Genomic DNA, 57671 nt, shown 5'->3' with positions numbered 1-57671 from the left:
TCACCCCCGTACACCTTGCGGTGGGCCTGTTGGGCGAGGTGCATCCAGCCGCCGGCCATGCGGGCGAAGGCGGCCTTCCGTTCCTCGGGCGGGTGCTGGACGGCGAGCTGCTCGCGGGCGTAGACGCGGATGATCTCGTGGAAGCGGTAGCGGAAGCCTCCGGTCTCCATGCCGGCGACGTCGAGCATCTGCACGTCGACGAGGGGTTCGAGGAGGTCCGAGGGGAAGGGCCGGTGGTCGTCGAGGAGGGCGCCGGCGAGCCAGCTCGGCAGAGTGGGCGCCTGGGCCATGCTGAGGAGCCGCAGCAGGCTCCGGTCGCCGGGTGCGAGTCCCTCGTAGGTGAGGGAGAGGCTGGCGCGCATGGTCATCTCGCCGTGCGCGAGTTCGTCGAGCCGGTGTCGTTCGTTGGCGAGCCGGTGGACCATGGACGCGAGGGTCCAGTGGGGCCGGGCGGCGAGGCGGGCGGCGACGATGCGCAGGGCGAGCGGGAGCCGCCCGACGGTGCGGACGAGGGCTTCGGCGGCGACGGCCTCGCCGGTGACGCGGTCCTCGCCGATGATGCGGGAGAGCAGCTCCAGGGCGCGGTCCTCGTCGAGGACGTCGAGCTCGACGCGGTGGGCGCCGGGCAGCGCGGTGAGGCGGGCGCGGCTGGTGACGAGGACGGCGCAACCCCGGCTGCCGGGAAGCAGCGGGAGGACCTGGCCCTCTCCGGCGGCGTCGTCGAGGACGACGAGGACGCGGCGCGAGGCGAGTCTGGTGCGGTACATCTCGGCGCGCTCGTCGAGGGATTCGGGGATGAGCTGGCCGGGGATGCCGAGGGCGCGCAGGAATCGCCCGAGGACCTCGACGGGGGTGGCGGGGGCGCCGGTGGTGCCGCGCAGGTCGCAGTAGAGCTGTCCGTCGGGGAAGCCGGTCTCGGCGAGGGCGTGGGCGACGTGCACGGCGAGGGTGGACTTGCCCGTGCCGGGCTTGCCGGTGATCGCGGCGAGGGGGACGGTGCCGCGTCCGTCGCCACCGGCGAGGGCCTTCTCCAGGGCGGCGAGGCGCTGTCCGTCGGCGACGAAGTCGGCGACGTCGGCGGGCAGCTGGTGCGGGACGGTGTCCTGGCGAACCGTTTCAGCAGTCGGCGTCGCAGGGGTGTCGGCGGACGTCGGAGCCTGCTCCGCGGCCGCCTCGGAGGCCGGTTCGGCCGGTCTCGCCGCGAGCACGGAGTGAGGCACGGCGGCGGTCGGCGGCGGGAGTTCGCCCGCGAGGATGGCGGCTTCGAGGTCGCGGAGTTCGCGGCTCGGTTCGAGTCCGAGCTCCTCGGCGAGGTAGCGGCGGGCGGTGCGGAAGACCTCGAGGGCCTCGGCCTGGCGTCCGGACCAGTAGAGGGCCTGGATGAGCTGCCCGTGGAGCTTCTCGCGGAGCGGGTTCTCGTGGGTGAGGCGCTGCAGTTCGCCCACGAGCCGGTCGTGGCGGCCGAGTTCGAGCTCGATGCGGATGCGGAGCTCGACTGCGGCGAGGCGCTCCTCGTTGAGCTGGCGGGCCTTGTTGGCCAGCGGGCCGCTGTCGAGTCCCGTCAGGCATTCGCCCTGCCACAGGGTGACGGCGGATCTGAGGAGGCCCACGGCCTCCTCGGCGTCACCGCTCTCGCGCAGCACGCGGGCACGCTGGACGAGGCTGGTGAAGAGGGCGGCGTCGACGTTCCCGGCGTTGGTGTGCAGCACGTAGCCCGGGGGCCGGGTCGCCAGGGTGACCTCGCCCTCCGCACCGGCCAGCAGCTTGCGCAGCCGGGACACACAGATCTGCACCTGGGTACGGGCGGTCTCCGGAGGGTTGTCCTCCCAGATGAGGTCCACGAGCTGACTGGTGCTCACCACCCGGTTGCTCTCCAGGAGCAGCGCGGCGAGGATCACCTCCTGCCGGCCCGGGGGGACGCGCAGCGGCCCCGCGGCCCCCTGGACCTGGAGCGGCCCCAGCACCCGGAAGGTCAGCCGCGGCGCCCCCTTGACGTCCTCGTCCGCTAACCCACCGGCCGCAACAGCCACTGATCCCCCACCCGATAAAGAAGAGTCGACACGCCAGGACCAGACCGGACTCCACGCCGGGATGTCACGCTCAAGTGAGGACAGTCTCCACATCTCTTCCCGCCCTGTCCATGCCGTGAAGATCCCGGTCGGGGATAGGGCGGCGATAACGCCGAGTTGGGGAGGCGCCACAGAATCCTGGAGCGAGAGTGAAGGGGGTTGGCACCGTTGAACAGCCATGACGACACGAGGGCCGTGTGGGCCGACGGAACAGGCGCGGTGGATCTGGTCACCGCCGCGGGAATCGACCACATCCGGCTGGTCTACGACTACCTCGACGCGGGTGACCTGGACGGCTGCGCGTCCCTGCTGCACGACACCGTCGTCTTCGAACTGCCGGGTCTGCCGCCGGCCCGGGGCCGCGGCGAGGCCCTCCGGGCGCACGTCGGGCACGTCCTGCCGACGGCCCGGCACGAAGTCGAGCAGCTGGTGGCACAGGACCGCACGGTGATCGCCATGGGCCGCCGGATCCCGGCGCCCACGGCCGCCGCACCGGACACCGGGGACCACCGATTCGTCGACGTCTTCACCATCGCCCCGGACGGCATGGTCCGCACCTGCGTCCGCTACTACCACGCGGCCCCCTGACTGGACACCGGCCTCCGCCCCCCGTCCGCCCTCCGCGACGGACCACATCCGGCCCGTCCACCCTCCGCGACGGGCCACATCCCGGCCCGTCCGCCCTCCGCGACGGACCACATCCCGGCCCGTCCGCCCGCACACCGTGCCCCTCCCCGCAGGCGGCGACAGCCGTCCGCTGATGTTCCGCTCCCGGGCGGCGCGAGAGGAGGGCGCTCCGGATCGGCCGGCCGCGACCGCGAGAAGGTCCTGCCCGCCCCGCACATCTGAGCGGCGCTCCGGGGGCCCTCCCGTGTACGGGACCTCCCGTACACGGGGTTTCCCGTAAATGTCACGAAAGGCCGTTTGGACACCTCGGTGGTGGAAAGTCGCGCGGCATGGTGCGCATCGGATGAACGCCTCGACCGTGCGTGCGTCCGCCAGTCCGCAACTCGCCGGAGATGAACGTCATGACCGGACCCAGCAACCCCGACCCGGAGCCCCGGATCGACGAGGACACCCGGCCCGGCGCGACACCGCCGGCGGAGTCGGGTACAAGTACAGGTACCGGCCCGTACCGCCCGCCGCGGCGGGGCTGGGCAGCAGGTCCCCTGCTGATCATCTGGACGCTGGCCGTCGCGTTCGCCTTGTTCTTCCTCGTGTACGCGATCATCCTCGCCACCGACTGACCCGGCCGGGCCCGGCCGCTCACCCGCACGCCTCCGCACGACCCCCGGCAAAGCGAAGGGAACGCCGTGACCGCGGCGCCCCTGCGCGCGGCGCGGAGGGCCAGTGAGCCGTATGCCGGGTCCGGGTGGCTGACGGCCGTCACCGCGGGCAGCGGCAGGGCGGGCGGCGACGCGTACGCGTCCACGTACGCGTCGCGAAGCACCCAAAGCACCCATTCGTCCGAGCGGAGAAGTCACTCGGTCACCGAGCCCCTGCCCTGGCGTCAAGGGACGAGCAGCCGGTCCTCGGGGGACGTGCGGCACGTCATGAGTTCGCGGAGGCTAACGATGAGCTTTCCCCTGCCCGACAGTGTCGACGCCCTCAAGGGCATGATCGGCCGAGAGATCACCGCCCTGCGCGCGGCGGTGCGCAGGAGCGCGGAGCGCCCGCTCGACGGATCGGCCCGTACGGAGCTGGCGTCACCGCTGCAGTCCCTGGCCGTGCTCCCCGCGTCCGCGAAGACGGACAGGACCTCACCCTGCCTGTGCGGCACTCACGAGCCGGGCGGCAGCGGCGTCTGCTCGCTCCTCGCCGCGATCCCGGCCTCGGCGGTACTGCTCGAACCGGTCCAGGACGGCTCCGGTGCCGTGACGGACTTCCGCATCGTGGCCGGCAACGGGGTCCGGTCGGCGGACTGGCTGGAGGCGCCGGACCACCAGGTCGGCCAGCGGTTCCTGGAGGCACGACCAGGCGCGGCGCACTCGGGACTGCTCGCCGCGTTGGCGGACGTCATGGACACCGGCAAGCCCTTGGACAGGCTCGTGGTGGACTACACGGAGCAACGGCTCGGCCGGATCCACCGGGCTCCGCTGCTGTACTCCGCCGCCCGGTGCGGTGAGCAGGTGCTGGCGACGTGGCAGCCCGTGCAGAGCCAGGCGGAGCTGCTGACGATCGACGCGCAGTTCCTGGCGTCGATGGGATGGGGACATTGGGATCTGCTTTCCGGGAAGATCACCTGGTCGGAGGGGCTCAGCCGCATCTTCCACGCCGATGTGCGCATGCCGTGGACCCTGGAGCAGCTGTGCGACGCGTTGCTGCCGGACGATCTGACGGCGCTCGCGGAGTTCCTCAGTTCGGTGTTGGCGGGTGAGGAGCCCGCCTGGACCCGGATTCGCTTCCTCGTGCTCGGCGAGCTCCGCACCCTCGACCTGCTGGGACGGCCGGTCACCGGAACGGACGGCAGACCGTGGGCGGTCAACCTCGTGGCCCGCGATCTCACGCCGCAGATCCGCAGCCGAAGGCGGCTGGCCGAGACGGAGCGGGAGTCGGACCGGCTGAGGCGGCAGACGGAGGCGGAGCGGAGGGTCGCGGACGCGCTGCGCGAGGCGATTCTCCCCACGCATTCCGAGGCGCTTGCCGCGGTCGGGTTGACGGTGTCGGCCTCGTATCGGCCGGCCGAACCCGACGCCGCGGTGGGCGGTGACTGGTACAAGTGCCGGCTTCTCCCGGACGGCCGGGTGCTCGTCGCCATCGGCGACGCGTCGGGACACGGCCTGGACGCCGTGGCACGGATGGCCCAGCAGCGGCACGCGCTGGCGGGGCTGGCGCAGACCGGGGCTTCCGCCGGTGAGATCACGACATGGCTGAACGAGCTGGTGTGCAGTGACCCGGCGGGGCAGACGGCCACCATGGTGGTCGGTCACCTCGACGAGGACAAAGTCCTGCACTGGGCCGACGCGGGACACCCCGCACCACTGCTGCTGCGCGACGGCCGTGCCGAGCCGCTGGGGGCGGAACAGCGAGGCCCGCTCCTCGGCGCGCTGCCGGGATACGCGTACGAGACCACCTCGGCGAAGCTGCGACAGGGCGATCTGCTGGTGCTCTACACCGACGGCATGGTCGAGCGCCGGGGCGAGGACGTGACGGAGGGCATCGCGCGGCTGGCCCGGGCGGTGGCCGCTGCCGCCCCGCTGGAACCGCGGACGGTGGTCGACGCACTGCTGGACGATCCCGACATGGCCGACCACGAGGACGACGCGTGCCTCCTGGCGATCCGGGTGGACTGAGGACGCGCGGCGGTCAAGGTACGTCGAGCGGGGAGACCGAAACCTCATGGGCCTCCGAAGCCCGGCCCAGAGCGCCTCACCAGGCGTGGTCGTGTCCTGACTCCGGTTGCCTGCGGGACGGCACAGGGTTACGGGGCGGGCCGTGTGGAGCGAACGGCCGACGGCGCGGCAAGGTTTCCTGCCTCTCTACCGCATGGAGAGCGGCGTCGCCTCGCCGGAACGCTCGGCACCCGGCGTTGACGTCGGCGACCGCTCCGGTTGCCTCTCACACCCGCGTGGGTCAGCTTGGAAAGGGAGTCCCAACGGGACCGGCCCCTCACCGATCGTCCTCGTCCCCAGGAGGAGACATGGCACACGCCGAGCAGGACCCGAACCGGCAGGAAGGTCCGTCGGACGGCGGTGCCGCCGGCACACCCGGCGTCCACGACGGCGGAGCGGACGGCGGCGCGGACAGCGGAGCCGAAGGCCCGGCGGACGGCGGCGCGGCCGGCACGCCCGGCGTAGACGACGGAGGTGCGGACAGCGGAGCCGAAGGCCCGGCGGACGGCGGCACGGCCGGCACGCCCGGCGTAGACGACGGAGGCGCGGACGGCGGCGCGGACGGAGGCGCGGACAGCGGAGCCGAAGGCCCGGCGGACGGCGGCGCGACCGGCACACCCGGCGTGGACGACGGCGGCGCCGACAGCGGAGCCGAAGAGGCCGGCGGCAGCGTTTGAGCACCGTTCCCACGACGCTTCGGGACACGGCCGCGGATTTCGAGGGCCGTGTCCTGGAGACACGTCTGATCGGCCTCAGCCGCGAGGAGTTCGCTCTGGACGTCTGGGGGCGCGCCCCGCTGCTCACCCGCGGAGTCAGCGACTTCTCCGACCTGTTCTCCGCATCCGCAGTGGACGAGCTGGTCTCCCGACGCGGGCTGCGCACGCCGTTCCTCCGCGTCGCCAAGGACGGCTCCACAGCCGCCGAGTCGTCGTTCACGTCGCCGGCAGGAGTCGGCGCGTCTGTCGCGGACCAGCTGGACGACACCGCGTTGTGGCGGAGCTTCGCCGACGGCAGCACCCTGGTCCTGCAAGCACTGCAGCGCACCTGGGAGCCGGTCACGGACCTCGCGGCGCGACTCGGCACGGAACTGGGCCACCCCGTACAGGCCAATGCCTACGTCACCCCACCGCAGAACCGCGGCTTCGACGACCACTACGACGTCCACGACGTCTTCGTCCTGCAGGTCACCGGCACCAAGCGCTGGATCGTCCACGAGCCCGTGCACCCGGACCCGCTGCGCGACCAGCCGTGGACCGCTCACCGCGCCGCGGTCGCCGATGCCGCGCGGGGAGAGGCGTACATCGACACCGTGCTCGAACCCGGCGACGTCCTCTACCTGCCGCGCGGCTGGCTGCACGCCGCCCAAGCGCTGGGCGCGGTCTCGATCCATCTCACCCTCGGCGTCCACACCTGGACGCGGCACGCGCTGGCCGAACAACTCGCCGAGTCCGCGCTGGCGTTGCTGAGTGAGGATGTGGAGATGCGCGAGTCCCTCCCCCTGGGCGTGGACGGACCGGGCGACGAACTCGCCTTCGTGCGCCGACGTCTCCTCGCCGCGCTCACCGAGGCCGACCCCACTCCCCTGTTCCACCGCACCCGCCGCGGCCAGGCACGCCCCGCGCCCATGGGACCGCTGGCGCAACTGAGGGCTGTCGAGAGCCTCGCGCCCGACACGCCGGTGCGGCTTCGCGAGGCGCTGGAGGCAAGGCTGGTGGGTCGGCGCCTCGCCACCCGTGTCGGGTGGCTCGACTTCCCGGAGGCAGACCTCGCATCGGTGCTCCGGATCCTCGACGGCGGTACCCACCCGGCCGGCGGCCTCGGTCTTCCCTTCGTCGAACGACTTCTACGCGCAGGCGTACTGGTGCCCGCCGAGTCATGACAGGCGCGATGACGACTCCGGCACGATTCCTCTGCGCCGACGCCGCTCGCCTGCGCGGTGACCCGATCGCGGGCACGGCGCCGTACGGCTCGGTCTGGATCCTCATCGAGTACCGGGCCGGCTGGCCGCCCAACGGCTTCGACGGCCTCGATCTCGAACCCGAGGTCAAGGCACGGGTGTACTCCGCCGCCCAGGCGGTGCGCGCCCGCGTGCTGCTGATCAGGCGCCACGGCCGCCATCGGTCCGACGAACGGCCGCGGTGGGCCGTCCTTCGCCATGACAAGGACGGCCGCCACAGTCAGGAATGGGGAACCTGGCACGACGACAGGGACCTGGCGGACATCGTCACCGCCCTGGACGCACCCGGAGAACAGGGCCGCCCTCCCGTCGTCCTCGTCTGTGCCCACGGCCTGCACGACACCTGCTGCGCCGTCCGCGGCCGTCCGGTGGCACGCGCGCTGAGCGACGGCTGGCCGCAGCTGGTGTGGGAGTGCACGCACGTGGGGGGCGACCGGTTCGCCGCCAACGTCGCCGTCGCACCCGACGGCGTCTACTACGGCAACCTCGACGCCCTCTCGGCGACCACGGTGGTCGAGGAGCACCTGGCGAACCGCATCCACGCGGACCACCTGCGCGGCTACACCGACCTCGTCCCGCCCCAGCAGGCCGCCCTGTCCGCCGTCCTCCACCACGCGGGTCCGTCGGGTCGGCACGACTACGTGATCGAGGAGACGGTCCGGGACGACAACCGCTGGCGGATCCGCGTCACCGGCCGCCTCGCCGGACTCTCGACCTTCGAGGTCGAGGTCCACGCCCACCGGGCACGACCGCACCGCCTGACCTGCCGCGGCCTGTCACCCAGTTCGGCGGTGTACTACGAAGTCACGTCGCTTCGCGTCGGCTGATCGCCTTCCCGTCCCTCGTGCGGTGGGCTCCTGGACGTGGAGCGGTGACCGGGCGGAAACGCCGGGGCGACTCCGCGGAGCGGCCCCCACCGTGCAGCGCCGGCCGGGCGGGCGCCGTCGTAGCCCTTCACCCACCGGCACACGCGGTCAGCAGAACCAGCCGTCCTGGACCCAGCCGCGGCGGTTGATGTCACCGTATGCGAAGCCGTACGCCCAGCCGGACTGCTTGCTCTCCACCAGGAAGGTCTGGCCCTGGTAGAGGGTGCCCATCCAGGCACCCAGTGGGGCGGTGCGGACGAAGAGATCCTGGGCGCAGACGGTCTCCCGCTCGCCGATGGTGCCGTTGGCGGCCTGGGCGGAGCCCGAGGAGAACAGCAGGGTGACGCCGACGGCGGTCGCCACCGCCGCGGTGCGGATGACGCGGACGGTGCGGGGTGCGGGCATGACGTTTCCTCCCGGATTCCGGCTCACCACGAGCCGTAGCCGCCGATGCATTCGTAGCGCACGTAGCCCCAGTCGTTGGGACCGAAGTCGAAGGTGGCGGCCCAGCCGTTGTAGACCGGGTGGGCGCCGCGCGTGTGGCCGACCTTGTCACCGTAGGACAGGGTGCGCACCAGGCCGGTGGGGCCGGAGGAGCTGTTGTAGTTGGCGTAGAAGCTCGCGCTCTGGCAGACGATGATCGCGTGCTCCGGGACGACCGCGGCGTGGGCCGGAGCCTGGAGCAGTGCGGCGGCGGCGACCGCGGTGGCACCGGTCGCAAGGGCGCGCTTGATGTGCGGCATGGCGCATCGACTCCTCGCTGGTGATGGCTGGTTGACGCGCGTAAACCGTAGCCTGCTTTGGCATGCACGCAACAGACCCTTGCGGAACTCTCGAATCCGTTGACCCCGCAGCGGCGCCTCACCGCCGGAACGGCCGACGCCGGGCCGGCTGACACCGGAACGGCCGACGCCGGGCCGGCCGGCGCACCCGCCACGAGGGCCCGCCCGAGGGTGGCAGGGGTCAGCCGCAGGTCCGGTAGTCACAACCGGCCTCTCGCCGGGTGCCGTCACCGGAGAAACAAACGCCGCACGTCTATCGCGTCGGTATCGATCACTGCTAGAAGAGTGGCGCTTCAACAACTCCCAGCCCGCACGGCACCTTGAGGAGCATGTTGTCATGTTCGCGTCCAAATTGAGATGGGTTCTGCCTCCGCTGCTGGCGATGCTCGCCGCGAGCGTCGGCCTGGTCCAGCCCGCCTCCGCCGCTGCGGCGGCGGGGGAGCGGTACGTCGCTCTCGGCGACTCCTACTCCTCCGGGGTGGGCGCCGGCAGCTACCTGTCCGACAGTGGCAGCTGTCAGCGCAGCAGCAAGGCCTACCCGTCCTTGTGGGCGGCGGCCAACGCCCCGGCCTCGTTCTCCTTCACCGCCTGTTCGGGGGCGACGACCAGTACGGTCAAGAGCAGCCAGCTGACGCCGCTCGACAGCTCCACCACGCTCATCAGCGTCACCGCCGGCGGTAACGACGTCGGGTTCGCGAACGTCATGCAGACCTGTGTGCTGCAGAGCGAGGCGACCTGCGTCAACGCGGTGAACAACGCCATCACGCAGATCAACGGCACCCTGCCGGGGAGCCTTTCCTCCCTCTACGGCACCATCCGCAGCAAGGCGCCGCAGGCTCACGTCGTCGTGCTCGGCTACCCGCGCTTCTACCAGTTGAACGGCAGTTGCATCGCCGGGCTGAGCGAGACCGAGCGCGCGGCGATCAACCGGGGCAGCGACGCCCTCAACGGCATGCTCGCGAAGCAGGCCGCCGCCGCGGGGTTCTCCTACTCCAGCGTCGTGGACGAGTTCACCGGCCACGAGATCTGCTCGAGCGCCGCCTGGCTGCACAGCGTTTCGGTGCCCGTCTCCAACAGCTACCACCCCACGGCCACGGGCCAGTCCGGCGGCTACCTGCCGGCCTTCCGCTCCGCCGTCTGATCCCCCCGGGCCGCACCGCCGGGGTCTTCCGCGCTCCGAAGTCGACGCGGGTAGACCTCTCGGTCCGGTTGCTCAGCCCCGCCCAAGTCCGCACCCACTCGCCGAAGTCGGCGCCAGGAGGAAAGCCCGTGAAGTCCCTGCAGGTCCCCGAAGATCACCAGGCCCGCGCCCCCCGTACGCGAGGAACCGGCCTGCGCGCCGTCCTCACCGCACTCGCCCTCGTCCTCGGCGCCCTCTTCGCCCCCGGATTCGGCGCCCTGTCCACCGCCACCGACGCCCACGCCGTCACCAAGATCAGCCACGCCACCGCCACCTCGATGTTCCGGGCCTCCGGCATCACCTGGTCCTCGTCCGGCGGCTGCTCGGACCGCTACAACTCCACCTGCACGTCCTTCGAGCAGCTCAACCTCGCCACCGCCCAGGGCGCCCAGACCCTCAAGAGCGCCAGCGGCTGCGCCCTCAACATCACCGGCGGCACCGAGACCGGACACGCGAGCGGCACCTACTCGCACTGGAACGGCTACAAGCTCGACTTCAGCAAGTACACCTGCGTCGGCAGCTACATCAAGAACACGTTCACCTACATCGGGCTGCGCGGCGACGGGGCCCCGCAGTGGAAGTCCGGCGCCGGCAACATCTACGCCGACGAGGGCAACCACTGGGACGTGACGTTCTACAACTGCGGCGGCTGCTGAGCCGGAGCCTGCCGCGTGGCGAGGTGGGCGGTCTGCCGCGAGTTCCCGGGCAGACCGCTCCATCCTGTCCGCGAACGCATCGGCCGAAGTCTCGACGTGCTGCGCATCGCACGAGATCTCGCCGAGGTGACGGTGCCCGAATGCGCGGACTCGGTGGTCGTCGCCCTCACGGACGACGTGCTGAGCGGTGAGGACCCCGGCCTGTCGGTACGGAGCGGGCTGCCGGTCTTGCGCTGCGCCGCCACCGGCGGGTCCGACCGCGTAGGCCCACTGCCCCGCGTCGGCACGATTGCCCCACACGTCCGCCCTCGGCCCCTCAGGCCCGAGGGCGGACGTCGCTCATCGAACCGCGTCGGCCCCGTGGTCGTCCGGGTGGTCATCATGGTTCCTGAGTTCGCGCTTGAGGATCTTGCCGGTGGCGTTGGTGGGCAGGGAGTCGCGGAACTCCACGAGGCGGGGGTACTTGTAGCCTGCCATCTCCCCCTTGCACCAGGCGATCAGCTCGTCCTCGGTGAGTGCCGCTCCCCCGGCGCGGACCACGCAGGCCTTGATCTCCTCGCCGTGGCGGGCGTGCGGCACGCCGATGACGGCCGCCATGCTCACGGCGGGGTGGGTGAGCAGGACCTCCTCGATCTCCCGCGGGTACACGTTGAAGCCACCGCGGATGATCATGTCCTTGGCCCGGTCCACGATGTAGAACCATCCGTCGGCGTCGCGGCGTGCCAGGTCTCCGGTGCGGAACCAGCCGTTGCGCATCACCTCGGCGGTCGCCTCGGGCCGGTTGTAGTACCCCTTCATGACGTTGTGGCCGCGGACGACGATCTCGCCGATGGCGTCGGCGCCGCGGACCGGCGCCCAGTCCTTGTCGACCAGGTCGACCTCGGCGCCCCACACGGGGCGGCCGATGGAGCCGGGGCGTGCTTCTTCGCCGCGCGGGGCGAAGGTGGCCGCGGGGCTGGTCTCCGAGAGGCCGTACCCCTCCATGATGGTGACCCCGAAGCGCTCGCTGAACCGGCGGTGGATCTCGACCGGCAGCGCGGAGCCTCCCGACCCGGCCATGCGCAGGTTCCCGGCGATCCGCGACAGGTCCGCTTCGGGTGCCTTCGCTTCGAGGAGGGCCCAGTACATCGTGGGGACACCGGCGAAGAAGGTGACCGCGTGGCGCTGCATCAGGGACAGGGCGGACCGTGCGTCGAACCGCGCCAGCAGTACCAGTGTCGCCCGCGAGGCGAGACCGGCGTTCATCTGCACGACCTGGCCGAAGGAGTGGAAGAGCGGCAGGCTGATCAGGTGCACGTCGTGCTCGACCTCGCCGAACAGCTTGTGGCAGGTCAGCACGTTGAGCATCACGTTGGAGTGGGTGAGCTCAGCGCCCTTGGGGCGGCCCGTGGTGCCGGAGGTGTACAGGATGACCGCCGTGTCACCGGGCTCCGTGGCCACCGTCTCGAAGTCCGCGCCGTGGTCGGCCAACGCCGCGTCCAGGGTCTCGGCACCCGCGATCGGGGAGTTCTCGGTGGGAGAGGCGGTCATCAGGAAGAAGGCATCGCAGCCGGGAGCCTCACCGAAGCCGGACCAGCCCTCCTCGCCCGTCGGAAGGTCCGGGCCGCCCTCGAAGCAGAAGTAGGCCTTGGCCTCGGAGTCGGCCAGGTGGTAGGCGATCTCCCGGCCCTTGAGCAGCACGTTGAGCGGGACGACCACCGCGCCGGCCTTGAGGATGCCGTAGTAGACGATCGGGAACCACGGCAGGTTCGGGCAGGACAGCGCGACCTTGTCGCCCGGGCCGATGCCGCGGGCGTGCAGCAGGTTGGCCACGCGGCGGGCGGCCGCGTCCAGCTCCGCGTAGGTCAGGGTCTGGGTGCCGAGGACGACCGCCGTGCGGTCGGGCACGCTGCGGGCGCTGTTCTCCAGCAGGGCGGCGAGATTGAGCATGAAATCTCCGTAGGGGATGCTTCGGCGGGCGCCATGGGCGTCGCGTGGCGGATGCCTGGAACGCCGAGGGCCGGGGTCAGCCCCGCAGCGCGGCGGCGAAGAGTGCGGGCAGTTTCGACAGGCGCGGCGCCGCCGTGAAGCGGGTGAGTCGCTCCACCGTGGTCAGCGCCGTGCGGTGGGTCACGAAGTACGGGGGGCGCGGCGACAGCGACGGGTCGCCCGTGACCAGTCCACGCGGGGCCGGTGTGAACGGGGCGCGCAGCACGGTCTTCTCGACGTCTTCGAGCATGAACGCGTTGTGCACGAAGCCGATGCCGCTGCCGATGTCCTGGCGGGTGTGGCCGGGGAAGGCTCCCCAGGGGGTGTACCCGAGCAGGAAGCCCACGGCCGACCAGCAGTTGACGCCCAGTGTGCCGTAGCGAAGATCGGCGATCGCGGCGGCCACGGCCTCCCCGTGTGCCTTCTCGGTCCTCGGGTGGACGATCAGGGTCGCGCCGAGGGTGCCGGGCAGCGTGTCGTTGGCGAAGTCGACGGCGTGGCGCAGGAAGGCGTCCGGAGTCGCGCCGGGCAGGCGTACGACGCCGAGGGCGCTGCCGAAGACCTCGTCGAGGACGAGGAGGTCTTCGTGGTCGGTGATGTCGGGCACGAGCAGCCGGCAGCCGTCGCCGAGTTCCTCCGCCGTCGGATGCGCCGCGCGTACGGCGGCGAGCCGGTCGGCCGCGCCCGGGTAGTAGTCGGTACGCGGGGGCAGCTCGCGCAACAGCCGCCGGATCTCGTCGAGCAGCCGCTCGGTGCCGTCCCAGTCGCGGGGCAGCACCAGGATCTGGCTGGCGATGCAGTTGTGGCCGGAGTTGTTCATCTTGCCGGTGACGATGTGCTCGGCCTGGAAGCGGACGTCGGCATCGCTCCACGGGCCCGGCACCACGATGCAGGGACTGACGCCGCCCAGTTCGCTGCTGAAGGGCTTGGCGATCAGCGGGAGGTCGTCACGGCGGCGGCGCTCGGCGTCCTCGTCGGTGCCCCAGACGAGGGCGTCGTGGGTGCGGTCGCTGCCGGTGACGTGAAGGGCGTCGACGCCTGCGTGGCGGGCGAGGTAGCCGCCCTCGGCCGCGCCGCCGTCGACGAAGCGAAGCCAGCCCCGTTCGACGAACTCGGCGAAGACGTACTCGAAGTGGGGGCGCAGGTAGGCGTTGACCGGGTTCATCTTGGCGATGACGACCTGGCCCTCCACGTAGAGCTTGTGCAGGACGTCGAGCGCGGTGATGGCGGCGACGTTGCCGGCGCCGAGCACCAGGGCCAGAGCCGGGTCTCCCTGCCTGCCCCGGTACTCCCCCGCGGCGCACGCCTCCGCCTGCTCCGCCGTGACGCCGGGGCGCATCCACACCTGGGCCGTGAACCCGTTGAGCAGCAGGGCGTCCCAGGCGGTGGCGGGGAAGACGTCCACGCGGGTACGGCCGTTCTCCTCGCGGACCGTCGTGCCGTCCAGCGGGTCCTTGCCCGCGGCGATCCGTCGAAGGACGTGCAGCAGCGCCGCGGCGTTCTGGACCAGGGCCCAGGGGCCGCCGATCCAGTCCTCCGCCGCCCACGGGGAGGCCGGTCCGTACCCCTTCGCCAGGGCGGCCGCGCCGGCCATCTCGGCCGCCCGTGCGACGACGCGCGGCTGCAACCGCTCCAGGAGGGCGATGCGTTCGGTGAGTGAAGTGGCGGCCCAGGACGCGGCGTTGCCGCGCACGAGGGCCACCGTGCGATCGAGGAAGTCGGTGTCGAGGGCGCTGGTGTTCAACGTCGTTCCTTGCGAAGGTCGGGAGCCGGGACGGCGGGACCCGCTCCGAGCTCTGTGTGCGGAGCGGACGACACGCGTGGGGTCACGCGGACAGCCGGCGGGCGTCGCGGTCGGGGTCGATCAGCGTGAGGGCGGCGGTTCCGCTCAGCAGGAGCACGGCGCCGGTGATCAGGGCCGCGTGCCGGTAGCCCTCCGTACCGTGGGCGTCCACGAGGTGCCCGATCAGCGTCGGGACGATCAGGCCGGCGGTGGTCACCACGGCGTTCATGATGCCGAGGGCGCCGCCGCGACGATCGGCCGGCGCCAGTTCCGTGACGGTGGTGACGGCGACGCTGCTCATCGCTCCGGGGATCCCGAATCCCGCGACCACGAGCACGGCTGTCACGGCACCGGCCGGGGCCACCGGCAGGGCGAGGCACGCGGCCGCGCCCATGAGCAGCAGTACGCCGCCGAGGCCGCCGCGGGCCCGTCGGCTCGGGGTCCCGCGGCGCAGCAGCCATCCGGTGAGGCCGGCCTGCCCGAGCACCACGACGCCGCCCAGCCCCCAGACCAGCATCACCATCCACGTGGACCCTGCCGAGGTGTAGCCCAGGGCGTCCTGGAGGTACGAGGGCAGCCAGACGAGGGCGAAGGCGATGACCCAGTAGGTGCCGAAGTAGGCGGCCGTGGCACCGATCCAGGTGCGGGTCGCGAGGATCCGCCGGTACGGCGTCCCGAGCCCGCCCGTCGGTCCGGCCGGACCGTGCTCGGTCTCCGACGCGGCCGCGTACGGTCCCTCCCCGCCGAAGGGGATCCACAGCAGCGCCCACCCGACACCGACGAGCGCCACCGCGGCGACGGCCGAGCGCCAGCCGTGGTGCTGGATCACCCAGGTCAGTACGGGAGCGGCGACCAGGACCCCCAGGGTGATTCCCAGGACGATCACGGCCCCCGGCAGGTTGCGCCGGTGGTTGGGGAACCACGACAGGGTGGCCTGCTGGGCGACGGGGAAGGCGGGCCCCTCGGCGGCGCCCAGGAGGACACGTGAGGTGATGAGCACCGCGAGCCCTCCGCCCACCGCCAGCGGTGCCTGGGAGACGGACCACAGGACGGCCATGGCCAGAATCAGCCACTTGGGCCGTATGCGGTCCGCGAGCAGCCCCACCCCGGCCCCGGAGAGGGAGAACAGGAGGAAGAAGGCGCTGCTGGCGAGCCCGAAGGCCGACGCGGACAGGCCGAGGTCCTGGCGGATCTCCTCCGCGGCCAGACCGAGCACGGACTTGTCGGCGAAATTGATCATCATGAAGACGACGAGCAGCGCGGTGACGGTCCAAGCGCGGCGTCTCGTTCTGCTCGGCACCTTCGGGGGGCCGGCGGGCACAGCGGGTGCGACGTCGGTGTCGGTCACAAGGACTCCGCGGGGGCTGGATGGGGAGGGGAGGAGGGGCGCGAGGCCGGTCAGGCGAGCGGGACGCCCGCGATGGCGATGCGCTCCATGACACGGCGCTGCGGGAAGTAGTCGTTGATCGCGTAGTGCTGGGTGGCGATGTTGTCCCACACCGCGACCGAGCCCGCCTGCCAGCGGAAGCGCACCTGGTACTCGGGGATGCGGGCCTGGAGCACGAGCTCGTCGAGGAGTTCGCGGCTCTCCGCGTCCGACAGGCCGACGATCCGGGTGGTGAAGGGCTCGTTGACGTAGAGCAGCTTGCGGCCGGTGCGCGGATGGCGGACGACGACCGGGTGCTCGACGGCCGGCAGGTTCTCACGGAGCGCGGCGATCTGGCTCGCGGTCATCACGGCGCCCCAGCTCGGCTCCCAGTCGTGCACGGCTGTCAGCCCCTCGATCCGGGCCTTCATGGACTCGGTGAGGTTGTCGTAGGCGGCCGCCATGTCGGCCCACATGGTGTCGCCGCCGGCGGACGGGACCTCGACGGCACGCAGTACGGAGCCGAGTGCCGGCGCGGCCATGAACGAGTGGTCGCTGTGCCAGATGTTCTCGTTGCCGATGGCCATGGCGTCCTTCGCCAGGCGGGAGACGCCGTTGGAGTTGCCCTTGGGGAAGAAGGGGTTCGGTTCCGGCTGACCCCACAGGGCGGAGAACGCGAGCTGGGACTGCGGCTCGAACGCGTGCTGGTCGCGGAAGAAGAGCACCTTCCACTCCAGCAGGGCCTGCCTGAGCTCCTCCCCGAGCTCCTCGCCGATCGGGAGCGAGAGGTCGACGCCTTCGACCTCGGCGCCGATGTGCGGGGTGAGCGGGCAGATGTCCAGGAGCCGGTAGTCGGGCTGGCCCGCGTCCGGCGCGATGCGGTCGAGGGTGCGCTTCCCGTAGTGCATCAGCGGCTTGTCGAGCGCGGGGGCGGGGGTGGTGACGGCGGTGTCCATGGTTCCTGGTTCCTCCCTGACGAGGCCGAAAATCGTTACTGGGAGTATCGTTATTGGGGTACGGCAAGGCAAGAGGCCCGAGGGGAAGAAAAAGAGAGCCGGGAGCCGCCGCCGGAAGTCGTCAGCCGACCGGGCCGACGGCGCGGGCGACGAGATCGACCAGCTTGTCCACGAAACGGACGTCGGGCATCTCCTGCTCACCGATCAGCCGGAAAATCAGCGGCGCGGCCACCAACGTGGCCGCGGCACGGACATCCGTGTCCGGACCCACGTCACCGCGGGCGATCCCCCGTTCGAGGATGCGCCTCGTCTCGCTCGTGATCCGCTCGGTGTACTCCGCGTACTGCCCCCGCACCGCGCCCGCCTCGGCAGCCGCCCCGATGAGCCCCGCGATCAGCCGGTCCGAACCCGGCAGCCGGTACGCCTCCAGACGAGCGGTGAGGACGAAGCGGAGCTCGGCGCGGAAGTCACCCAGGTCCGGCACCGAAAGGATGCCGATCCGGGTCTCCGCGGCGGCGATGATCAGATCCTGCTTGGTGGGCCACCGCCGATAGATGGCGGGCTTGCTCACCCCGGCACGTGAGGCCACGGCGTCCATCGTGACCGCCCCGATCCCCTGCTCGGTGACCAGGTCCACGACCGCCTTGAGAACGGATCCGGTCACCCGCTCCTCGCGCGGGCGCCCCGGCCCTCGTACTGCCCCATCCGGTTGTCTGTCCACCATGCGCAGAGCCTACGGTCTCCGCCAGGAGCCGGACGATGTCATGGGTGGGCCTTGGAATCTTCTCGGCCCCGCGCCTCGGCCGCCACGGAGAACCTTCAGCCGACCCTGCCGGAGGCGCCTGCTGCGCCCTCGACGACAATGCGGGGCGAGGCGGACGAACCCGTGATGCGCTGTCGGCGAGCAGTCCCCGTCGCACGGGTGCTCGGCCGACACCTTGGGCCCCCTGGAAGCGGCGGCCAGCCCGCCGTTTCCCGGCGGCGGCGCAAGCACCGCTCAAGTACTGCCGACGGGCGAGGCGGGCCTCGGACGGCGAGTCGGCCGCGTGTCCGGGGGATCACCTGGGCGAGATGACGTCGACCCTGTCGCCCAGGCGATCTCCGGCGCCTCCTCCCGGGCCGGAACCACCGGCAGGACGATGCGGGACGGCTGGGCGGCGCCGTGGAAGATCTGCCGCAGGGCCACTCGGGCCGTGATCGCGTCCCGCTGTGGGCACCTCGCCGTCGCCGGTCAAGCCCTGGAACCAGTCGGGCACGCGCCGCCCGGTGGGCTGGGTTCACGGACCCGCGGGCAGCGTGACCGGCCTGCCGGCCCGGCACACGGCGGTGAAGCAGTCGACCGCACCCCGGCTGAAGATGTCGTACCAGCCGCCGACCCGGAAGGCGGGCAAGCCGACCTCATCGTGCAGTCCGGCGACGCGGCAGGGCCGCGCCCGGCCGAACTCCCGCCGGAAACGCTCGTAGCCGAGCTCAGGGAGGTCACACCGGGCGAACGCGGGAAACCGCCCCGCGGGCAGCTCCGCGCAGCGGTCGTTCATCAGGCCGGCGAGATCCGGTACGAGCCGGGTGATGCCGCTCACGAGCCTGTTCGGGTCGGTGCGGTGACGCCGCATCAGGGCGTCCTGCGTAAGGAGCCCGGGTGCCGGCGTCCTGCGTAAGGAGCCCGGGTGCCGGCGTCCTGCGTAAGGAGCCAGGGTGCGGTGATGCCGAGCTCGATCACGCGACCGCGCGTCCCACAGCCGTCATCCGGATCGGACCACGCGCTCCGCGGCGCGATCGCCTTCAGCTCCGGCAGCTTCGACAGCTCCGCCATCCACTGGGCGTTGCCGAATCGACCGACGCCGATCAGGCCGACGGAGCCGTTCGGGCCGGGAAGGGCCGCGGCCCACCGTGCGGTGTCGTAACCGTCGCGCTCTTCATGCGTCCACGGCTCCCACTCGCCCTCGGAGGCGAACCGGCCCCGGGTGTCCTGAATGACCCTCGGAGGGCAGGCGTCAGCCGGCCAGACGGTCGAGCTTGCGGATCCGCTTGTCGAGGATCCCGGCGGGAGCCATGCGGCGGAGCATGCTCGCGCGCCCGGCCACGAGACCGGCGGCGTACCGCAGCTTCGGCTTCGGGTCGGGCGGCTCGCAGGGCGCCTCGGCTCGCGAGGCCGCTCGAAGAGGGGTGCGTCAGCGCACGCCTGCCGCATCGAGCAGGGTGGCCACGGTGGGCGCGATGAGCCCGGTCAGCTTGTCGGCCTGGATTCCCGCGCGGGCGCTGGCACCGTCGAAGACCAGGCTGAGCTGCCGGGCCAGCAGGTCGGGATCCTGCGCGCCGCCCTTTTCGGCCTCCGTGCGGAAGAACGCCGTCAGGTTCGCCTTGATCCGGTGGGCCACCCGGCTCGCGGGGTGGCTCTGATCCTTGAGTTCGATCTGGACCGCCAGGTACCGACAGCCCCGGAACTCGGGCGCGCCCGCCTGCCGTTCCACCTGCTCGAAGACGTACAGGATCCGCTCGCGGGGCGATCGACCGTCATCCACCGCGGGCAGGAGCCCGGCCACGAAGGCGGAGGCGCGCTCCTCAAGGCTTGCCGCCAGCAGCTCGTCCTTGCTCTCGAACAACTGGTACATGGAGCGCTTCGACACCCCTGCCGCCTTGCACAGCGCCTCGATGCCGATGCCGACGCCGTCCCGATAGGTCAGTGCGGCTGCCGCCTCCAACAGGCGCTCTCTGGAGCTCGGCTTCACTTGGGTGGTCATAGGACGAGGCTAACTCGAATCGCACGAAATAAAAACCGATCGGTTTCCAGGGGTGTCGGGGCGCTGCGATCAACCGCGCCCCGACGATTCCTGCTCAGTGAGCCATCACGGGCTCGCCCTCCGACGGAGCCAGAGCCCGATTCGGAATCAGGAACGCCGCAAGCACCGCGCCGACCACGAAGATCCCGGCGCCCCACGCCAGAGTGGCCGTGTAGCCCTCGACCCCGGCCTGCGCCGCGGTCAGCGCGCCGGGCTTGTGCGAGGACAGGTAGTCGGTCGCGGCCGATGAGGCGACGGTGGTCAGCAGCGCCGTGCTGATCGAGCCACCCATCTGCTGGCTGGTGTTGATCAGCGCCGAGGCGACGCCCGTGTCCTCGTGGTGCACCCCCGCGGTGGCGCCCTGGAACGCGGTGGTCATCACTCCCCCGAGGCCGAGCCCCAGAAGGATCATGCCGGGCATGATGTCGGCGACGTAGCCGCTGTCCAGTGCGAGCCGGTTCAGCAGGGCCATGCCGGCCGCGGCGACCAGGAAGCCGGCGCTGACCACGATCTTCGGGCCGACCCTGGGCAGCAGCAGCGAAGGTGCCGTGGTCGACGCGGCCACGATGCCCCCGACCATCGGCAGGAACGCCAGACCCGTCTTGATCGGCGAGTAGCCGATGCCGGCCTCCAGGTAGTAGGTCAGGAACAGGAAGATCGAGAACATCCCCATGCCCACGACGAACACCGCCAGGAACGAGCCGCCGCGGGTCCGGTCCAGCACGAGTCGCAGCGGCAGCAGCGGATTCGCGACCCTGGACTGCAACCACACGAATACCGCGAGCAGCACCACACCGACGGTCATGGAGCCGAGGGTGACGGGGTCGGTCCAGCTGGTGGATTCGACGTGCGCGAACCCGTAGACGACGGCGAACAGCGCGGCGCTCACCACGATGGTGCCCGGCATGTCGAGTTTGGGCCGCTCGGTGACCGCAGGCTTGGCCGGCAGCAGCAGCGCACCGACCAGCGCGACGGCCGCGAAGACGACGTTCACGTACATCACCCAGCGCCACGACACCCATTCGGTGAGCATGCCGCCCAGCAGTAGCCCGATCGCGCCACCCGCACCGGACAGCGCGCTGAAGATGCCGAAGGCCTTCGCCCTCTCGGACCGTTGGGTGAAGGTCACGCTGAGCAGCGAGAGGGCCGCGGGTGCCAGCAGCGCGGCGAAGAGGCCCTGGGCCACACGTGCCGCGACGAGTATTTCGAAGCTCGCGGCCGCGCCACCGACAACGGACGCGCCCGCGAAACCGATCAGGCCGGTCACGAAGGTGGTACGTCGACCGAACAGGTCACCGAGTCGGCCGCCGAGCAACAGCAGGCTGCCGAACGCCAGCGCGTAGCCCGTGATCACCCATTGCCGGCTGCCGTCGCCGAAACCGAGGTCGTGTTGCGCTGCGGGCAGCGCGATGTTCACCACGGTCGCATCGAGCGTGACCATGAGCTGCGCCACGCCCAGGACGACAAGCACCCACCAGCGCACGGCATGTGAGCCGCGGCGGCCCGAGTCTGTTTTCCCGGAGGCGGGCGCCCCTCGGTCGAAGGTGGTACTCACTTTTCCCCTTTGTCGCCGGGCATGGACCGAACACCGAGCGGAAACCGATCGGTTTCCAGTGAGGGAAACAGATCGGTTTCCACAATGCAAGTCGGCAGGCGGGCTCCGATCACCGGCCACCACGGTCAGCCGCACGAGGCCGCCGCCCCGGCGAGGGCCTGGCGGGCGGTCGGCAGGTCCAGCCCGCAGACCGCTTGCGCGGCCTGCGCAGCTCCTCCCGCCCCTGCGGGCTCAACGGGCACTCACCGCCCGCACCCGAAGCCGCCGCGGCCCTCGACCGCGCGGTCCACCGGCCCGGCGATTCCGGGTCGACTCCCCGCTCGCGCCACCGCCGGTACGCGCCGCCCGCCGGACTCCACCACCGCGACCGCGTCCTGCTCGAACTCCCCCGAGTACCTCGCAATACCCATGAGGCCACCCTCGCCGCGGTCACCTGGACCCCGCCCGGAACCGCGGGTACGGGCGATGGGGCCGGCGGCCGTTTCGCTCCCTCTTCGGCACCGGCCGCGGCCTTGCGGCCCGTAGCCTCGTCACGCACAGCGCACCCCCACCTGCTGCTGTCGTGATGTCCGAACCTCGGACGGCGAGCAGAATTGACGTGAGGTCCCCGTCCGCCGACGAGTGGCGCACTCGGCTTCCGCATGTGCGCGTGGAAGGGCAACTGGTGTCATCGAATCCAACGGGGGCGCAGGATCCCGGGCCGGTCTGGTCGGAGCCGGGAACCTTGCTGGAGCACGTGGCCGTCGCCGTGCTCGGGATGGATGACGAGGACCGGATCTGCTACTGGGGACCCGGCGCGCAGAGGCTTTTCGGATACGAGGCCGACGACGTCCTTTCCAAGCCCGCCGCAACCCTCTTCCCCGCCGCCCCCACGGACGGGACCAGTGCGGCGGAACGGCTCGCGGAACGTGGCCGCACCCTGGGTTACTGGCGGGTAAGAATGCCCGCCCTGCACCGGGACGGCACGGTCTTCGACTGCGGATTCCGGGTCTTCCCGGTGACGGGCGGTCAAGGCCGCACCGTCATCGTCGGCCTGGCCAGCAGGGGCGACGAACTCGACCGGGTGAAGACCAACCTCGCCTTTCTCGACGCGCTCTTCGAGACCTGCCCGATCGGACTCGTCATGCTCGACGAGGACCTGCGCTACGTCCACCTCAACCAGGCCCTCGCCGACATGGACGGCATCCCGATCGAGGACCACATCGGGCGCAGCATGGAAGACTTCATGATCACGTCCGACGGCGGCGAGTACCGGCGCATGCTGCACGCCGTCGCCGACGGGGGGCGGCCCGTCGTGAGCGCGCTGGTCGTTCTTCGCACGCCGGGCCGTCCCGACCGGGACCAAGTGCGGTCGGTGAGCTTCTTCCCGTTGAGCCAGGCGGGCGATACGCGGCCGGGATTGGGCGGTCTCCTCGTGGACGTCACCGACCGCGAGCAGGCCATCGTGGAAGCGACGGCCGGACGGCAGCGGCTGGCTCTGCTGGACCGGGCCGCGGCCCGGATCGGCACCACGCTGGACGTGGACGTCACCGCCCGTGAGCTGGTCGAAGCGGCCGTTCCGGAGTTCGCCGACGCCTCCGTCGTGGAAGTCGTGGAGTGGATGGACGAACCCGAGGTGTTCGACCCGGACCTCCCCCTGGTCACGCGACGGATCGCATCCGGCACCAGTCTGCCGCCCCCGGCACCCGAACTCGTCGGCGGACTGGAGCGCGTGACGTACCCGCCGGGCTCGACGATCCACGAGACACTGAGAACGGGTCTGCCCGTCTGCGTCCCCGTGAACGATGAGTTCATGACACGGACCGTGATCCACCAGGCCCGCAGCCAGTTGCTGATCGACAGCGGCCTGACCTGCCTTCTCATCGCTCCCCTCATCGCCCGGGGCAAGGTCCAGGGAATCACCATGTTCGGCCGCTCCGCCGCCCGCCCGGCCTTCACCGAGCAGGACCTCAGCTTGGCCGGCGAACTCGCCTCGCGCGCCGCCCTGTGCCTGGACAACGCCCGTCTCTACAGCCAGGTCCAGGAGATCGCGCTCACCCTCCAGCGCGCGCTGCTCCCCACCGCCGTGGCGACCAACCCGTCCCTGCGCATCGCCCACCGCTACCTCCCCGGCAGCCACCTCACGGAGGTCGGGGGCGACTGGTACGACGTGATCGACCTGCCGGGCGGCCGGGTGGCCCTCGTGGTCGGCGACGTCATGGGACACGGCGTACCGGCGGCCGCGGCGATGGGCAGGCTACGGATCACCGCCAAGGCGCTGGCCCGCCAGAACCTGGAACCCGACAGCCTCCTCATGGAACTCGACGCCTGTGTCCAGGAAGCGGGCATCGAGCTGGCGACCTGTCTCTACATCCACTACGACCCCGCGACGGGCCGCGCCCGCATCGCGAACGCCGGCCACCCCCCGCCCCTCGTACGCGAACCGAACGGCTCGGTGAGGATCATCGACAACGGGCCGGGGGTCCCCCTCGGTGTCGGCGGCTTCCCCTTCGGCACGCTCGAGATCGCACTCCAGGAGGGCGACATCCTGGCCCTCTACACCGATGGGCTCATCGAGGCGCGCGGCAAGGACATCGACGAGGGCATCGGAGCACTCCGCACCCAACTGGCTTGTGCTACTGGCACGTTGGACGATACGGCCGACAGCATCCTCACGCACCTGCTGCCGGCCGGCCCGAGCGACGACACCGTGCTCCTCCTCGCCCAGGTCACTGAGCCTAGCCATCCATCGGCCCCGAGACCGACGGACGACGACGCCTGAGTCCGGGCGGGCCGAAGACGCGTGGGACACGACGGACTTCGGCCCCGGGCACCGGGCACCGAGTCTTACGTGAATTGCGTCGCAGAGGTCAGCTGCCTGCGCGGCCGCAACGAGGCCGTCGTGGGGGTGGATCTGGAGATCGCGGCCGGTGAACGCGTCGCGCTGACCGGCACGAACGGGTCCGGGAAGACGACGCTGCTGCGCGCGGTCCTCGGGCTGCACCGGCACACGAGCGGTTCCATCGAGGTCGGCGGGCGTGACTCTGGTACGAGACGACATCGAAGCCCTGGCCGACGGCCGTACGCCTCGCCCGGCGCGCCCTGGGCGCGATCCGCGCCAACTTGGCCTGGGCCTTCGGCTACAACATGGTGACCGTACCCCTGGCCATGGTGGGCCTGCTCAACCCGATGCTCGCGGCCGCGGCGATGTCGGCGAGCTCGCTGCTGGTGGTCGGCAACAGTCTGCGCCTGCGCGCCTGGCAGCCTTCGTCGGCACCGCGCCGCCGAAGGCGATGACGCCGGCGAACGCCGGCGGCCCGCCCGGAGCAGTACCGGGGCGAGCCGTCGACGGGCGCGCCCGTCAGGCCGGGGAGGCTGCCGGGGCGAGAGCCCCCGGGACGGCCAGACGGTCCAGCGCGCCGGCCTTGGCCTGGGCCACGAGGTCGGCGAACTGTTCCTCGCTCATCTGCACGTGCTGTCCGAAGTCGTCGGTGATGCGGATGCGCCTGTCCTCGGGGGCATCGACATCCACGAAGAGCTGCGGGCACCCGCAGTCACACTTTCCGCAGAAGGTCGCGATCGGTTCCGGACTCGTCTCGGGCATGTGCGCCACCTCGCCGTTTCGGGATTCGTGGTCGTTCCGGCACGTCAAGGCTGCCCAGCAGCCGATCTCGGCCAAACCGGTCCCACACATGAGGAAAAGCACCAGGGTGCCGGGGAACCGAGCAGGGCTGTCACGCGACTGCATGCCCTGTCCGCAACCATCCAGTCTCGCCCGCTCCGTCCCTTATATCTCGGCTGTGATTCCGCCCACCCTGATGCCTTGCCCTCGGGCTCGAAAGACCGCCGTGCGAGGCACGTAGAGCGCAACACCCGCCCGCCATGGGCATGATGATCGCGCGCGGCGTCCTCCGGCCGGGAGCATCGCTTCAGGCGGCACGCCGAGGACAGGCCGGCCGACCGATACCTTGTGCCGGTGCACGGACGGGGCAGCTGGCTGACGCGGACTTCGAAGGGTCTGCTCTGCGCTTCCGCCTGCCTGTTTCTGGGTGCGATCAGCCACGTCGCCGCCGGAGGGTCGCTGCCGGACGCCAGGGACCTCGGAGTCGTCTTCGCGGGCCTGACCTTGCTGGGCACCGTCCTCTTCGGCGGCCGCCGCCGGCGCTTCGACGTGACCACCGCCGTCCTGGGCACGACCCAGTTCGGCCTCCACCTGGTCCTCCACCGGCTGTCGATGGTGCCGCTCGCGGGCGACGAGGACGGGCACGCCACGACCGGCCACCCTCCCGGCGCACACGCGCACCTGCACATGCACATGCACATGCAGACGGCGGAGACGGCCCACTCAAGCTCCGCGCACACCATGACCGCCCCGATGACGGCGGCACACGCCCTGGCCACGCTGGGAACCGCGCTGTGCGTCGTCCACGGGGAACGGGTCCTGCTGCGGCTCGCCGCCCTGGTCCTGCCCCGCCTCGGCCTCGCCGACCTCGCGCTCTGCCCCCTACCGCCCACGCGCCGGACGCCGGCACCGTTCACGGGCGGCCATGTCCGACTCCGCGTGCTTCTGGCCCGGTGCCGCCCCCGACGAGGGCCTCCCCTGGTGATCCCGGCCTGATCGCCCGTACGCGATCACGACACCCGCCCTTGTGGCGGCTCCCTCACCACTTATCGGCTTCGTCGTACGCGCGCGTCGAGACGCCGCGCGTACCCCCAGGGGAAACACTCATGTCTTCGACCATTGATCAGGACCCGCAGAGAACGGCCTCCGCCACGGAGGCGACACCCGCCGGACGGTCCTGGCAGGGCATACGGGCCCTGCTGGTCCGGCTCCACTTCTACGCCGGGGTGTTCGTCGCCCCGTTCCTCCTCGTCGCCGCGCTCACCGGCCTCGTCTACACCTTCACCCCGCAGCTCGACCAGCTCGTCTACGGCGACCAGCTGCGCGTCGAACAGGTCGGCGACCGGCCCCGCCCGCTGTCCGAGCAGATCGCCGCGGCCCGCGCCGCGCACCCGGAGGGCACCCTGTCCTCCGTCATCACCCCCGCCGATCCGGAGGACACCACGCGCGTGGTGCTGTCCGTTCCCGAGCTGGGCGAGAAGCAGCGCACGGTCTTCGTCGACCCGTACACCGCGAAGGTGCGGGGCGACATCACCACCTGGTTCGGCTCGACGCCGCTGACCACCTGGCTCGACGACCTGCACCGCAACCTGCACCTCGGTGAGACGGGCCGCCTCTACTCCGAGGTCGCCGCGAGCTGGCTGTGGGTGCTCGTCGCGGGCGGCCTGATCCTGTGGCTCGGCCGCAGCCGCGGTCAGCGCGCGAAGTCCGCGAAGGGCGTCCTCCTCCCCGACCGCACCGCCCGCGGCGTACGACGGACGCGCGGCTTCCACGCCGCGACCGGCGTCTGGCTCGCCTTCGGCCTGCTCTTCCTCAGCGCCACCGGCCTGACCTGGTCCCAGTACTCCGGCGAGCGCTTCGGGCAGCTGCTCGACGCCGCCAAGGGGCACGCGCCGGAACTGGACACCGTGCTGCCCGGCGCGCAGCCTCCGGCCGCGGAGGCGGGCGGAGAACACGCCGGACACGCCGGACACGGCGGGCACGCGAAGCCCGCCGACCCCGATCCGGCCGCCTTCGACACGGCCCTCGCCACCGCCCGGAAGACGGGCCTGGCCGGCACCGTCGAACTGACGCCGCCCGCCGACGCCTCCAGCGCGTGGGTCGTCGCACAGACGGACGACGTCTGGCCGGTCCATTACGACCGGGTCGCCGTGGACACCGCCAAGGGCGAGGTCACCGCCCACACCCGCTGGGCGGACTACCCGCTCCTGGCCAAGCTGAGCAAGCTCGGCGTCCAGGGCCACATGGGCGTGCTCTTCGGCATCGTCAACCAGATCGTCCTGGCCGTCGTGGCCCTCGGCCTGATCCTCATCACCTTCTGGGGCTACCGCATGTGGTGGCAGCGCCGCCCGACCCGCGAGGACCGCGCCGCCCTCCTCGGCAAGGCCCCCGCCCGCGGCGCCTGGCGTCGCCTGCCCGTACCCGCGCTCGTCCTCGGCACCCCGGCCGTCGCCGCGCTGTGCTGGGCCCTGCCCGTCCTCGGCTGCACGCTGCTCGCCTTCTTGGCGGTGGACGTGATCGCCGGCCTGGTCCGACGCGGCCGGACGGCCTGACACACCCGGGGAGGGCGTACGAGACCGCGCCCTCCCCACCCGAGAACTCCCGACACCGGCACGTCGCGCGGGAGCGAATCACCTGGCCCCGCTGACGCCCAAGGGTGCCCGCATGATCCGCGACGTGGAGCCCGAACCGGCTGCCTCTTCACGGCAACTCGTCGATGTCGCATACCGGGACGGCCTGGAAGTATTGCCCGGCGGACGGCCACGATCGGCTCGGGAACGTCGACCTCGCATCGGCCGGCCCTTCGACCCCACCAGGGCGCCGACGCCTCCGTGCCCAGCTCACACCGCCCGTTGAACTGGTGGTCGCGGAACTATCCTCCTGCGCATGCACCTACAAAGATCGAAGTCGTGGCGCCGCGTCATAGGCGCTGTCGCCGCGGCCGTTCTCCTCGGCGCCGGACAAGCCGCCGCCCTGGAGACCACTCCCGGTGATCCGACGAACAGCGCCTACACTTTCGAGCCGCTGCGCGTGATGACCTGGAACGTCTGCGGCGAGGCCGGTGGTCTCGGCCCGTGGTCCACCGGATACTGCCCGGACCGCAACACGCGGCTGCCTGACGACTCCGACACTTTGAAGAAGGCTTACGACGTCGCCAACCTCATCAACCAGGAGAACTTGGACGCCGTCCTGCTCCAAGAGGTGTGCGGGGGAACGCTGAACAGCACCAAAGCCGGCCTGCCCGACAACCCCAGCCAGCTCGACCAGATCCTCCGCCTGCTGACCCCGGCCGGGGCCTGGACGGCTGTGTCGGCGGTCACCCCGCGTTCCTCCGACGGCAAGTCCTTCTGCCGCAACACCCTCTCGGGCGACGTGAGCATGGCGATTTTGGTGAAGGGCGACGTCGAGTGGTCCCGCGAGACGCCCCTGCCCGTGCCGGCCGGGGCACAGCAGAACCCGGGCAAGGTCCTTTGCGCGGGAGTGGCCGGGTGGGAGACCCACCTGTGCACCACGCATCTCACCAACTACGGTGATCTCCCTGACGATGCGGCCGCCTACCAGGCGCAGATCGACACCGTCGCCGGCCAGGTGGACGACTTCCGCTCCGTGATCCTCGGCGGGGACTTCAACACCCGCCAGAAGGAACGGCTGCAGCCGCTCTACCGGACCATGGCCGAATGCGACCAGCAGTCCCATCACGCCGGTGATGTCCCGAACGGGATCACCAAGGTCACCAACAGCTGGACCGCGGCCCCGGACGGCTCCACCGTCCCGCAGGGCTCCCTCGTGCAGGGCGCCACCCAGACCTCCAAGATCGACTACCTCTTCGCCACCGCCGGTTTCGGAGCCTGCGGCTCCCGGCCCGACCTTGCAGACAGCGCCGACTACTCCTACGCGGCCCAGCCCGACTGCCTCTACTCCGAGACCACCAGGGCGTCCTGCGTACCGAACGGCACATCCGACCATGCCCCGCTCCTCGGTTCGGTGAGCGGCGGCCCGCGTCTGCACTGGTCGTTGCGGGACGCCTCGAGCCACTCCGGAACCGTCAAGGGCGGCGTCGGGTGGGGTCCCGACCACGGAGGTACGGCCGTCCTGGACGGATCCACCGGGGAGATCGTCACCAGCGGTCCCGTCGTGGACACCACCCGAAGCTTCACCGTCTCCGCATGGGCCAAAGTGGACGCCGGGGCAGGTACGTCGGTGGTCCTGGCCCAGGACGGCTCCGTCATCAGCGGCATGATGCTCTGGTTCAACCAGCCCGACAGCACCTGGCGGTTCGGCCTGCCCAGATCCGACAGCCCCACCTGGAGCGTGCACCAGGCCATCTCCGCGACAGCCGCTGTTCCAGGCCGCTGGACCCACCTCACGGGCACATTCGACGCGTCGAGCGGGGCCGTCACCCTCTACGTGGACGGCGTGCTCGCCGGCTCCACGAACCATCCGGATCCCTGGCAGTCCGAGGGTCCCTTCACCGTCGGCCGGGACAAGGTCTCCGGACGCTCCAACGGGTTCTGGAAGGGCTCCATCCAGGCGGTCAAGGTGTACGACTACCCGATGACCGCCGCGCAGGTCGCCTCGGCGTCGGGCTCGCTCACCGCCCCCACCCGCACCGCCACCGCCCCTGCGACCGACAAGAACGGATCAGGTTGCCACGTCGGCAGCTACTCCGCCGGTGACTTCGGCACCGTCTCCTCCACCACCCCGGATCTGACGGCGCACGTCTCCCACCCGAATCCCTCACGAGAGGTCTGGGCCGAGTTCTCCATCTGGGACAACACCGACTCCACCCAGCCGATCCGGCTCGGCGGCCCTGGGTCGGCGAGCGGCAGGGTGACAGGGGACGGCACGGTCTCCGTCCGACCGACGCTGACCGCGGGACACAAGTACGGGTGGTACGCCCGTACTGTGGACGGCTCGTCAAGCCCGTCGCCGACCAGCGCCGTCTGCCACTTCACCGTGGCAACAGCCCCGTAGAGACCCAGAAGCCGGAGGGGCTCAGCCGGCTTCATCCGTGAGGACGCCGACCGCGCGTACTTCCCGCCACGCTCTGCACGTGTCCGAGGTGCGCTTCGCCCCGGACGCCACCGGCGGGGCGGTCCTGGAGCAGGAGGCACGACGGCTGCTGCCGTTCTTGGGCGATCCGACGGTGACCGCCGTCGATGGTGAAGAGGCCGATCTCGCCGGTCGTCGTGGCCCGGGTGGCAACCGCCGACGGGTCAAAGGCGGTTGCTAGCCTTGCGGGACCTCGTCCGATGACCGCCGGGAGTTGTTGTGAGTGATGGGCCCGCTCAGGACCTGATGGGCACGGTGCGTCGGATCGACTCGCTGTTGGAGCGCATGGGACTGGACCGCGCCGACGTGTTGCGCGTGGAGGGCGAGGGTGGGCTCTCGTACGCCTCCGGGGTGCCCGTGGAGGAGGTGCGGGAGCTGCTGCGCGGTGAACCGTCCGCCGCGGCCGGGAGCGAGGCGGACGTGGTCGAGGCGCGTCACCGGCGCGTGGTCGAGCGGATCCTGTTCCTGCGCGCGACGCGGCTGCGCGCGTCCCCGGACGGCGGCAGGCGGGCCCATTCCCTGGCGGAGATCGCGGCCGGCGCGGGCACGAGCGCCCAGTGGCTCGACAAGATGATCAAGACGGGCCGTGCTCCGAACCTCAACCACGCCGCCGGGATCGCGGGATTCTTCGGGGAGAAGATCGAGTTTCTGGTCGCCGAGCCGGCCGAGGCGCTGGACCGCGTCCTCCAGCAGATCCACAAGGATCTCCTGGAGCGGACCGTGGAACGCCAGGACCAGGACCTGCGGCGCCTGCGCACCGTGGGTCCGACGAGCGAGGTGGATCCCTCGCTCGGCGTGGTCGCGTACGCCGCCCGGGCGCTGGCCGACGTACCGGACGACACCGCTCAGCCCCTGATCGCCCTGATCGAGTCCGTCGCGCGGCGTTCCCGGGAGGAGCGCGCCCGGGAGGCCCGCGCGGCTCTCGAAGCCGGGTTGGTGCACAATGACGTCGATTGATCGCGGCGTGGACCCCACGGCTCACCAGCGGTAGCGCGCAGAAGCGATGCAGGGGGGCCGGTCCATCCGGCACGAGTGACGGGTGGCACGGGGTGGGGGTCTCGCGCGAGATGAAGCGGTATCGCGACGCGCTGGTCATGGGGCTGCCGCAGCCGGTTCCCGAGCAGCCGGTCGAGTTGCTGAAGGCGATCTGCGCGTGCGCGGCCCGGTGCAGCGGGCGGGAACTGCGGTTGATGTTCGAGGAGTTCCCGCCGGGCTCGGTGACGGGTCTGTGGCTGGACATGGGCGACTACGACCTGATCGTCCTCGAGGCGAACACGTCCCCCCTGCACCAGGTCGTGATCCTGGGGCACGAGCTGTGGCATCTCAAGGAGGGTCACTGCGGTCACGGCAGCGCGGCCGGTGCGACGGCCGCGGCCCGCATGCTGGGGGACCGCTGGAGCCTCGCCGACGCGGTCGGCCATGTCGCCGCCCGTACGGAGCCGGACCTCGAGGAGGAGCGGCGCGCGGAGAAGTTCGGCCGGATGCTGGCCGACCGGGTCAGGGCCCGGCTGGAGCGCAGGCGTGGCACGCCCCCCTCCGGCGGAGTGTCCGGCCGTATCTGGGCGTCGTTCAGAGGATGACGGGTGAGAAGGCGTGAATCTCTACATCCCGGCCGCCGCGCTCGGGGTCGTGCTGGTCGTCAAGCTTCCCTCGTTGGTGAGGCGTCGGCACAGCCCCGTGGTCCGCAGCGTCAACGCCGTGATCTTCCTGCAGGCCTCGGCGTTCTTCTTCTCCGCGCCCCCGACCATCAGGGTCGTCAACAGGACGACCGGCGTCAGCAATTTCTCGGCGCTGCTGGTCTACTGCGTCCTCTCCGCCTACGCGTGCGCCTGCCGGGTCCTCATGGAGAACTGGCGCGGGGACGTGGAGGTCCTTCCCCGCACCCGTCGCCGGGTCAGACGGTGGATCTGGGGGCACGCTGTCGTGGCCCTGCTGCTCATCGGCTGTTTCCTGTGGGGAGAGGCGCCGGTCGAACGGCAGCGTGACTTCGAGACGTACTACGCCTGTACCCCCTTCATCCGCGAGATGGTGTTGCTCTGTCTGTTCGCCGTCACCGCGGCTGCCGCCGCGGCGGCAGCCGCGTGCTTGAGGTGGGCGCGCGACATCCGCAGCGAGTTCCCCGAGCGGAGGACACCGGCCGGCGGCCTGCTGCGCACCGGGCTCACCGTCCTGGCCGTCGGCTTCCTGGCCAACGTGACCTACGGTGCGGCCAAGCTGGCCTCGGTCGTGGCCGCCTGGAGCGGCCGGGACTGGGAACCGCTCAACCAGGCGGCCGTGTCCTTGGCAGGCCTGGGCACCCTGCTCGTCGCCGCCGGTTTCCTCATTCCCATCGTCGGGTCCTGGCTCACCGCACGGGTCCTCGAGCCGCTGCGGACGCTACGCGCCCTGGGTCCCCTGCGGCGGACGATGTGCGGCGTCGGCGGTCCGCAGGGCCGGATGCGGCTCCCCACTCCCTGGAGTGCCGGCCCCGGCCGGCGCCTCACGGACCGGATGACCGATATCCACGACCGGATGCTGGAACTCGGGGCGTACTGCTCGGACGAGGTGCGTGGGCGCGCCTACGCCGAGGCCCGCCGGGGCGGCCGGACGGAGGCCGAGAGCGTCGCCGTCGGTCTGGCCGCCATGTTCACAGCCGCGGCGGACGCCCGTGGCCGCGGCATGCCCGCGGACAAGGAGCAGGGCGTGCCGGCGGTTCGGGCGCTGCGTACGGCGGAGGGCGAGTACCCGGATCTCCTGGTCGGCCTTTCCCGGGCTCTCGGCTCGCTCCCCGGCGACGGGAGAGGCGGCACCACCGCGTCGATCGGTGGTGCCGCCTTGTCCCCCTGCGACGGCTGACGTCCGGTCGCGCCGGTGTCCGCCGGGGCGGATCGGTGGATCGGGTGGGGCGGGTGTTACGGAGCGACCGGCAGATCCGGGGTCTGGAGCGTCGGGATGCTCCAGCGCTGGGCCGGAGTGCCGTTGCAGCCCCAGATGGCCAGCTTCGTACCCCAGTCCCGCCTTGCCTGCGGCAGGTCAAGGCAGTTGTTCGACTGTGGGTTGTAGATGCTGCCGTCGGCGCGAGGCAGCCACTGCTGGCCGCCCTCGCCCAGGCACTGCCAGAAGACCAGGTCGGTGCCCTCTGCGGTCTGGTTGCCCCGGACCGCGACGCACTGGCCCTTCTGGGTCAGGGTGCCGTTGGCGTTGACGCTGAACTTCTGCGGGTCGGAGCCGTTGCAGTCCCACAGCTGCGGCTGGTTGCCGTTGCCGTTGGCGCCTTGCGGCGTGTCCATGCAGAAGTCGGGCGACGCGGCGTACCGGATCGGCAGGTCCGTGGTGGTGGCCGGCGGTACGTAGTTCTGGAAGACCGACAATCCCGCGATGGAGCCGTTGAGGTAGTTGCTGGGCTTGCTGACGTACTTGTACCGGCCCAGGACCAGGGCGCCGCTGGGTGCGGGGCTGGTGCTCGCCCGGTGGTGTCCGCTGGAGGCCAGCGTCCCGTTCACGTACAGAGTCATGGCGCCGGAGGCGGCGTCGTAGGTGGCCGTCAGGTGGGTCCAGACGCCCTGCTTGAAGGCGTTGGCCGGGGTGACGACGGCGTTGTAGTCGTACGGCCAGCCGTCGTCGTCGCCGTGCGCGATGGCAAAGCGCCAGTGGCCGGAGTCGGCCCACAGCTTGAACGCGCTGGCGTGTGCGCCGTCCTGGCTGACGATCATTCCGTCGGCTGCGTTCATCTTCACCCAGGTGGAGACGGTGAAGGACTGCCGGGTGTCGATGGCCTTGGCGGGGCCGGTGACGACCGACTTCGCCGCAGGGTCGAAGACCGCGACCTGACGGGCGCGGCCGTCGACCGTCTCCGTGGCGTAGGTGACCGCGGTGGCGGTGGCGTCGTTGGAGACGCCGCTGCCGTTCTTGGCCGGAACAGCCTTCGTGTCACCTTCGAGGCGCCACTGGACGGTCGGGGCCTGGGCGTCGCCGCGGACGTGGTGGCCGCCGAAGCCGTTGACCGCGCCGCCGGCGGCGGTGCCGGCCCAGGCCTGCAGGACGCCGTCGGTACCGACCGCCCAGAAGTCCGGGATGTCGTCGCCGGTCACATCGCCCTCGGAACCCACGCGCGGGTAGTCCGCGCCCTTGATCCCGTATCCGATGCGGGTGGCGGGCTGCGCCGCGACACCGGTGACCACGACGTAGCCGTCGACCGCGCGGGCGCCGGTGGTCAGCTTGTACTGGAAGATGTCCCCGTTGGTGCGGTTGCGCACCCACAGTGCCGGGGCGGTGTCCGTCGTGGCACCGATGTTCAGTGCGTTGCCGGGGACCATGAGGTCCTTGTCGTCCCACGTGCCGCTCGCGTCGACCAGGGCCGGCGCGGCGAGGGTCTGGTTGGACTTGACCGGGTAGAACCACAGGTTGCCGGACTCCACGGACAGCAGTCCGGTGGCGTCGGTGACCTTGCGGCTGGGCGTCCGCGTGGTGCGGGCCGGGCCGGTCGGGGTGATCTGGCTGGAGTACGCCCAGGTCGCCTCGTTTCGGTAGCCGGTGCAGGAGGTGGCGTGGGTGGTGGAGCACTCCGGCTTCGCGACCGCGGTCTTCGTGCCGAGCGTGAAACGGCCCGGGGCGGAGAGGGTGTTGTCGTAGGCGAAGAGCTGCGCTCCGCCCAGCGCCCCGGGGGTGGCCGGCTCCTGGTGCGCGAACAGGTCGTCCACGTTGCGGCCGGGGTCGAGCGAGCCGCGGTGAACCGTGCGGTAGTCCTTCCACGTCCGGCCGGAGGCCACCTCGGGGGCCTGGAGCGCGGTGGCCGCGGTTCCGCTGGGGATCATGCTGCGACTGGTGCCGTCGGTGGCACGGCCGTGCGTGACGAGGTTGCCCGCGGTGTCGGGCAGCAGGATGTCGGAGCGGGCGTCGCCGGTGGTGTCGCCGAAGGCGACCGCACCGTCCTTCCACGGCACGTAGAAGGCGTACGACCGGGTCTGGGAGGCGTTGCCGGCCTCGTCCAGGACCCGCGCGTAGACGATGTTGGTTCCCCACTGGGTGGGCTTGATGCCGAGGGAGGTCACGCCGAGCGGGCTGCCGCCGCTCGCGCACTGCCGCTGCGCGCCGACCAGCTGCGGGTCGAAGCCCCACTCGATACAGGCCAGTCCGGAGCTGCGCAGGCCCGCACCCGGGCTCGGGTCGGACGCGACGACGGGCAGGGAGCCCGTGTCGCCGAGGCGAAGGCCGGTGATCTGGCCGTTGCCGGCCGGCGGGTACTGGGTGGCCGGGTCGGTGAACGCGCCGAACTCCAGGACCGGCGGGGTCAGGTCGACCGCGAAGTGGCAGGAGGTGGTGGCGGGACCGCGCAGCAGGCCGTCGTCGCCCTGGACCGCCCAGCCGTAGTTGTGACCGTCCTTCAGGACGTCGAGCGGGGTGGCATACGTGGCGTCGGTGCCGGTGCCGACGAAGCCGGACCAGCCGGTGTTGACCGCCGCGCCGGTGTCGTGGTCCCACACGCCGACGAATTCGGTGAGCTGGCCCTGGTTGGGGCTGCTGACCTTCGAGGCGATCGTGACCGTGGGGGTGGTGATCCAGCCGAACTGGCCGGCGGGGATGTCGCCACAGGCCTGGGTGTCGCCCGCGACCACACGGCGCGGGGCGGGAACCGTGCGCTGGTTCTCCGGGACGCGCGGCGGGAAGTCGTACTCGGCGCTGAGCACCGCGGTGTAGGCGAACCGCTTGAAGGCGATCTTGTCGCCGGTGCCTTCCTGGCCGGTCAGGGCGAAGGCGAGCGGGGTGCCGGTGTCGCGGATGCCGTCACGCATGGCGTTGGTGACGTTGAAGTCCACGGGGATGTTGCCGTAGCAGTCGCCGCTGTTGCCGTTGCCGCCGAGGGACTGGTTCTGGATCCACTCGCGGATCTGGTGGTTGCTCCACTTGACCGACGAGCCGAACGCGCCCGCGCGGTACAGGTGCACCGGGTACGTGTTCGTGCACGACCAGTCCGCGGAGAGGTACTGCTCCAGGCGGAGGTTGGCGTAGTTGATGGTGGCGCCCGCGTAGCCGTTGAGGTCGAACTCGTACAGCGCGCGCTCGATGCCCTTGCTGGTCTCCCAGCCCTGGTAGCCCACTCCCGGGCGGTCCCGGTCACTGGATCCCGTACGGTCGAAGTTGCCGGCGTCGTACGCCTGCTGGACCCACGCGTGGTGCTGCTTGCCCCGGCTGTCCACCGACCACGAGGGGTCGACGTAGATCGGGTACTTGGTGTCGGCGCCGTCGAGCAGTTCGGCACTGGGGGCCAGGGCTATCTCGCCCGTGGCCCTCTTCGCCGAGCCGGTCTCCTTCGCGCCGGTCGTCTGAGCTCCGGTCTCCTTCGCGCCGGTCACCTTCGCGCGGGTCACCGGGATCCGGGCCACGGAAGCACCGGCTCCGGGTCCGTCTGCGCTGCTGAGCGCCGCCCCCGACCCGGTGGAGCTCACCGCGTCCCGGGCGTCGAGGTCGGCGTAACGCGAGCCGCGCGCACCGGGCTCGCGCGCCTCGCCGGCCGACCACATCAGGGGGGCCGGGGCACGGAAGACCGTCTCCTGCCCGGCGGCGGCGGTCAGGCTGCCGTCCTTGCCCTCGGTCAGCGTCAGGCCGTCGGTGACGGTGGGGAACACCAGGTCGCGCACGGCCGGGTCGGCCGCCGCCGCGGGCGAGTGCAGCACGACCACGGTGGTGTAGCCGCCGTACTTGGTGGCACTCACCTGGAGGTCGGTGTCGGGGGCCACGTTCTCGAACAGCGCGTCGTTGCCGCGCAGTACGGGCTTGGGAAGCGCGCCCGCGAACGGCGAGGAGACCGAGAGCCTCTTGCCGTCCTCGGTCGTCATCGTCGCCAGCGGACCCGTGCCGCCGCCCGAGATGACCAGGCTCGAACTCGACGCCTTCGGCGCCACGGTGCCGTCCGTGCGGACGACCAGCGTGTCGTCCAGCGCCAGCCAGCGGCCCTTGGCGCCCTTGGTGCGCTGCGGCAGCAGGTGGCTCTCGGAGCGCAGTTTGCCCTTCGGGGTGGCGACCGTGGTCGCGTACTCCGTCGTCAGCTCCGGAACCGGCACGTCCTTGCCGGTCTTCGCCGCCAGCTCCCACGCCCGCTCAACCGCGGTGCGCGCGAGCATTCCTGACGGCGCCACAGGCCGGGTGGCGGCGCCGGACGCGCTGGGCGTACCGGGCGCCGCCGAGGCTCCCGGCGTGGCCGGAGCGTCGAGCGGAGGCGTCGGCGCGGCTGCCGCGACGTACGGCGCCGCCAGCAGCAGGACGGTCGAGACCCCCACCGCCAGACCGGCGGACACCGGCTTGCGCAAGCCGGATCTTGGTGCGTTGGACATGCGAATGCCCACTCCCCCTAGAACGTGTCGAGTCCCTGACCAGACAGGCAGGGCCCGGGCACTGTGACAGGCGGGCACACAGCTGATCAACAGCCGGAGGAGTCAATTCCGCCTCTTCTGCGTGAGGTCGTGCCCAATTGGCCTCAGGGTGACCCTTCCCACGCATCCATAAACGATCGTTGATAGTGACGCAACGATCATTTACTGCTAGCTTCCCCCGTTCAGACCGCCAGTTGAATGGATTCGAGGCTTCCACTTGCCTCTCTCCGGCTCCGACCGGCCCCACTTCAGACCCATGTGACCAAGGTCCCGGCCCGCACGGCCGGGAGCCTCGGTTCTCTGCTGACCACAGACGAAGGAATCCTCATGTCAGTTCATGGCGTGCGCCGAAGAACGCGCACGTTCCGCACGCGGGTGGCCGGTCCGGTCGTCCTCGCCCTCGCGGCCTCGCTCCTCGGCACCCCGGTGGCGCAGGCGGGGCAGGCGGGGCAGGCCCAGGCCGAGGCGGACTTCTCGAAGGTGTGGACGCCGCCGCACCGGCCACTGCCCGGCACCACATCGGTCAAGGCCACCGCCGCCCGCAAGACCGCGGCGATCAAGCCCCGTTACCCGGTGCCCGCGCGTTCCACGGCGCTGTCCAGGACACCGTTCTCCACCCCGGTCAGCGGCAGCGCCGACCTGACGGGCGCATCCGGCACAGCTCCGGTCCGGGCCGGACGCCTGCCGGTGTGGGTCTCCCCGAAGGACACCGGGGCCACGCCGAGCCTGAGCGGCAAGGTCACGGTGGTCCGCAAGGACGACCGCTCCGCGCGCGGCGTCGGGGTCAACGGCGCCCTGTTCAGCCTCGCCGCCCAGACGTCCGGCGCCACCCGCACCGCCTCCCGCGTCAGGGTCGGCCTGGACCTCGCCGAGCTGCAGGCCGTCACCGGGGGCGAGTTCGCCTCCCGCGGCCGCTTGGTGACGCTGCCCGGATGCGCGCTGACGACGCCGAACGTGCCGTCCTGCCAGGTGCGTACGCCGCTCACCACGCGCTACGACAAGGCGACGAAGCGGCTGATCGCCGACGTGGCACTGCCGACGGCCGCGGCCGCCGCTCCCGCCCCGGCGACGGCGGAGACGAGCAGCAGGCTGATCGCGGCCCCCGCCGCCCCGATGCTGCTGGCCGCGGAGACCGACTCCTCGGGCCCCGGCGGCACGTACGAGGCCACCGCGCTCGACTCCTCGCAGAGCTGGGCCTCGGGCGGCAGTTCGGGTGCGCTGACATACAACCAGCCCATCCAGGTTCCTCCGGCCCTCGGCGGCACCGCCCCCGAGGTCGGGCTGAGCTACGACTCCTCCTCGGTGGACGGCAAGACCTCCGTCACGAACGCCCAGGCCTCCTGGATCGGGGACGGTTGGGACTTCAACCCCGGCTACATCGAACGCGTCTATAAGCCCTGCGACAAGGCGGGCATCCCGGACTCGGGCGACGCCTGCTGGGCCGGGTTCAACGCCTCCCTGTCGCTGGGCTCCCACTCGGGCGCCCTCGTGCGTGACGACAAGGCGGGTTCGGCGACGGCCACCACCGACGCCGCCACCGGCGTGTGGCGCCTGAAGAACGACGACGGCACGAAGATCGAGTTCGGCTCCGGTGCCGCCAACGGCGTCCGGGACGGCTCGTACGCGAAGGTCACCGACGCCTCGGGCACCACGTACTACTTCGGTGTCAACCACCTGCCCGGCGGCGACAAGACCGACCCGGCCACCAACTCCGTCTCCTCCGTACCGGTGTACACGCCCAAGAGCGGCCAGCCGTGCTACGACAGCGCCAAGGGCGTCGGCTCCTGGTGTCAGATGTGGCAGCGCCTCTCGCTCGACTACGTCGTCGACGCCCATGGGAACCTCACCACTTACTCGTGGGCCCCGGAGAGCAACTGGTACAAGCGCGGCGCCGGCCAGAACAGCGGCAACGGCACGATGACCCAGTACACCCGGGCCACCACCCTCGCGAGCATCGGCTACGGACAGAAGCTCTCCGAGCAGCTCGCGGCCAAGGGCGCGCTGCAGCCCGCCGCCAAGGTCAACTTCACCGTCGCCGAGCGCTGCGTCGCGGCCGGAACGGCGTGCGAGCCCGCGAACCGGACCGTCGCCAACAAGGCCAACTGGCCCGACGTACCGGTGGACAACGAGTGCAAGAGCACCGGCACCTGCGTCTACTACTCCGCCACGTACTTCACCACCAAGCGCTTGACCGGCATCACCACCCAGGTCCGCGTCGGCAACGTCTGGCAGGACGTGGACTCCTACGCGCTGGTCCACTCCTTCCCCGACCCGAAGGACGCGGGCAGCCAGCGTGCCCTGTGGCTGGACTCCGTCCGGCGCACCGGCAGGACCGCGACGCCGCACGCCGACCTTCCGGCCGTGTCGTTCACGCCCGTCATGCTCCCCAACCGGGTGGACGGGACGAACCTCGTACCGGCACCGCCGATCATGAACCGGCCGCGGATCCAGCAGATCCGCAACGAGACCGGCGGCGTTCTGAACGTCGACTACAACCTCCCCGACTGTTCCCGGATCAACAACGTGATGCCGGCGGCCGAGGACGACAACAACAGGGCCTGCTATCCAGTGCGTTGGTCCCCGCCCGGTTCGGTCGCCGACTCCGATCCGGTGCTGGACTGGTTCCACCACTACACAGTCAAGTCCCTGACCGAGAACGACATCGCCACCGACACTCCGCAGAAGATCACCGACTACGCCTACGACTCCGCCGCCTGGCACCGTGACGACAGCGAACTGACCGAGGCCAAGGCCCGTACCTGGGGCGACTTCCGCGGCTTCGCCAAGGTGACGACCACCGTGGGATCGGGCACCGACGGGCCCAAGTCGCAGACCGTCACCACCTACCGCCAGGGCATGGACGGTGACGTCCGCAAGAACAGCACCGCCCGCTCCGTGCACCTGACGGACGCCCTGGGCCGCGATGTCGCGGACGTGGAGTGGCTCGCCGGCCAGGTCCTGCAGACCCTGGCCCACGACCAGGCGGGCGGCTCCGTCGTCACCCAGACCGTGCACGCCTCCGACGACCCGGTCACCACCGCCACCCATACCCGCACGGGCCTGCCCTCCCTCGTCGCGCGCTACACCGGCACCAGGAACACCACCACGACCCGGGTGAAGCTGGCGGACGGCACCTGGCGTACAGGCACCAGCACTCAGGTCACCGACCCCGCGCGGAACAACCGGACGGTCACCTCGCTGGAGCAGGCGGACGGGGTCCCGGACGAGTGCACGCGCACCCGTTACGCGAGCGGACCGGACGCCCAGCGCACCGGCCTGGTGTCCGAGGTCCTGAAGGTCTCGGGCCCCGACGCCTGCACAGCGGACGCCATCGCCACGAACACGGTCTCCCGTGCCCGCACCTTCTACGACGGCCTCGCCCACGAGCAGGCGGGTGCCACCGGCGACGCGACCAAGAGCGAGATCCTGGACCGGTACGCCACCGACGGCAGCCCGGTCTTCGTCACCGCCTCCACCACCGCGTACGACGGTTACGGCCGGGTCACCTCGCTGACCGACCCCAACAGCAAGGACGCGCAGCACCCGAACGGCACCACCACCGGTTCGGTGTACACCCCGGCCGCCGTCGGCGAGCTGCCCGTCACCGTGACGGCCTCCGCGCCGGTTCCCGGACAGGCCACGGGCACCTGGGACACCGTCACCACCTTCGACCCCCGCCGCGGGCTGACCCTGAAGGCGACCGACGTCAACCAGAAGACGACGACCAGCACCTACGACGCGCTGGGCCGGCTGACCGCGGTGTGGCAGCCGGGGCGTACCCCCGAGTCCCACCCCCACGCCGACGTGGTGTTCGGCTACCGCGTCTCCAACGAGACGGGCGTCCCCTCCACGGTCACCACCGGGAAGCTGACCGTGGACGGCACGACCCCGGTGCGCACCACGTCCATCCAGCTGTTGGACGGCTTCGGCCGCCCCCGCCAGACGCAGTCCACCCCGGCGAACCCGGCCTACACCGGCCGCCTGGTGGCGGACATCCGGCTGGACTCGCACGGCCGGGAGAAGACGTCCAACGCGGCCTGGTACAACGACGCTTCGGGTCCCAAGGGCGTCCTCGTCGCCGCCGCCGACAGCACCGTCCCGTCGCAGAAGCGGACCAGCTACGACGGTCTCGACCGGCCGACGGTCAGTTCGACGTGGTCGCTGGGCGCCGAGCAGCACCGCACGACGACGAGCTACCCGGGCGCCGACCGCACCGATGTCCTGCCGCCGAAGGGCAACGCGCCGACCTCGGTGGTCACGAACGCCCTGGGTCACACCACCGAGCTGTGGCAGTACTCCACTCCCACTCCCACCGGCCGGCCCTCGGACGCGGCCGTCACCCGCTTCACCTCGACTCTCGACGGCGAACCCCTGACCCGCAAGGACGCGGCCGGCAACGTCTGGTCGTACACCTACGACCTGCGGGGCCGCCAGACCGGCGCGAGCGACCCGGACACGGGCACGACCACGCGGACGTACGACTCCGCCTCGCGGCTGTCCACCATCACCAACGCCAAGAACAAGACGCTGGTGTACACCTACGACCTGCTGGGGCGGAAGACCGGCCTGTACGACGGCACCGCGACCGCCGCCAAGCAGCTGGCCGGCTGGACCTTCGACACGGTCCCCGGCGGCAAGGGCAAGCCCGCCACCTCCACGCGCTACGTCGGCGGCTCCGCCGGCAAGGCGTACACCAGCGCCGTGACCGGTTATGACGACGGCGCCCGGATCACCGGTACGACGATCACCCTGCCCGGCACCGATGCGGGGCTGGCCTCCGGCACGTTCACGTACAGCGTCACCACCACATACGACCGGCTCACCGGCAACCCGAAGGGCACGGTCCTGCCGGCGCTCGCCGGACTGCCCCTGGACGACATCGCGTACTCGTACAACGACTACGGCCAGCTGTACAAGTACGCCGGCGCCACCACCTACGACACGCAGACCGAGTACGACGCCCACGGGCGTGTGATCCGCTCCACCGTCAACCCGTGGGCCTCCCAGGTCGTCACCACCTCGGTCTACGACCAGGCCACCGGGCGGCTGAGCGACCAGTACGTCGACAAGCAGACCTCGGTCACCGGCGCGGTCCAGCAGACCGGCTACACGTACGACCAGGCCGGCCGGATCACCTCACTCACCAGCATCGCGGACAGCACGCCCGCGCAGACAGACCGCCAGTGCTTCACATACGACCACCTCGGCCGGCTCACGACGGCGTGGTCCGACACGGGCGGCATCAGCCGACCCGACCCCCTCACCCACCAGACGGCCGACCAGGGCGCGTGCGCGAACACCACGCCGACCGCCGGTGCCGTGACCCCCGCGAAGACCACCGTCGGCGGACCGTCCCCCTACTGGCATGAGTACGCCTACGACCTGACGGGCAACCGCACCAAGGCGGTCCGCCACGACCCGGCCGGCGACACCACCAAGGACGCCACGACCACCCAGACCTTCGGCGCTCCCGGACAGCAGAACGCGCCGACCTCCGCTCCCGCCACGGGCGGCGGCACGGGTGGGGCGCACGCCCTGCTGCTCGCCACGACGAAGACGGGCACGACCACCAACAACGACGCGTTCCAGTACGACGAGAACGGCGCCACCACCTCCTACCGGGCGGGCAAGGCCGGTACGAGCAGCCTGACGTGGAACAGCGAGGGCAAGCTCGCCTCACTGATCACGGCCGCCCAGATCAAGGGCATCGGCGGCAAGTGCCTGGACGCGGAGGGCGGCTCGACCGGCGTCGGCAGCCCGCTGCAGATCTACACGTGCAACACCGGCGCGGGACAGAAGTACTCCACCGCGAACAACACACTCTCCAGTGGCAACCGCTGCGTCCAGGCCATGGGTACCGCGGCCGGAACGCCGATCACCTTCCAGGACTGCGACGGCGGCGCCGACCAGACCTGGACCGCGCGCGCCGACGGCACGCTCCACAACCCCGTCTCCGACCGCTGCCTCGCGGTCCCCGGCGACGTCGCCACCGACAGCCTGAACCTGGTGCTGGGCGACTGCGCCACCATCGTGCCCCCCGGGCAGAAGTGGACCGTTCCGAACACCACCACGACGTACCTCTACGACGCCGACGGCAAGCTGCTGATCCGCCGCAACCCCGGAACGGCCACGCTCACACTCGGTAACGACGAGCTGACGGTCAACACGGCCACCCAGGCCCGCACCGGCATCCGCTACTACCCGATCCCCGGCGGCATGACCATCGTGCGCACCGGCGCGGGCACCGCGGCCGGTGCGTTCGTCGCCCAGATCGCCGACCACCAGGGCACGAACAACCTCACCGTCGACCTGTCGACGCTGACGGCCACCCGCAGCCGTACCGACGCCTTCGGCAACATCCGGGGCACCGCGCCCACGGCCTGGGCCGGAAACAAGGGGTTCGTCGGCGGCCAGGAGGACGACACCACCGGGCTCACCAGCCTCGGCGTCCGCATGTACCAGCCGGCCACGGGCCGCTTCATCAGCCCCGACCCGCTGCTGTCGCCGATGGACCCGCAGCAGTGGAACGGCTACGCGTACGCCGACAACGACCCGGTGAACAACACCGACCCGGACGGCCGCATGTGCCTGCACGGCTCGCCGGGCGGCGGCCGCGACGGCATCTGCGCCGGTGTCGAGGGAGACACCGACGGCGTGGTCGGCGACTACTCCGACAACTGCTCCAACGACTCCTGCCGCGCGGCGGCGGACGCGATGACGCAGCAGGCGCGGAAGAAGGGCACGTACAACCGGACGCCGAAGGGCCGTGTGAGCAATCCCAAGCCGGTCGACAACTACCGCTACTCGTACACCTACTCGTACAAGAACTACCTGGGACCCGTGACGACGATGGGAACGCCGGAGTCCGTCATGGCAGCGTTCAAGGCGAACCCCGGGGAGGTCTTCCCGTTCCCGATCAGCGGCTGCGACGAATTCCAGGGCGGGGACGTCTGCACGCTGCATCCCGAGCCCCTCCCCGGCTTCAGCCCGACCCTCATGGGAGGACCCGGTGTGGTGCTGGTGACGACCGCGGACACCAGCTTCACCTTCGAGGTGATCGAGGAGGGGTACTTCGACGACCGGGGCTCCACCATCACGTTCTCGATCGAGCAGAAGGGCCAGGACCTGTACCTCAGGCAGGACGCCATGACGACCGGATCCAAGGCCATTCCCACCTTTGGGGTGCTGGCCGGGTTCGCCGAGATGACATGGGAGGACCAGACGTTCAACCTGCAGAGGCTGATCGTGGGCAAGGACCTCTTCTCCCCGATGGACCCGAGGGTCCTCCCGCAGAACCCGGTCATGGATCTCAAGAACCCCTACAACACCAAGGTCGTGAAGACGCTCTGAGCCGAACCGAAGCCCTTCGGAACTGAACAGGGGGAAGCCCCCGACCGCGTCCGCGGTCGGGGGCTTCCCCCTGCCGGCTGCCGCCGTCCGTGGAAGGGTGCCGGACGCGCGGAGCGCCGATCATGGGAAGGGGCGCCCTTCGCGCCGTCGGGCGCCCGTTCCGCCCGGGAGGCAGGAGGGACAGGAATGGCTGAGGGGTGACCACGCCGGGCTGAGCGGTGATCACGGCGGGCGGGCCTCCGGGCGGCTGTCGGGGTGGGACCTACGCGGCCGGAGCGCGGGCTGGGAAAGCAGGCGCCACATCATCCGGACGTCGCTGCGCAGCTGACCGGCCGCCCGGCGGCAAGCACTCCTGGCGGGCTTCGGCGATTCCTCGTGGCCGCGGCCGATGAAGTTCCACCACAACCCGCGCGGGGCGGGCTGCCCGCACCGGAGCTCCGGGCGTACCCGCATGCGCCGATCCAGGTTTGCCACAGGCGGTCCTCGGCCGGTCACCGACGAGCAGGTGGCCACACCAGTCACCAGGACCCCGGGGTCCGCCCCGAAGAACGCGACCCACTGGTCGACACGGTCGATGACGTCGTCGGCCACTGTCCGGACCCGCCCGAGCGGGCCTTGGTCCTCTGCGTGGACGAGAAGTCCCGGATCCAGGCGCCGGACCGCTCTCAGCGATCCCGGAAGCCGTGCCTGTCACGCTCCCGAAGCACCACCGAGCCGGCAGTTCACCACGGACCGGGCGTCACGCGACTACGCCGAAGCCCTGCTGCCGGTTCTTCCGTCGTGGACATGGCCGCACCTTCGGTCGACGTGAATTCGGCCCGGGTTATACACCATGGAAATCCATGAATGCCAGGCGGCCGACAAGTGCGGCAACATGCGTTCAATCTTCGCAGCTCGACCCCTGAAATGCCCTAATTGCGTGAGCGCTTGACGGAGTACCAGCTCTGTGATGAAGAATCCCTCCGCCGTGACCTGATCATGTCTGGCGAGGTCGCTTCCCATGTGCGGGAGGTGGCTTGCTTCGGCATGCCTGGAGGCATGCGGGCCGAGGTCAGGTCCACCACGTCAAGGTAGGGATTTGCGTGAAAATGAAATACGGGCGGGCGACAGCCTGCCTCGTGGTTTCGGCGATAGCCGGGACCATGCTGCCACAAGTCGCTTATGCGGCACCGGTTTCGAGAGAAGACGACGAGGGTATCTTCGACGTTTTCTCGGGCTGGTTCTCCGACGACGACAAGGCTGAGCCGGCGAAGCCGGACGAGCCGTCGACCGGCGGGACTCCGGTGCTGCCGAGTCGGGAGAAGCTGCCGCAGGGCAAGGCGGCGCCGAAGGCGAAGCGGGTCGCGGAGCTGACCGGGAGGCGGACGGCGAACGCGCGGTACTGGCAGCTGTCCGACGGTCGCGTGCAGGCCGAGGTGTCGGCCGTCCCGACCGGGTATCGGGCAGGCAGGTCGTGGAAGGACATCGACCCGACGGTCGTCCCGTCGAATGCCGAGGGCTTCGCCTTCGCCAACACGACGAACGCGGCGGACAGTTGGTTCGGTGCGGACGCCGGCCGGCTGCTGCGGTTCCGGGCCGAAGGCCACACGGTGACCCTCGGTCTGAAGGGTGCGGGGAAGCTCGCGCCGGTGGCCAAGGGCGACACGGTCACGTACCAGGACGCGGTGTCCGGTGCGGATCTGTCGTACCAGGTCGGTCCGGGCCAGGTGAAGGAGAACATCGTCCTGGACGCGAAGCCGTCCGCTCCGGTCTCCTTCACCTTCACCCTGGACGCGGGCGGGCTGAGGCCGGAACAGAACAAGGACGGCTCGGTCTCCTTCTACGGTGAGGGCGCGGACCCGGTCCTCGTCATCCCCGCGGCGTTCATGACGGACGCGAGGAAGGACGCGAAGGCGCCGTACGGTTCCGCCTACAGCTCGGCCGTGACCCAGAAGCTCACCCGGGCCGGCAAGGGCTGGGAGCTGACGGTCGCGCCGGACGCGAAGTGGCTGGCCGCCCCCGAGCGGCAGTACCCGGTCACCATCGACCCGACGATCTCGATCGCGCCGACGCCGACCACGGCGCAGGACGTGATGATCTCCTCGGACGGTCCGGCGACGAACTACGACGACAACTGGCGCCTGTCCGTCGGCAACACCTCCACCGGCGCCTCGCGTGCCCTGATCCGCTTCCCGGTCGGCAGCATCCCGGCCGGGACCAAGCTCGATTCCGCCGATCTGAAGCTGTACTTCGACCAGACCCACACCACCGGGGACACCGAGGTCCGGCTGGAGGCGCACCGCGCCACCCAGGCCTGGACCGAGTCCACCGCCACCTGGGACAACGCCAACGCGCTCACCGGTGAGCTGTCCGGCACGGCGGTCGTCGTCGACGACGGCGACACCGGCCGGACCGCCGCTGTCGGCGCCTGGCCCGCCTCCGGGAACACGGCGTACACCCAGTACGCGGTCGACCAGGACTACCTGTACAACAAGGACACGGTCGCCGGCGACACCTACACCTGGCAGCCCAGCCTTCCCGAGGACGGCACCTACCAGGTCGAGACGCACTACGTACCCGCCTCCGACCGTGCCACCAGCGCCCCGTACACCGTCACCTACGACGGCGGGACGAAGGCCTACACCGTCAACCAGCAGGCCGGCACCACCGGCGTGTGGAAGACCCTCGGATCCCACCCGTTCAAGGCCGGAACCCTCGGCAAGATCGTCCTCGGTGACGGACCCGCCTCCACGACCACGTCCGTGATCGCGGATGCGGTGCGGTTCACCAAGGGCGGTGTGGTCACCAAGCAGCCCGGCGAGCTGAACACCTGGCACTCCTTCCCCGTCACCAGGACCGTGCAGTCCTGGATCGACGGCACGAACACCAACAACGGCTTCGTGATCAAGGCCGGTGACGAGTCCGCGAACGGCCCCAAGGGCGGTCCGCGCTACGAGGGCTCCGAGTTCGGGTACGGCGGCGAGGCCGCCAACTACCCGCGCCTCGTCCTGACCTTCGGCCGTCAGGGCGTCGACCTTTCCGCCCCGACCACCATCCACGACACCGGCGCCGAGCTGAACTGGTCCGCCTACCAGGACAAGGACCCGATCAACACCGGTGACGACCTGGTCGAGTACCAGGTCCACCGCTCCGTCACCCAGGCCTTCACCCCGTCCGCCGCCACCCTGGTGGCGCCGGTCGCGCCCGGCACGACGTCGTTCACCGACACCTCGGCGACGCCGACGAAGGCCGACGACCCCGACCCGTACGGCCGGGCGTACTACTACATGGTCGCGGTCAAGACGAAGGACGGGCAGGTCGTCGCCGCGCCCACCCAGCTGGTCCGGCTGCCGAAGGCCGGCCGTACGACGAAGGTGTTCGCCGCTTCGCAGGACACCACCCTGTCCTCGACGCGCACGACGCTCACGCACGACACCATCGACGACTCCGGTCCGAAGAACTGGCTGTCGGTCGGCAACAACTCCGCCACCTACGGCGACACCCGCGCCCTGCTGAAGTTCCCGGCCCTCGGCATCCCCGCCACGGCCCGGGTCCTCGACGCCAACGTGCGCCTGTGGTCCACGCAGACCGCCCAGGACACCGCCGGCGCCGTCTACGAGCTGCGGCCGCTGACCCGTGACTTCGACGAGGCCACCGCCACCTGGGTCAAGTCCGACGCGAGCACGAACTGGACGACGGCGGGCGCCGACTTCGGCGCCGTGACGGCCGACACCGGGGCGATGACGAACGACCCGGCGCGCCACGACTGGAACGTCACCTCGCTGGCGCAGTCCTGGGTGACCACCCCGGCCTCCCAGAAGGGCGTGGCCATCAAGACGGCCGACGAGGCCGCCGCGCAGGAGCGCACCCTGTTCCTGTCGTCCGAGGGCACCGAGCCCAGGCTCGCGCCCAGGATCGTGGTCACGTACGTCGACTCCACCACCGAGTCGACGTACTACGCGCCGCAGACCCCCGCGCGCATGACCCCGAACAGCGACTACACGGTCGACTTCACCCTCACCAACACCACCGCCTCCGCCTGGAACACGGCCGACCACGTCCTGACCTACAGGTGGGCCCTGCCCGACGGCACGGACGTCACCACCGGCGGCAACCGGGTCCAGACGGCCCTGCCCTCGAACGTCGCCCCCGGTGGATCGGTCAGCCTGCAGGCGCAGGTGAAGACGCCGATCAACTCGGACAACGGCAACAAGCGCACCGACTACGTCCTGACCTGGGACGTCTACAACAAGACGACCGGCACGTGGGTCTCCGGCACCGCCGGCATCCCCGGTCTGAGCCAGAACGTGGCGGTGGAGGACCCGACCTCCAACCAGCTCGGCATGGAGAAGTTCTACGTCTACACCGGCAAGAACACCGGCGCCGGCTCGACCCTCATGAACAACCTGGCGTCCGGCAACACCGTCTGGCAGTACAACGCGTTCACCAACCCCGGCCGTGGTGTCACCACCTTCGCCCGGTTCGCGTACAACAGCCTGGACACCTCCGACACGGTCTCCGGTGCCGGCTGGTCCTTCCAGGCCTCGGGCCCGATCCGGCTCGGCGCGCCGCTGGAGTTCCACCCCAAGCCGCACCCGACCGAGATCCGCCTCCCGGACGGCGACGGCACCACCCACGTCTTCCGTGAACAGCCGGACGGCTCCTGGAAGGCCCCGGCGGGCGTCCACTACAAGCTGGCCGCCAAGCCCGGTCTGGACTGCACCCCGCTGAAGGACCCGGTTCCGGACGCCTGGACGATGACCCGGCCCGACGGGACCCGGTTCGTGTTCGGCTGCGACGGCTACCTGACGTCGATGGTCGAGAAGAACGGCAACACCCAGACCTACACCTATGAGGAACGCAAGTCGAACAACAAGCCGACCAAGTTCCTCAAGTACGTCACCGACCCCGCCGGCAGGCAGTCGCTGACGGTCGAGTACCACTCCAAGGCAGACAGCAACAACCCGAAGATCATCGACCACATCAAGTCGATGACCGACATCTCGGGCCGCAAGCTCACCTTCGAGTACTCCGACAAGGGCCTGCTCACCAAGATCACCGACGGCGCCGGTTCCACCCAGCCGAAGGTCTTCGGCTTCGAGTACGACGCCACCCAGGGCAACAAGAACGTCAAGCTCGTCAAGGCCACCGACCCGCGCGGCAACGCCACGGCGTTGGCGTACAACTTCCCGCAGACCGGTGACGACCCGAAGTACCACTGGTGGACCAAGACGTTCACCGACCGTCTCCAGGGCGCCACGGGCTTCACGTACGCGGCGGACACGGGCAATCCCAAGTTCACGGCCACCAGGGTCACCGACGCCGAGAACCGCGCCTCCGACTACGTGACCGACGACTTCGGCCGCGCCGTCCAGTCGACGAACGCCAAGTCGCAGTCGATGAAGCTGTCGTGGGACGCGGACAACAACGTCACGTACACGGAGGAGAGCAACGGCGCCAAGACCGCGTACTGCTACGACCAGAGGACGGGCTACCCGCTCTGGAAGCGCGACGCGGAGAACAACAAGGCGGGCGTGCCGGCCCAGAGCGAGTGCGCCCCGGGCACCTACCCGGCGAACTCCACTCGGTACGCGTACCAGACCCGTGCCGACGGCTACTCGGCCGACATCTTCACCAAGACGTCCCCGGAGGGCCGGAAGTGGCAGTTCGGCTACGACACCTTCGGCAACCTGAAGACGGTCACCGACCCGAAGGGCGTCGCCACCGCGACGGCGGGTGACTACACCACGTCGTACGAGTACGACTCCTACGGCCAGCTGATCAGGGCGGTCGACGCCAACGGCAACGCGGACACGAACAGCGGCTTCGGGCCCACGGGCTTCCCGGCGACGATGACGGACGCGCTGAACAAGTCGTCGACGTTCGTCTACGACGAGCGCGGTCAGGTCACCGAGGTCACCGACGCGCTGGGCAAGAAGACCACGCAGACGTACGACGTCTACGGCCGTCCGCTGGTCAAGACCGAGCCCAAGAACCAGGCCACTGGTGACCTGATCACCGCTCCGGCACCCGTGTACGACGCCAACGACAACGTCACCACGTCGACGGCGCCCAACGGCGCGGTGTCCACCGCGGTGTACGACGCGGCTGACCAGATCATCTCGGCGACCGAGCCGAAGTACACGCCGACGTCGGACGAGCGGAAGACGACGTACACCTACGACAAGGTCGGCAACCTCAGGACGACGACCGAGCCGAAGGGCACGCTGACCACCGCGGACGCGACGGACTTCGTCACGACCAACCACTACAACGAGATCTACCAGCTCACCTCCGTCGTCAACGCGCGCGGCGACAAGGTCAGCTACGAGTACGACAACGTCGGCAACACCACCAAGGTCGTCGACCCGAAGAAGAACAACACGGCCGACACGGCCGACTACACCACGCTGTCCGCCTACGACCTGAACCACCGGGTCATCTCGGTCACGGACGCCGCCGGCAAGACCACCAGGAAGGCCTACGACAAGGACAACCTGGTCGTCTCCTCGACGGACGCGGAGAACAACACCACGCTCGTCAGCTACGACGAGCGCGGCAAGCAGACCGAGGTCAAGGTCCCGCGCAGCGGCACCTCGCCGATCGTCCACCGCACGACCCGGTACGAGTACGACCAGGTCGGCAACACCACCAAGGTGATCACCCCGCGTGCCGTCGAGGCGGGCACGACCACGGCGTTCACCACCCGCACCGAGTACGACGCGCTGAACCGGCCGAAGCGCCAGTACCAGCCGTACGACCCGGCGGACGCCCTCCACAACGACCCCGACGTCTACACCGAGACCGAGTACGACGCCGTGGGCCGGGTCGCGAAGACCTCGATGCCGCCCTCGGAGGGGCAGACGGTCCGCAACGTCACGAAGCACGACTACTTCGACAACGGCTGGACTAAGAGCTCCACGGACCCGTGGGACATCGCCGTCACCTACGACTACAACGCCCTGGGCCAGCAGACGGCCAGGACGCTGACGTCGGCGGGCGGCTCGTCCAACCGCACGATGACGTGGTCGTTCTACCCCGACGGCAAGGTCAGGTCCCGCTCCGACGACGGTGTTCCGGTGGGCAAGTCGGTGGTCCTGGTGGACAACTCCGACACCCAGCACGTCTCCACCACGGGCACCTGGGCCACCGGGGACATCACGGGGCAGCAGGGCTACGACCACCGCACCCACGCGGCCGGCACGGGCACGGACGCCTTCACGTGGTCCCTCGACATCCCCAAGGACGGCACGTACACCGCGTACGTGAGGTACCCGAAGGTGACCGGGGCCGCCACGACCGCGAAGTACACGCTCACCCACGGCACGACCACCGAAGCGGCGGTCACCAAGGACCAGAACGCCGCCACCGGCACCTGGGTCGGCCTCGGCACCTACGCCCTCAGGCAGGGCGAGAACACCAAGCTGAGGCTGGACCAGAACAGCGGCGGCATCGTGGTCGCGGACGGGATCAAGCTGGTCCGCGACAACTCCGCGGAGACCGACGACGAGAAGCGGACCTTCACCTACTCCTACGACGTCAACGGCAACCTGACGTCGATCGGCGACACGTCACCCGGGACGAAGGTCGACGCCTACGCCATCACCTACACCGGCCTCAACCAGGTCCAGGAGGTGACGGAGTCCCTCTCCGGCGTGGAGAAGAAGGCGACGTCGTACACGTACGACGCCAACGGGCAGTCCGACACGGTCAGCCACCCGAGCCAGTTCTCCAAGTACACCTACGACCTCCGGGAGAAGGTCAAGTCGGTGTCCGTCGGCAAATCCGCGACGGACAGCGACCCCAAGGTCACCACGTACACGTACACGGACCGCGGCCAGAAGCTGAGGGAGACCAAGGACAACGGCAACACCGTCGACTACACCTACTACCTCGACGCCGCGCTGAAGTCGACGACGGAGAAGAAGGCTGACGGCACCACGCTCGTCGCCTCCCACACGTACGCCTACGACGCCAACGGCAACAAGTCGCAGGACGTCGCGAAGAAGATGAACGCCGACAACCGCGCGGCGTACCTCGACTCCACGACCGACCTCACCTACGACCCGGCCGACCGGCTCACCAAGTCGGTCAAGACGGGCAACGGCGCCGGCACGGAGACGTACCTCCACGACGACAACGCCAACGTCGTCAGCCAGACCGTCAAGGGCGTGACCACCACGTTCCGGTACGACCGGAACAGGCTGCTGACCGCGACGGCGTCGGGCGCCACCCCCGCCGACTACGCCTATGACCCCTTCGGCCGCCAGCAGTCGGTCAGCTCCGGCGGCAAGGTCGTCGAGCGGAGCGTGTACGACGGCTTCGACCACGTCGTGGAGTCCCAGAAGCTGGACGCCGGCGGCGCGATGAAGTCGACGACGTACACCTTCGACCCGCTGGACCGCACCGCCTCGAAGACGGCGGACGGCAAGACCACCGACTTCGAGTACCTCGGCCTGTCCGGCGAGGTCCTCGACGAGAAGGTCGCCGGCGCGCTGACCAAGTCGTTCCAGTACAGCCCGTGGGGCGAGCGGCTTTCGCAGACCAAGCACAACACCGACGGGACGACCGAGGACGGCTACTACGGCTACAACAGCCACACCGACGTCGAGACCCTGACCGACAAGAACGGCGACACCAAGGCCACCTACGGCTACACCGCCTACGGCAACAACGACGCCACCGAGTTCACCGGCATCGACAAGCCCGAGGCGGGTCAGCCGGACAAGGAGGAGTACAACCCCTACCGCTACAACGCCAAGCGCTGGGACGCCCAGTCCGGCACGTACGACATGGGCTTCCGCGACTACAGCCCGGGGCTCAACCGCTTCACCACCCGGGACATGTACAACGGCGCCCTCGCCGACATGAAGCTCGGCACGGATCCGTACACCAGCAACCGCTACGCCTTCGGCGGCGGCAACCCCACCAGCCTCGTCGAGCTCGACGGCCACTTCGTCTTCGCGATCCCGGCCATCTACTGGGCGGGGGCGGCACTCGTCACCGCCCTGTACGCGGCGACGCCGCAGGGTCAGCAGAACCTGGCGGACGCGGGGACGGCCCTGGGCAGCATGCTGATGCCGTCCGCGTCCGATACCGACTCCGGTGATTCGTCCGACGCCGAGCCCCGGCCGGGTCCCACCCCGCAGCCGTCGCCGGGCCCCCAGCCCAGGCCCGCGCCGCGGACCACGGACACCAACAATCCCACCTGCGACCCGATGCCTCTGATCGACGGCGGACGGGTCTACGGCGGCCTTGAGGAGTACACGGACCACCAGGGGAACAAGGGCTGCCGGGCGACCGGCGCCTGGGCGTTCCTGACCAAGGCCGACCGCAGGTCGCGCACCGGGGCGGGCGGTCTGCCCAAGTGCCCCGAATGCGAGCCTTCCGTCCAGCCGGACGGAATGGGCGAAATCGCGGCAGGCGGCGGGAATCCGCAGGCCGGCCACCTGATAGGTTACTGGGGCAAGGGCACCGGCCAGGACGTCCGGAACCTCGTCGCTCTGCACGGCAGGGCGAATGCGAGGATGGCCAGCAAGGTCGAATCCTTCGGCTGGAAGCACTTGACCGGTGACAACAAGCTGTTCATGTCGGTCGTGCCCGTCTACGGTGATCCGCATTCGGCCGTTCCCACGCTCGTCCAGGTGGGGATGACCGCGTACGGGCCCCAGGGGGACATCGTGGAGCAGTACTCGTGCACTGCGATCAACTCCAGTACCGGCATCGGCTCGAAGTGCTAGAAGGGGTCTAGAGGTGGCAACGCTTTCGGAGATACGGGCCCTTTTGGGCGAACCCCGGTTCAACTGGTCGGACCCGGCACCGTGGATCGAACTGGAGCGGGAACTCGGCGTCGAGTTCCCCGCGGACTTCCACGAGATCGTCGATGCCTACGGTTCGATCACGATCAACGGGCAGTTGTATCTGAAGCACCCCGCCAGTCATCTTCTGCACGATCTGGGAACGATGATCAGGCAGGACCTCGAGTTCTGGCGCGAGGAGGACATGGCCGAATTCCTGCCGCATCCGGCAGGGACGAACCCCGGTGAACTTCTGCCGGTGGCGACGGCCACGACGGGAGAGATGGTTTTCCTCCGCGTTCCCGACGCACCTTCGTCGCCCTGGCGCGTCCTGGTCCAGGAGATGGACAGTCCGTCGTGGACTCTCTACGAGATGACGTTCAGCGAATGGCTGCTGGCCTATCTCAAGGGGAGCGACGTGACGTTGTGCGCTCGCGACCGCGCGCCTGACGGACCGTCCTACGAGTTCCTTCCCTAGATTCCGGTGAGATCGACGGAGCCCCGCCATCCTGGCGGGGCTCCTGTCGTTCACGGGGTGCTACGCGCGATCGAGGGCCGGGGTGATCTCGGATCCGTACGCGCCGCCCTCCCGCGGCAGCGACGGCGGCCGGCCCACCGGCTTCGACAGCGAGATCTACAACCGCCGCAGCGAAGTCGAACGGACGATCAACCGGCTCAAGAACCACCGGACAGAACCTAATCGGCTCTCACGCGTCTGGTGTCGTGTGCCCACATCGCGATCTCGACGCGGTTGCGTGCGCCGAGCTTGGTCATCAACGATGCGACGTGGGTCTTGACCGTGCTCAGGCTGACGAAGAGCTCGGTGGCGATCTCGGCGTTGGTCCGGCCTCGTGCCACCAGCGCGAGCACCTGCTCCTCGCGCTCGGTGAGCGGGTTGCTCGGCTGGACCGGTACCACCGGCGCCTGGTCGGCGAAGGTCGCCAGCAGCCGGCGGGTGACGTTGGGGGCGATCAGCGCGTCCCCGTTGGCCGCCGCGTGGATGGCCTGCACGAGGAGCTCCGGCCCGGCGTTCTTGAGCAGGAAGCCACGGGCGCCGGCGCGTAGGGCGCCGAGGACGTACTCATCGAGGTCGAAGGTGGTGATCACGACGACCGCCATCGGGTCCGTCACGTCCGGCCCGGCCAGGCGCCGTGTCACCTCGACGCCGTCGAGCCCGGGCATCCGGATGTCGACGAGGAGGACATCGGGACGCAGCCGGGTCGCCAGGTCGAGCGCTGCGAGCCCGTCTGCCGCCTCCCCCACGACCTCGAGGTCGGGTTGCGCGCCGAGGATCATCACCAGCCCGGTCCGGACCAAGTCCTGGTCGTCGGCTACGACAACACGGATGCTCATGCCGACACCGCCATCGGCAGCACGGCCTCGACCACCCAGCCACCCTCGGGCCCCGGCCCCGCGGAGAGCGATCCGCCGAGGAGCTGGGCGCGTTCGGCCATGCCCAGCAGGCCGAACCCCGGCTCCGGGGCCGGCCCCGGCTGGGTCTGTCCATCGTCGCTGACACGCAGCCTGACGGCGTCGCCCTCCCGGCGTACGTCGATCGCGACGCGGGTCGCGCGCCGGGCGTGCCGTACGGCGTTGGTCAGCGACTCCTGCGCGAGCCGGTAGAGCGCGGCGTCAACGGGTCGTGCCAGCCGGGCAAACGAACCGTCCAGCGAGACCTCGACGGTAGGCGTCGTGTGGGCGCGCGCCAGAGCAGGCAGGTCCGCGACACCCGGCTGCGGTGAGTAGGCGACGGCTTCCTCCTCACGCAGCACCCGAACCATGGATCTCATCTCCTCCAGGGTTCGCGACGCTTCGGACTCGATCGCGGCCAGGACCTCGGCAGCCTTCTCGGGCTGGAGGCCGGCGACCACGCCACCGGCCTGCGCCTGCACCGCGATGGCCGAGACGTGATGGGCCACGGTGTCGTGCAGCTCTCGCGCCAGCGCCACCCGCTCCTGATTGCGGATCTCGCGCTGTTGGCGATGCCAGAGGTCCGCGCGGTAGCGGAACACCACCGCGAGGGCGACGAACAACAGCAAGAGGACGCTCCCGCCGAAAACGTCGGCCCAGCCCGCGGAGGTGGCGTACATCCCCAGCGCGACAACGACTGTCACGAACGCCGTCCCCAAGACGATCTCCCGTCCCGAGCCCCACCGCACCAGGGAGTAGAGCAGGATCAGGGCGGCCATCATGGAGTAGAGGCCGAGGTCCCCGGCGTGCACGGTCAGCTGGAGGACCGAGAGCAGCCCGGCGATCCCCCACCCGACCAGGACGGTCACGAGGGGGCGGCCCCGCCGCCAGAGCAGGGCAGGCGTCAGCGCCAGGGCGAGCACCGTCACGAGTGGTCGCCAGGCCAAGCCCGGCCGAACGATGCCCTCGACCAAGGCGGCGGCCGTGAACACGCCCACCAGCAGCCAGTCCAGACGACCGATGGGTGGGGCGTCAGCAGGCCGCGGCTCGTGCCAGACGGAGCGCCGGAAAGTGACCACGGCTCCAGCCTAGGCATCGTCGCGCCTTGGCGTATCCGCCGAAAGAACGAGAGAGAGACCATGCCATCGGCCAGGCGAACCGAGGCCTCCGGGCCGAGGCGCCCGCCGCCGGGCTCAGCGATCGTGGACCTACCGATCCTCACCGCGACAACGGAGCCCACGATGAGAACACGTCAACCCACCACCGCCGCACTGGAAGACCAGCGGATGCCGCTGAGAGCCAAGCTCGCCGCGGCGTGGACAGCCTTCATGTTCCTCTACGCCTACGTGGACATCCTCAACTTCTTCACGCCCGGCGTCATCGAAGACATCCTGGACGGCAAGGTCTTCGAGTTCGACCTCTCCCAGACCTTTTCGACCACGGCGCTGGCCCTCATGGCCATCCCGATCTTCATGGTCGTGCTGTCGACGACGCTGCCCGCCCGGGCGAACCGCATCACGAACCTCATCGTGGCCTCGCTCTACGTCCCCGTCACGGCGTTCAACGCGGTGGGCGCGTCCTGGCTGTACTTCTACGGCCTTGGCATCGCACTGGAATTGATCCTTCTCGCCCTCATCGTGCGGTACGCCTGGACCTGGCCCCGTACCGTCGGCGGCCACGGCGACCAGCCCGGACCGTGAGACCGTTCGCGCCCAGCCACGAGTGTCGAATCCCTGCCTGTAACGACAGCACCCGGAGCCGTGCGTTGATCATGTGCCAGAAAAGGTCGGCAAGAGGTCGGCATCGGTCCGAGTGGGCCCTGCCGTACGCATCTGAACCGGAGAATCCGCTCAACCCCTCCCGAGCCCAGCGGACCCCTGACC

39 protein-coding genes and 1 pseudogene (1 of these 40 cut by a window edge) are annotated in these 57671 nt (G+C 70.5%); 23 read left to right on the top strand and 17 right to left on the bottom strand.

What is annotated here, in order from left to right; genetic code table 11:
• On the bottom strand, nucleotides 1-1964 hold the 5' portion of the coding sequence (locus AC067A_RS19260) for an AfsR/SARP family transcriptional regulator (protein WP_479243675.1). It extends 1024 nt beyond the left edge of the window; 1964 of the gene's 2988 nt are visible here — the first part of the coding sequence; its start codon is at nucleotides 1962-1964; the stop codon falls past the left edge of the window.
• Nucleotides 1965-2237: 273 nt separating this feature from the next.
• Between AC067A_RS19260 and AC067A_RS19255 the strand changes: the two genes are divergently transcribed.
• From AC067A_RS19255 to AC067A_RS19230, 6 genes are all read left to right on the top strand, one after another.
• On the top strand, nucleotides 2238-2657 hold the full coding sequence (locus AC067A_RS19255) for a nuclear transport factor 2 family protein (protein WP_479243659.1): 420 nt from the start codon (nucleotides 2238-2240) through the stop codon (nucleotides 2655-2657).
• 440 nt (nucleotides 2658-3097) lie between these two features.
• Nucleotides 3098-3316 carry a DUF6480 family protein gene (locus AC067A_RS19250; RefSeq protein ID WP_479243658.1) on the top strand — a complete coding sequence of 73 codons (219 nt, stop codon included), beginning with the start codon at nucleotides 3098-3100 and terminating at the stop codon, nucleotides 3314-3316.
• A 327-nt stretch (nucleotides 3317-3643) separates the two neighbouring features.
• Nucleotides 3644-5362, top strand: coding sequence for a PP2C family protein-serine/threonine phosphatase (locus tag AC067A_RS19245; RefSeq protein ID WP_479243657.1), 1719 nt, complete (start codon nucleotides 3644-3646; stop codon nucleotides 5360-5362).
• A gap of 347 nt (nucleotides 5363-5709) precedes the next feature.
• Nucleotides 5710-6078: a BatC protein gene (locus AC067A_RS19240; protein ID WP_479243656.1), complete on the top strand. Its 369-nt coding sequence runs from the start codon at nucleotides 5710-5712 to the stop codon at nucleotides 6076-6078.
• Nucleotides 6075-7280, top strand: a complete 1206-nt coding sequence (locus AC067A_RS19235) for a cupin domain-containing protein (RefSeq protein ID WP_479243655.1) — start codon at nucleotides 6075-6077, stop codon at nucleotides 7278-7280. The genes AC067A_RS19240 and AC067A_RS19235 overlap by 4 nt, the downstream gene beginning before the upstream one ends.
• Before the next feature lie 8 nt (nucleotides 7281-7288).
• Entirely contained in the window at nucleotides 7289-8185 is an 897-nt protein-coding gene (locus AC067A_RS19230) for a sucrase ferredoxin (RefSeq protein WP_479243654.1), read from the top strand.
• A 147-nt stretch (nucleotides 8186-8332) separates the two neighbouring features.
• Here the strand turns inward: AC067A_RS19230 and AC067A_RS19225 are convergent, their stop codons facing one another.
• Both AC067A_RS19225 and AC067A_RS19220 read right to left on the bottom strand, forming a co-directional pair.
• Nucleotides 8333-8629, bottom strand: a complete 297-nt coding sequence (locus AC067A_RS19225; RefSeq protein ID WP_479243653.1) for a hypothetical protein — start codon at nucleotides 8627-8629, stop codon at nucleotides 8333-8335.
• Nucleotides 8630-8652: 23 nt separating this feature from the next.
• Complete coding sequence (locus AC067A_RS19220) at nucleotides 8653-8967, bottom strand: hypothetical protein (protein WP_479243652.1); 315 nt, start codon at nucleotides 8965-8967, stop codon at nucleotides 8653-8655.
• A gap of 421 nt (nucleotides 8968-9388) precedes the next feature.
• Between AC067A_RS19220 and AC067A_RS19215 the strand changes: the two genes are divergently transcribed.
• The gene (locus AC067A_RS19215; protein WP_479243674.1) at nucleotides 9389-10147 is read left to right on the top strand and encodes an SGNH/GDSL hydrolase family protein; all 759 of its coding nucleotides are present in this window, start codon (nucleotides 9389-9391) and stop codon (nucleotides 10145-10147) included.
• A gap of 137 nt (nucleotides 10148-10284) precedes the next feature.
• Nucleotides 10285-10842, top strand: a complete 558-nt coding sequence (locus AC067A_RS19210) for a hypothetical protein (protein WP_479243673.1) — start codon at nucleotides 10285-10287, stop codon at nucleotides 10840-10842.
• A gap of 339 nt (nucleotides 10843-11181) precedes the next feature.
• Here AC067A_RS19210 and AC067A_RS19205 read toward each other — a convergent pair whose 3' ends face one another.
• The 10 genes from AC067A_RS19205 to AC067A_RS19160 form a co-directional block, all read right to left on the bottom strand.
• Nucleotides 11182-12771 (bottom strand): long-chain-fatty-acid--CoA ligase, encoded by a 1590-nt coding sequence (locus AC067A_RS19205; RefSeq protein WP_479243651.1) that lies wholly within the window; start codon nucleotides 12769-12771, stop codon nucleotides 11182-11184.
• A gap of 76 nt (nucleotides 12772-12847) precedes the next feature.
• Complete coding sequence (locus tag AC067A_RS19200) at nucleotides 12848-14554, bottom strand: aldehyde dehydrogenase family protein (RefSeq protein WP_479243650.1); 1707 nt, start codon at nucleotides 14552-14554, stop codon at nucleotides 12848-12850.
• A gap of 82 nt (nucleotides 14555-14636) precedes the next feature.
• Entirely contained in the window at nucleotides 14637-15941 is a 1305-nt protein-coding gene (locus AC067A_RS19195) for an MFS transporter (RefSeq protein ID WP_479243649.1), read from the bottom strand.
• 50 nt (nucleotides 15942-15991) lie between these two features.
• Complete coding sequence (locus tag AC067A_RS19190) at nucleotides 15992-16915, bottom strand: TauD/TfdA dioxygenase family protein (protein ID WP_479243648.1); 924 nt, start codon at nucleotides 16913-16915, stop codon at nucleotides 15992-15994.
• Nucleotides 16916-17036: 121 nt separating this feature from the next.
• Nucleotides 17037-17579, bottom strand: a complete 543-nt coding sequence (locus AC067A_RS19185; protein ID WP_479243647.1) for a TetR/AcrR family transcriptional regulator — start codon at nucleotides 17577-17579, stop codon at nucleotides 17037-17039.
• 613 nt (nucleotides 17580-18192) lie between these two features.
• Nucleotides 18193-18528, bottom strand: coding sequence for a hypothetical protein (locus tag AC067A_RS19180; protein WP_479243646.1), 336 nt, complete (start codon nucleotides 18526-18528; stop codon nucleotides 18193-18195).
• The gene (locus tag AC067A_RS19175; protein WP_479243672.1) at nucleotides 18528-18890 is read right to left on the bottom strand and encodes a CocE/NonD family hydrolase; all 363 of its coding nucleotides are present in this window, start codon (nucleotides 18888-18890) and stop codon (nucleotides 18528-18530) included. The genes AC067A_RS19180 and AC067A_RS19175 overlap by 1 nt, the downstream gene beginning before the upstream one ends.
• Nucleotides 18891-19086: 196 nt before the next feature.
• Nucleotides 19087-19656 carry a TetR/AcrR family transcriptional regulator gene (locus AC067A_RS19170; RefSeq protein WP_479243645.1) on the bottom strand — a complete coding sequence of 190 codons (570 nt, stop codon included), beginning with the start codon at nucleotides 19654-19656 and terminating at the stop codon, nucleotides 19087-19089.
• Between the two features lie 94 nt (nucleotides 19657-19750).
• A complete protein-coding gene (locus tag AC067A_RS19165) occupies nucleotides 19751-21250 on the bottom strand; it encodes an MFS transporter (protein WP_479243644.1) in 1500 nt (499 codons plus the stop codon).
• Between the two features lie 242 nt (nucleotides 21251-21492).
• Nucleotides 21493-21660 carry a hypothetical protein gene (locus AC067A_RS19160; RefSeq protein ID WP_479243643.1) on the bottom strand — a complete coding sequence of 56 codons (168 nt, stop codon included), beginning with the start codon at nucleotides 21658-21660 and terminating at the stop codon, nucleotides 21493-21495.
• A gap of 314 nt (nucleotides 21661-21974) precedes the next feature.
• On the opposite strand from AC067A_RS19160, the gene AC067A_RS19155 reads away from it, so the two are divergent.
• The 3 genes from AC067A_RS19155 to AC067A_RS19145 are packed head-to-tail and all read left to right on the top strand — an operon-like array spanning nucleotide 21975 to nucleotide 24526.
• Nucleotides 21975-24011 (top strand): SpoIIE family protein phosphatase, encoded by a 2037-nt coding sequence (locus tag AC067A_RS19155; RefSeq protein WP_479243642.1) that lies wholly within the window; start codon nucleotides 21975-21977, stop codon nucleotides 24009-24011.
• Nucleotides 24012-24032: 21 nt separating this feature from the next.
• On the top strand, nucleotides 24033-24383 hold the full coding sequence (locus AC067A_RS19150; protein WP_479243641.1) for an ATP-binding cassette domain-containing protein: 351 nt from the start codon (nucleotides 24033-24035) through the stop codon (nucleotides 24381-24383).
• Nucleotides 24377-24526 carry a hypothetical protein gene (locus tag AC067A_RS19145; protein WP_479243640.1) on the top strand — a complete coding sequence of 50 codons (150 nt, stop codon included), beginning with the start codon at nucleotides 24377-24379 and terminating at the stop codon, nucleotides 24524-24526. Before AC067A_RS19150 ends, AC067A_RS19145 begins: the two co-directional genes overlap by 7 nt.
• A gap of 64 nt (nucleotides 24527-24590) precedes the next feature.
• On the opposite strand, the gene AC067A_RS19140 is transcribed toward AC067A_RS19145, so the two are convergent.
• Nucleotides 24591-24833 carry a hypothetical protein gene (locus AC067A_RS19140; RefSeq protein WP_479243639.1) on the bottom strand — a complete coding sequence of 81 codons (243 nt, stop codon included), beginning with the start codon at nucleotides 24831-24833 and terminating at the stop codon, nucleotides 24591-24593.
• Nucleotides 24834-25205: 372 nt separating this feature from the next.
• On the opposite strand from AC067A_RS19140, the gene AC067A_RS19135 reads away from it, so the two are divergent.
• From AC067A_RS19135 to AC067A_RS19105, 7 genes are all read left to right on the top strand, one after another.
• Nucleotides 25206-25847 (top strand): hypothetical protein, encoded by a 642-nt coding sequence (locus tag AC067A_RS19135; RefSeq protein WP_479243638.1) that lies wholly within the window; start codon nucleotides 25206-25208, stop codon nucleotides 25845-25847.
• A 110-nt stretch (nucleotides 25848-25957) separates the two neighbouring features.
• Entirely contained in the window at nucleotides 25958-27403 is a 1446-nt protein-coding gene (locus tag AC067A_RS19130) for a PepSY-associated TM helix domain-containing protein (protein ID WP_479243637.1), read from the top strand.
• 334 nt (nucleotides 27404-27737) lie between these two features.
• Complete coding sequence (locus AC067A_RS19125) at nucleotides 27738-29825, top strand: LamG-like jellyroll fold domain-containing protein (RefSeq protein ID WP_479243636.1); 2088 nt, start codon at nucleotides 27738-27740, stop codon at nucleotides 29823-29825.
• 79 nt (nucleotides 29826-29904) lie between these two features.
• Nucleotides 29905-30084, top strand: a complete 180-nt coding sequence (locus AC067A_RS19120) for a hypothetical protein (protein ID WP_479243635.1) — start codon at nucleotides 29905-29907, stop codon at nucleotides 30082-30084.
• A 38-nt stretch (nucleotides 30085-30122) separates the two neighbouring features.
• Entirely contained in the window at nucleotides 30123-30860 is a 738-nt protein-coding gene (locus AC067A_RS19115) for a hypothetical protein (RefSeq protein ID WP_479243634.1), read from the top strand.
• 110 nt (nucleotides 30861-30970) lie between these two features.
• The gene (locus tag AC067A_RS19110; RefSeq protein WP_479243633.1) at nucleotides 30971-31483 is read left to right on the top strand and encodes a toxin-antitoxin system, toxin component; all 513 of its coding nucleotides are present in this window, start codon (nucleotides 30971-30973) and stop codon (nucleotides 31481-31483) included.
• A gap of 13 nt (nucleotides 31484-31496) precedes the next feature.
• The gene (locus tag AC067A_RS19105) at nucleotides 31497-32738 is read left to right on the top strand and encodes a DUF6545 domain-containing protein (RefSeq protein ID WP_479243632.1); all 1242 of its coding nucleotides are present in this window, start codon (nucleotides 31497-31499) and stop codon (nucleotides 32736-32738) included.
• Nucleotides 32739-32794: 56 nt separating this feature from the next.
• Here the strand turns inward: AC067A_RS19105 and AC067A_RS19100 are convergent, their stop codons facing one another.
• Nucleotides 32795-37213, bottom strand: a complete 4419-nt coding sequence (locus tag AC067A_RS19100; RefSeq protein ID WP_479243631.1) for a ricin-type beta-trefoil lectin domain protein — start codon at nucleotides 37211-37213, stop codon at nucleotides 32795-32797.
• A gap of 366 nt (nucleotides 37214-37579) precedes the next feature.
• On the opposite strand from AC067A_RS19100, the gene AC067A_RS19095 reads away from it, so the two are divergent.
• From AC067A_RS19095 to AC067A_RS19080, 4 genes and pseudogenes are all read left to right on the top strand, one after another.
• Nucleotides 37580-44602: a ricin-type beta-trefoil lectin domain protein gene (locus tag AC067A_RS19095; protein ID WP_479243630.1), complete on the top strand. Its 7023-nt coding sequence runs from the start codon at nucleotides 37580-37582 to the stop codon at nucleotides 44600-44602.
• Nucleotides 44603-45690: 1088 nt separating this feature from the next.
• Nucleotides 45691-54321, top strand: coding sequence for a golvesin C-terminal-like domain-containing protein (locus tag AC067A_RS19090; protein WP_479243629.1), 8631 nt, complete (start codon nucleotides 45691-45693; stop codon nucleotides 54319-54321).
• 13 nt (nucleotides 54322-54334) lie between these two features.
• Nucleotides 54335-54856, top strand: coding sequence for an SMI1/KNR4 family protein (locus AC067A_RS19085; protein ID WP_479243628.1), 522 nt, complete (start codon nucleotides 54335-54337; stop codon nucleotides 54854-54856).
• Nucleotides 54857-54968: 112 nt separating this feature from the next.
• Nucleotides 54969-55175, top strand: a pseudogene (locus AC067A_RS19080) (hypothetical protein); the annotation flags it as partial.
• On the opposite strand, the gene AC067A_RS19075 reads toward AC067A_RS19080, so the two are convergent.
• Entirely contained in the window at nucleotides 55075-55731 is a 657-nt protein-coding gene (locus AC067A_RS19075) for a response regulator (protein ID WP_479243627.1), read from the bottom strand. The pseudogene AC067A_RS19080 and the gene AC067A_RS19075 sit on opposite strands and share 101 nt — an antisense overlap.
• Nucleotides 55728-56867, bottom strand: coding sequence for a sensor histidine kinase (locus AC067A_RS19070; RefSeq protein WP_479243626.1), 1140 nt, complete (start codon nucleotides 56865-56867; stop codon nucleotides 55728-55730). Before AC067A_RS19070 ends, AC067A_RS19075 begins: the two co-directional genes overlap by 4 nt.
• Nucleotides 56868-57029: 162 nt before the next feature.
• Between AC067A_RS19070 and AC067A_RS19065 the strand changes: the two genes are divergently transcribed.
• Complete coding sequence (locus AC067A_RS19065) at nucleotides 57030-57488, top strand: DUF6326 family protein (RefSeq protein ID WP_479243625.1); 459 nt, start codon at nucleotides 57030-57032, stop codon at nucleotides 57486-57488.
• Nucleotides 57489-57671 lie beyond the last annotated feature (183 nt).

The organism is Streptomyces sp. NPDC043176 (genome assembly GCF_056436715.1).
Note: the sequence above shows the minus strand (reverse complement) of the source record. Positions and strands in the feature narration are given on the sequence as shown.

Bases quoted from the DNA above. Each gene is read 5' to 3' on its own strand.
- AC067A_RS19090 (WP_479243629.1), top strand. From the start codon at position 45,691: ATGAAATACGGGCGGGCGACAGCCTGCCTCGTGGTTTCGGCGATAGCC.
- AC067A_RS19140 (WP_479243639.1), bottom strand. From the start codon at position 24,833: ATGCCCGAGACGAGTCCGGAACCGATCGCGACCTTCTGCGGAAAGTGT.
- AC067A_RS19225 (WP_479243653.1), bottom strand. From the start codon at position 8,629: ATGCCCGCACCCCGCACCGTCCGCGTCATCCGCACCGCGGCGGTGGCG.
- AC067A_RS19065 (WP_479243625.1), top strand. From the start codon at position 57,030: ATGAGAACACGTCAACCCACCACCGCCGCACTGGAAGACCAGCGGATG.
- AC067A_RS19215 (WP_479243674.1), top strand. From the start codon at position 9,389: ATGCTCGCCGCGAGCGTCGGCCTGGTCCAGCCCGCCTCCGCCGCTGCG.
- AC067A_RS19205 (WP_479243651.1), bottom strand. From the start codon at position 12,771: ATGCTCAATCTCGCCGCCCTGCTGGAGAACAGCGCCCGCAGCGTGCCC.
- AC067A_RS19170 (WP_479243645.1), bottom strand. From the start codon at position 19,656: ATGACCACCCAAGTGAAGCCGAGCTCCAGAGAGCGCCTGTTGGAGGCG.
- AC067A_RS19130 (WP_479243637.1), top strand. From the start codon at position 25,958: ATGTCTTCGACCATTGATCAGGACCCGCAGAGAACGGCCTCCGCCACG.
- AC067A_RS19110 (WP_479243633.1), top strand. From the start codon at position 30,971: ATGAAGCGGTATCGCGACGCGCTGGTCATGGGGCTGCCGCAGCCGGTT.
- AC067A_RS19180 (WP_479243646.1), bottom strand. From the start codon at position 18,528: ATGCGGCGTCACCGCACCGACCCGAACAGGCTCGTGAGCGGCATCACC.
- AC067A_RS19220 (WP_479243652.1), bottom strand. From the start codon at position 8,967: ATGCCGCACATCAAGCGCGCCCTTGCGACCGGTGCCACCGCGGTCGCC.
- AC067A_RS19240 (WP_479243656.1), top strand. From the start codon at position 5,710: ATGGCACACGCCGAGCAGGACCCGAACCGGCAGGAAGGTCCGTCGGAC.
- AC067A_RS19100 (WP_479243631.1), bottom strand. From the start codon at position 37,213: ATGTCCAACGCACCAAGATCCGGCTTGCGCAAGCCGGTGTCCGCCGGT.
- AC067A_RS19230 (WP_479243654.1), top strand. From the start codon at position 7,289: ATGACGACTCCGGCACGATTCCTCTGCGCCGACGCCGCTCGCCTGCGC.
- AC067A_RS19075 (WP_479243627.1), bottom strand. From the start codon at position 55,731: ATGAGCATCCGTGTTGTCGTAGCCGACGACCAGGACTTGGTCCGGACC.
- AC067A_RS19125 (WP_479243636.1), top strand. From the start codon at position 27,738: ATGCACCTACAAAGATCGAAGTCGTGGCGCCGCGTCATAGGCGCTGTC.
- AC067A_RS19160 (WP_479243643.1), bottom strand. From the start codon at position 21,660: ATGGGTATTGCGAGGTACTCGGGGGAGTTCGAGCAGGACGCGGTCGCG.
- AC067A_RS19145 (WP_479243640.1), top strand. From the start codon at position 24,377: ATGGTGACCGTACCCCTGGCCATGGTGGGCCTGCTCAACCCGATGCTC.
- AC067A_RS19095 (WP_479243630.1), top strand. From the start codon at position 37,580: ATGTCAGTTCATGGCGTGCGCCGAAGAACGCGCACGTTCCGCACGCGG.
- AC067A_RS19190 (WP_479243648.1), bottom strand. From the start codon at position 16,915: ATGGACACCGCCGTCACCACCCCCGCCCCCGCGCTCGACAAGCCGCTG.
- AC067A_RS19250 (WP_479243658.1), top strand. From the start codon at position 3,098: ATGACCGGACCCAGCAACCCCGACCCGGAGCCCCGGATCGACGAGGAC.
- AC067A_RS19245 (WP_479243657.1), top strand. From the start codon at position 3,644: ATGAGCTTTCCCCTGCCCGACAGTGTCGACGCCCTCAAGGGCATGATC.